This window comes from Thermoplasmatales archaeon (assembly GCA_014361195.1).
In the GTDB taxonomy this organism is placed as follows: Archaea; Thermoplasmatota; E2; order UBA202; family JdFR-43; genus JACIWB01.
The window spans coordinates 173015-229637 of the sequence record JACIWA010000001.1; the positions used below are offsets into that span (position 1 = coordinate 173015).

The following is a 56623-nucleotide window of genomic DNA, read 5'->3' on the forward strand; positions in this document are numbered from 1 at the left end:
ATGGGAAAATATTATCTTATGGAAAAGTTTGCGGTAATTGCTTTACTTGTGTTGCTTGCTCCGGTGGCTTGCGGGAATGTTTTTTATGTTGGCGAGGGGTGGGATTATAAAAAAATTCAGCCCGCTATAGATGATGCAAATTTTTATGACACGATCATAGTTTATCCTGGATTTTACACTGAAAATATCACAATAAACAAATCAATTTATTTAGAGGGAAGGGATGCGATCATAAGTGGTGGAATCAAAATATTTGCAAATGATATAAACTTATCTGGATTTTTGATAAATGGCTCCTATTTTGCCATAGAAATAAAAGGTAATAGAAATGTGATAAAGAATTGCAGCATAATATTTTCAAATTCTTATGGAATAAAAATAGAAGGGAAAAATAACATGATTGAAGGAAATAAAATTTTTAAAAACAATTTTGGGATATATCTGTATTTTTTCTCTGAAAACAATACAATAAGGAATAATGAAATATACAGAAATAATTGCGGGATTTATGTCTGGAAGGGAATCGGGAATGCTTTTATTGGAAATATAATAAGGAATAATTTAGAAGGTATAAAAATTGAAGGAGGGGAAAACAACTTTTTGAATAAGAACAATATTTCTGAAAATAGCAAGGGAATTTATCTATGCTGTAATGCAAAAGATAATTTAATTTTTGAAAATAATTTTATTGGAAATTTAATGCATGTTTATTGCTATGCGGATAAAAATATATGGAATTTGAGCAACGGAAATTATTGGGATAATTTAAGTGGTGATATATTTTTTATAGATGAAAAAAATATTGATTATTCTCCCTCTAAATCTCCTTATGATATTGAAAACCTTTCCTCTAAAATTTATATTTTTTATCCAGAAGAAAATGCGAGTGTTAGTGGAAAAATAGTTATTCAAGGAATGGTTGAAAAAGAAGGAAAAGTAAGGATAAGAATTGATGATGGACCATGGGAAAATGCAACTGGAACTTTTCTATGGTATTATGAGCTAGACACAAAAAATTTGAGAGATGGAAAACATGAAATATATGTTGAATTTGAAGGAAATGTAATGGCTAGAACAGTATATTTTAAAAATAAAAAATCAATTCCATCTTTTGATGTTGCTTTACTCATTTTAGTTTTTTTGTTTATTTTAAAAAATAGAAAAAAATATCTATAAAAATCTCATTAAACCCATGGAAGGATTTATAATTTCAGATAAAATAAGGAAGACAATTTTTCTTGAAATTGCTTCTGGAGAAAAATCAATAACAAGGATAGCAAAAAAGAATAGAATAATTGAAAATATAGCAAAAAATGCTTTAAATGAGTTGATTGAGAAAGGGATTGTTGAAGAAAAAAATGGAGAATATACTTTAACTGATGAAGGAATTAAATTATATGGAAAGCTTAAGGGAAAAAATTTAGTAGAATGAAGGGAATTGTTTGCAGTGGAAAGGGAGAAGGGAAGAAATACATTTCAATTCCTGAATACAAAAAGCAAATAGAGGAAAAATTCAATTTTTCTCCATATGAAGGAACCCTAAATTTAGAAGTAAGCAAAGAATTATTTAATGACCTGAAAATTATTGAAGGAATAAAAATTCATGGCTTTAGGAAAGGAAAAAAATCTTTTGGCGGGGTAAAATGCTTTCCCATTAAAATCGCCCGCATGGAATGCGCCATGCTGATGCCGGAAAGAAGCAAGCATAGGAATGTTGTAGAGGTAGTGTGCAATGAAAGGCTTAGAAATGGATTAAAAGATGGGGATGAAATATTTTTTTATTTCGAGCCTTTTTTGAAGAAAGGCATGGATGCAATTTTTTTTGCTCTTCCAAATGAAGGTAAGGAAGAAGGAAAAGTTACCATATATTATGATTCACCTTTTGAAGAGGGAAGGAGGGATTTATGCTATGAAAAAAATTTTCCCGATACATATTTGAAAAGGTTTATAGCAAGAGATACTGCATCTATAATATTTGAAGGAGATGGAAAAGAAGAGCATTCCAAGCTATTTGAATGGATCAGAAGGAAAAATTATTCAATTATCTCTCCCTTAAGAAAAATAAAATATAGCCAACTTAATGAATGGCAAATTGAAGTAAAGATAAAGAAGGAATGATTGAGGGCAAAATTAATTTTTCATTCCCCTACCAAAACATATTTTTAAATCCTCAATATACACATTCATGGAAAGAATATTCATAGGAGTTGCATGGCCTTATGCAAATGGCTCCCTGCATCTAGGAACACTTGCGGGATGCTTGCTTCCAGGAGATATTTTTGCTCGCCATCATAGAATGAAAGGGAATGAAGTGCTTATGGTTTCTGGAAGTGATGAGCATGGCACACCAATAACAATAACCGCTGAAAAAGAAGGAAAGCATCCGAAAGAGATTGTTGATAAATATCATGAAGAGCATTTGAAGAATATAGAGGATTTTGGAATATTTTTTGAGAATTTTTCAAGAACAAGCAATGGATTTCATAAAGAAGTTGTTAAAAAATTTTTCCTGAATTTATATGAAAAAAATTATATCTACAAGAAAAAAATTCTTGCTTTATATTGTGAGAATTGCAATAGATTTTTACCAGATAGATATGTTGAAGGAGTATGTCCATATTGTAATGGGAGGGCAAGAGGAGATCAATGCATTGATTGCGGAAAAACACTCGATGCAATTGAAATAATTCAGCCTGTTTGCAAAATTTGTGGCAAAGCACCTGTTAAAAAGGAGACTGAGCATTTCTTTTTTAAAATATCAGAATTTGAGAAAAAATTGCTCGAATGGCTTGAGGAAAAAAATTGGTGGCGCAGCAACGTTATAAACTTTACAATGAATTTCATAAGATCAGGTCTTAAGGATAGAGCAATAACTCGAGATTTAACCTGGGGAGTAGAGGTGCCGATAGAAGGATATGAAAACAAAAGAATATATGTATGGTTTGAAGCGGTAATTGGCTATCTCTCCGCATCAATGGAGTGGGCAGAAAAAATAGGAAAAAAAGAAGAATGGAAAAAGTGGTGGGAGGGAGATGCAAAGCATTATTATTTTCTTGCAAAGGATAACATACCCTTCCATACAATCATATGGCCCGCGATGCTGATGGCGCATGGCGGACTTAATTTGCCATATGATGTGCCCGCAAATGAATATTTAACCTTATCTGGAGAGCATTTTTCTAAATCAAGAGGGATAGGTATATGGCTTCCTGATATAGTTAGCAGATTTAATGTTGATTCTGTTCGCTACTATCTTTCTGTGAATATGCCAGAGAAACATGATACAAACTGGCAGTGGGAGGATTTTGTTGCAAAGAATAACAATGAGCTGGTTGGAATTTATGGAAACTTCATCCATCGGGTTGTTTCATTTGCCTATAAAAATTTTGGAAAAGTTACTAAATATAAGAAAGAGGGTAAAATCGATGAAATAGCTCTTGAAGAAGTTAGAAAAAATTTTATTGAAATGGGAGAGATGATTGAAAAATGCAATTTCAAGGAAGGAATAAAAAAACTGATGAGAATTGCTCAGATAGGAAATCAATATATAAATTCTTCAGAGCCATGGAGATATCTTAAAGAGGATAAAGAGAGGTGTGAGAGCATTATACATGTTTGCTTAAGAATTGTAAAAACTATTGCAATTGCATCCGCTCCATATATGCCAAAAACTGCAGAGAAAATATGGAAAATGCTTGGATATAAGGATAGTGTTCATGACCATAAATGGGAAGAAGCTTTAGATGAAATAGATGAAAATGAATTGCCTTCGCCATACCCTCTTTTCAGCAAAATAGAATTAAGCGATATAATTGAGGAACCATTTTCAAAATTTGATTTGAGGGTTGCAAAAATAATTAGCGTTGAAGAACATCCAAATGCAGATAAGCTTTATATAATTGAGCTTGATGTCGGAGAAATCGGGAAAAGGAAGATTGTTGCGGGAATAAAGCCATGGTATAAAAAAGAGAGGATATTGAATAAAAAAATAGTATATCTTGCAAACTTGAAGGAGGCAAAGATAAGAGGAATAACATCCAGAGGCATGCTCCTTGCCGCAGATGAAGGAGGCAGGCCATTTATCTTGCTTGCAAAAGCAAAAGAGGGAAGCGATGTTTTCATTGATGGAATAAAAAAAGAGGCTAAAGAAGAGATAGATTATGAAGAATTTTCAAAGGTTAGAATGCTTTCAAAAAATGGAAAGGTTGAATACAATGGAAAAACACTTAAAGATAAGGAAGGGGAAATAGAAATTGATGGGAATGTTAAAGATGGTTGTGTAATAAGATGAAATTCGATATGCATATTCATACAATTTATTCTCCTGATGGAAATGAAAATCCAAAAGATATTATTAAATATTTAAAGAAGAAAGGACTGGATGGAATGGCAATCGTGGATCATAACACTCTTCAGGGAGCAAAAAATGCAATTAAAATTTCTGAGAATTTTCTTGTTATTCCTGGGATGGAAATAAAAACAAGAAAGGGCCATATACTTGCGATTGGAATAGAAGAAGAAATAAATGGAAAAGAAGATATTATAGAAGAAGTAAATGAAAAAGGAGGGATAGCAATTATTGCCCACCCTTTTAGATTTTCAAGAATAAGGATTAATGCGAATGGAATAGAAGTAATGAATGGAAGAAATTTTCCTCACCAAAATAAAAAAGCAATTGAATATGCAAATAAAAAGAATATTCCTTTTACCGCTGGGAGTGATGGCCACTATTTATGGGAAATGGGCAAAATATATATTGAAATGGATGCGGAAAAAGTTGATGATGCAATTGAGGAAATAATGAAAAGAAGGGTTAAAGTAGTAGGAGAAAATAATTTTTTTAATCCATTTAAATGCAAAATTTATTCTTTTTCATCGTTTGTAAAGAGGGGGTTTAAGAGAGTGAGTTAGCCTTACTTAAAAACTTCTCCCGTTTCTTTGCACCATAAAAGCAAATCAAGATGGGCAACAGGAATTGAAACTTTTTTTGAAAATTCTATCATTTTCTCCTCTATTTCAATATACTTTTTTGGAGACAAAGATTTAGGAATTTCATCTATAACTCCAAGATTTTTCAAATTTTTTAATATATGCCTGTCAAGAATTGCAAGATCAAGAGCCAATCCTATATTCCTCAAAAAATGGCTTGCTTCCTTATAACCAATTCCTTTTATATTTTTAACAATATATTCTCTTGCCTCCATTGATGGCATATTTCTTATTTTTTCAATTATTCTGTCAAAATTTTCCATCGCATTGATAATATATTTTGCTTTTTTATTTTTAAATCTTATTTTCTTTAGCTCCTCCCTTATTTCCTCTTCCTTCATCAATTTTTTTCCTAAAATATTTTCAACCGCACACCAGCAAAACCTTGCTTTTGATTGAGGTGTAAGGATGCAAAATAGGAGCTCCGCAAGCATCTCTTCTTTGCTCTTCTCTTTTTTAAAATCATCTATCCTTCTCTCTATCTCTTCTTTTCTTTCCTCATATAAAATCCTTATTTCACTGAGTAAATTTTCTTGTAATACTCCCATCTCTCATCAATCCATTTCTTTATTTTTTCAACATCCTCGCTTTTAAGATGTGCAAATCTTCCCTGCATCTTCAGCCATTCTTCAATTGGCTTCCTTTCCTTACCTTCAAGAATTTTCTTGCTTTCAAGATTAAATTCAATTTTTCCATCAATGGCTTCATAAAGAACCCATGCTCCTGTCTCCACCGCAAGCCTTGCCATCTCAACTGTTTTGCTCATATCAAATCTCCATCCTGGTGGGCAAGGAGCTAAAATTTCTATATATCTCGGCCCATTAACTTCTTTTGCTCTCTTCATTTTTCTATATAAATCTTCTGGATATGCAATTGTTGAAGTTGCAACATAGGAAATGCGATGTGCCATCACAATTTCCGCGAAATTTTTCTCATTCTCTTTTTTTCCGCTCCATGTTGTTGTTGTCCATGCTCCATATGGCGTAGCCCCGCTTCTCTGGATGCCGGTATTTGAATACATCTGATTGTTATAGCAAACATAAATGAAATTAGTTTGCCTCTCAAGCGCTCCAGATAATGCCTGCAGGCCAATGTCATATGTGCCACCATCCCCCGCCCACACAACTGGTATAATATCTTCCCTGCCAAGCACCTTCAGTGAAGATGCAATCCCGCTGGCAGCAGCAGCACTTGCCTCAAATGCAATGTTTAGGGTAGGAATTGCAAAGGATGTTTTTGGATAGAGGGCTTGAATGACAGCACTGCAGGAAGCGGGCACAACAAATATAACTTTTTTTCCAAGAGCCTTTAATGCAATGCGAAGGGCAATTGTAATTGGACAGCCAGGACATGCTGCATGCCCTTTAAGTATATATTCTTCTTTTGGTAAATCTTTTATTGCCATCAGCTCACCTCAAATGGATAAAAACCTTCCTTCCCTTTCTTTGCAAGCTCATAAATTCTTTCAATATCTTTATAGCTAACATCCATCCCTCCTATTCCCGCTATAAAACCATAAGCATCTTTTACTCTTCCCTTAATTTCATTGTATACTATTCCTCCCAGTCCAGGAGAAATAGCTCTTTCAATTACAATTATCTTATCATATTTTAACTTTTCAAAAGGCATTGGGCGATGTGTCCTCAAATTTACTACACCTACTTTTTCTCCTTTACTGCGAAGCCTGTCAACCGCAAATTTTGCTTCACTTGCTATAGATGCCATCGAAAGAATTACATAATCCGCATCATCGCATTTATATTCTTCAACTAGCCCGTAGTAGCGACCGAATTTTTTCCCCCATTCCTCACCCACTTCTTCAATAACCTTTTTTGCATTTTCCATTGAAATCATCATATCATGCCTTACCTTTGCATAGTTAAATGGCTCGATTATATTTCCATGAGTTATTGGCTCTTCAACACTTATTTTCCAGGCTGGCTTAAAAGGAGGTAAAAAATCATCTATTTCTTTTTGAGAAGGAACTTCAACAGGCATTGATGTATGACTCAATATAAATCCATCATAGCAGATCATCGCGGGCAACATAACTTCCTGGCTCTCAGCAATTTTATACGCCTGTATAATTGTATCAAAAACCTCTTGATTTGAAGAACAGTAAAAATGTAACCATCCTGTATCACGCTGTGCCATTGAATCATTTGCATCACTCCATATATTCCAACCAGGCCCCACCGCCCTATTAACATTTACCATCACAACCGGCAGGCGAGCCAGGCCCGCCCAATGAAGCATCTCATGCATTAAAAGCAGGCCATGAGATGATGTTGCGGTAAAAGTTCTTATCCCGCATGCTTCTGCTGCAATGCAAGCGGTCATTGCGGAATGCTCTGATTCAACTCTTATGAATTCCGCATCGAGCTCTCCTTTTTCAACATATTCCGCAAGCCTTTCAACAATTGTTGTCTGAGGTGTTATAGGATATGCAGCTATAACTTTTGGTTTCGCCATCTTTACTGCGAGAGCTGAAATATGATTTGCGGTATCTATAAAAATCATTTTCCCTCCCTCTCCATTGAAATTGCCTTAACAGGACATTCATTTGAGCATATTCCACATCCCTTGCAATAGTCATAGTCAATAACTGGAAAATCATCAATTTCTATAGCACAATCCGGACAAAAAATCCAGCATCGATAGCATTTTATGCATTTCTCCGCATTTACAACTGGCCTAAACACGCGCCATGTGCCGGTTTTTCCCATTGCACCTTCAGTTGGATAAGATATTGATGTTTTCATATCTTCACCTTCATATTTTCACCCTTTCATATGCGGATTTTACCGCATTTATGTTATTTTGAGCCAATTTTTCAGGAAATCTTTCTTTTATTGCCTCACACAAAGCTTCTATTTTCACTCCATCAATAAGCTTTATGAGTGCTCCAACTATTGGAGTATTTACAACGGGTATTCCTCCAACCAAAATTTTATTCTCTATTGCAATGCTTGTTGCATCAACTGTGGCAACTCTAAAAGAATAAGAAAAATCTCTGGGGCTACGATTGCTATTGAGCAGAATAACTCCATCTTTTTTCAGCCCTGCTGTCACATCAATTACATCAGTTATGCCCATATCAAGAACAACAACAATATCCGGCTCTTTTATTTCGCTCCTCAAAAAAATTTCCCCTTCGCTTATCCTCGCAAAGGCCTTAACTGGCGCCCCCCTCCTTTCCGCCCCGAAAAATGGGAAAGCTTGCACACCTCTGTTTCCGCTTTTCAAGGCGGCGCTTGCGAGAAGATTTGCTGCAGTAACCGCTCCCTGTCCGCCTCTTCCATAAAATATTATTTCCTTCAGCATTTTGGTAATGTATTGCATTTCAATTAAAAAGTTTTTCCTAAGAGAGTTTGCCAACCTTGATGAATTGGCTTTTAATTTTTAGCACTTCAACAAATCATCCCTTAAACGGGGTATTATATTCACTGCCCCAGCATCTTGCATCTTGAGAGAAATAAAGGTTAAAATTTTAATATTAGAAAAGTATATCCATCCGATGAAGCTGAATCCTGCACCTCTTGGGCTTGCTGCATTTGCACTGACAACATTCCTGCTATCGATACATAATCTTGGCTTTATTGAAGGAAGCATTGTTATTTCATTAGCCATATTTTATGGAGGATTGGCTCAATTCTGCGCAGGAATGCTCTCTTTTAAAGCGGAGAATAATTTTGCGGGGACCGCCTTTTCCTCATATGGTGCATTCTGGCTTGCTTTCGGGCTTGCTGAATTGCTTAAAGGTTATGGAATTGTTAGCTTTACCGCTAAAGAAACAGGATTAATGCTTATTGCATGGGGGATATTTACCTTCTATATGTGGATTCCTTCATTGAAAATAGGAAAAGCTATTTCTCTTGTTTTCCTTACCTTATGGCTTACTTTCTTTGCCTTAGGATTTGCATCTCTTCTTTCATCCAGCCATAAGATAGGAGGGGCTATTGGTATAATTTGCTCAATCCTTGCATGGTATGTTTCTGCGGGTGAGCTGATAAATGAGTTTTATGGGAAGAAGGTAATTCTATAATGAAGATAAATTATTCCTGTGTTCCCTGCCTTTTAAACAGGGTTCTTTTTGAAGCAAAGCTTGTAATCAAGGAGGAGGAAAAAATTCATTATTTAATGAAAAAAGTGCTTGAGAAATTTTCGGAAATATATGATGAGAAGAGAAGTTCAGCGGAAATTGCAACAGAAATACATGCTCTTGCTTATGAATTAATAGGAAATAAAGATCCTTATAAAAATTTAAAAGAAGAGAGCAATAGAATAGCTTTATCACTTCTTCCAAAAGCAAAGGAAATTATTGAAAATAGTGAAAATAAGCTTGAAAAAGCAATAATATGCTCGATAGCAGCAAACTCTATAGATTTTGGAATAGAAGGTAGTGCAAGCTCGCCGGATGAGCTCTTTTTAAAATTTGAAGAATATGTGAATGAAGGACTTTATATAAATGATTTTGAAAAGATGAAAAAATATCTTAAAGGAGAAATTCTGTATTTTACAGATAATTGCGGGGAGATAGTTTTTGATAAAATTGTGTGCGAATTGCTAAAAGAATATAATGTAAATATCTCTCTTGTATGCAAGAAGTATCCAATATTAACAGATGCAACCCATGAAGATGCAATAAAAATTGGATTTCAAGATATTGTAGATGAAATATTAACAACAGGAAAATTTTCTGTTGGAGTAGATTTTTCTGGAATAAGTGAAAAATTGAAAAGGAAATTGAAAGAAGCATCTCTTATAATATGCAAGGGAATGGCAAATTTTGAATCATTTTCAGAGACAAAATATAAGCCAATAGCATATTTGATGAGAGTTAAATGCAATCCAATAGCAAAAAGCATTGGAGCAAAGAAATCAAAAAATATTTTAAAAATATATGAATAAAAAAAGAGGGATTAAGGATAAGTATTTAAGGATATCCACCTACTTTTAAGCTTGGATCTCCTAGCAAAACCCACTCTTCAACTGTCTTGCAGTCAATTGCATCCTTCATTGGATTACGAACTGTTATATAGTCCAATATTGCGGTTCCCCATGCCTCGCCAAGCATATCTTTTCCCTTCGCTCCATATGCATTGAAGAATCTATCTTCTATGAATCCACCGAAGTATTCCACTTCATCAGGTATTCCATTTTTGTTATCATCATATCCTCCTCCATGGCCGTATCCTAAGCCAGTGTTGCCAAATGTTGCTATTGCCCCCTTATTTGCCATCTTTACAAGATGCCAGCTGAAGCATTCATAAGTTGGCTGATATGTCCATGGATTTTGTAGGTCATCAAGTAAACTTATGTTAAATTCACTGTTATGACAACCACCTATTACTACAATCGGCTGTTTTTCTCCATTGCTGAGTAAATCCATATTATAAGTCATAAGACCATTTACCCACGGTCCTTCTCCATTCTTGAAATGAGTTGCCCATGCAGTTGGGCTTCCATGGCCATCCATTGCAACAAAGCCGAATCCACCGCTAAAAGTTTTTATCACATTTACCCATGCAAACTTTCCAGCAAAATAATTTGGTTCAACATATCCATATGTAAGAGTTCCATCAGATACATACAAACTTGTTTTTTCAAATCTGTTTGCCATATACTTTTCATAGAACCATGATGTTGAGACCTCTCCTTCAAAAAAGTCATTTCCTCCAAAAGTATCTCCTCCAATCAAAAGCATTTTTCTGAACCAACCCTGACCATATGCATTATTTTCATAGTTAATTATCTTATCAATCACATTTTTTAGCTCTTTCAAGCTCCGGCAGGCGAGCCTGCCGACATAAACATCTGGAGCCAAATCCAGTTTATCTTTTCCATATTTGAATGACCATGCTCCAAAAATTCCATCTCCATTCGTATCCCATGAAGAAAATGATCCATTCGCATCATAAATGTCCGCAAAGTATAAATCACTTAAATAGCCAAATTCCGCCCGGTCATCAAGTGCAGCATATCTTACAGGGCAGTACCATAGAGCATCGTTGCTTGTTGTTGCTCCATCCATTCCCCAATTTCCTGTTAGATAAGATCTCTTGCCTCCTACAAGCATTACATACTTTATTCCATATTCTTCAAGAACATCTTTTATGAAGTACTTCACTTTTTCTGCACCATCCCTTCCTTCATAACTTGAATAAATGTTTTCAACTTTCTCTGAAATTACTCTAAGCCCTTTCTCCTCTTTGTGCTGAATTAGCCTTGCTATTTCACTTTCCCACTCAGATGGATATATTATAAGTAAATCTTTTTGGGCTTCAAAATTTTCTTTTTCCTGCAAATTATATTCAATTTTTATTTCAAAATCCTTTGCTATCTCAACCATGTTTTCTTTTGCAATATGCCTTACTGGATATAAATATAGGGCAACGATCGTTGATAGCTTTCCTTCATAAAGCCCTCCATATTCATTAATGCTATACCATGTTTCTGGATATATTTCATAGCTTTCCCCATCTCCTTCATATCTTATGTCCTTTCCATAAGCTATGGCAGGTGGAGCTAAAATTATGCTTGCTTTCTTTTTCTCCACCATTTTTGGAGAACATTCTATGCTAACTTTTGTTCCAAGAGGGAAGACATATAATTTTACATAGTATGGCAACATTGGTTTTCCTGGGGATGAAGTATAATAAGCTTCACTATATGCTTCACCATATATCTCCGCATAGCCAACGCTTTCGATATTTTTATTGATTTTTCTGTTATCAACGCTTGCTCCACTCAAAAGAAGAATTGTTGTAACTATTCCCGCTATAATTATTTTCCTCATTTTATCACCATTTCTAAATACAATTCAGAATATAATTTTTACTGAGCGAAAAGTTCTTCCTTTGCCTTCTCTACTTCTTCATAAATTCTTTCAACATCTAAATTTAATTTCCTGTTCTTCATCAATAACTTTCCATTTATTATAACATCACTTACATTCATGCAATTTGAAGAATAAACAATATTTGAAATTACATTATGGGATGGAATAAGATTTGGAGATTTCAGCTCAATGCATACCAGATCCGCTTTCTTCCCTTCTTTTATTACACCACCATCAATTCCAAGGAAGCGATATGAATTTGTTGTTGCCATATCAAAAACTTCTTGGGCATTTAAAATGCTTGCATCCCACCTGTGCTGTTTATGAATAAGGGCGCAGAATTTCATTGTCTCAAACATATCAAGCTTATTATTGCTCCCCGCCCCATCCGTACCAAGGGAAACAAAAGCCTTATCTTCAATCAGCTCTGGTAGGGGAGTAAAGCCACCTGTGGCAAGCTTCATGTTGCTAACTGGATTATGGGCGACGCAGGCCTTTGATTTGGCTATTTCCTTTACTTCTTCTCTAGTAAGCCAGCAGCAATGGGCAAGTATTGTCTTTTTTGTCAGCAATCCATTCCTTTTAATTTGTTCTAAAACCCTTACACCATAATTTCTAAGGCAATCATAAACTTCTTTTCTTGTTTCCGAGCAATGAATATGAATATATGCATTGTATTTTTTTGCAATCTCACTTGCCTCCTTTAAAGTTTCAGGTGAGCATGTATATACAGAATGAGGGGCAACAACTGGCTTAACTATCTCATCGCCCATCCATTTCCTTATAAATTTTTCACATTCCTTTAAAAGATTTTCTTTTTTCATCTCAGGAGTATCGAAATCAAGAATGCTGAAGCCAGCGAAGCATCTTATCCCTGTTTTTTTTGCCTGATTTGCAATTTCATCCTCATAAAAATACATATCCGCACAGCAAGTTGTGCCACTTGAAATCATCTCAATAAATGCAAGTTTTGTTGCTATGGAAATATGTTTTTTTCTTAATTTTGCTTCAATAGGCCATATTTTTTTAGTTAGCCATTCTTCCAGTTTCATATCATCCGCATAACCACGAAAAAGAGTCATTGGTAAATGGGTATGCATGTTTATTAATCCAGGAATCACTATCCTGTTTTTTATTAAAAAATCCGCTTCATGAGAAATTTTTCCTATTTCAACAATTCTATCATCCTCTATATAAATATCTCCCTTCTTTATTCTCCTCCTTTCATCCTGACTAGCTATTATTGAATTTTTTATCAGTATGCTCATTTAATCAAGCAGTATTATGTTATATGGGGTTACAAAAGGATACTCAGTTATTTCTCCTTCTACCTCTACCTTCCTTCCTTCAACATCCATCTTTTCCTTCAATAATATTCCAAGAACTCCTTCTTCATAAGCAAGCCTCATTATATATCCATCCCTATAAGGAACAACCGCTTTAACTACGCCTCTTACCCTTACTTTCCCTTTAGATGGAACATAAGAAACCACTTTTTCCTTTTTCCTGTAAAGTTCATAAAAATTTGCTTTCAGCTCTTTTAGTATGTCTTCATCTGAAATAACAAAAGCAAGCTGATTTTCTTTAATTTCGCCCGCAAATATATATGCTTTCGTAAGCCCGATTGCATAGTTTCCAACTGCCTCTGGATTTTCAACCGCATTTTTTGCTTTTGGGCTAGGGGTTGCAACAACTATCTTTGCATCTGGAGGTGGCTCAATGCTTATTTTTTCAGCAACTATTAGAGGATTTTTTAGCTCCGAAAGACTCCATTTTTTTAACAACTTGCATGTTTTTTCAGGCAAGCTTTTTTTCCATGCAAGCTCAACCGCAACAGAAACCGAAACTATCCCCACTACTAAGCCCGCAATAAATCCTACTAAATCCATAATTTAAATATATTCTTAATTATTAAGCTTTACCTTTTTTTATGCTAATTGATAACATTTGTCAAAAGAAAGAATTATTAAATAAAGTAACATTACATTTAATGAGTTTTGAAAATTTATACTCCGCAAGGATAAAAAGAATTCGCTCTTCTGAAATAAGGGAATTGCTCGAAATATCCCAGCAACCAGATATGATATCTTTTGCGGGTGGTCTGCCAAATCCAAAAGCATTTCCAGTAGAAGATATAAAAGAAATAGTAAATAAAGTCCTTGAAGAAGAGCCAATAAAAGCCCTCCAGTATGGCGCAACGGGCGGGCTGGCGGAATTCAGGGAGGAGCTTGTAAAATATGCGAAAAGGCATGGAATTGAGGCAAAATATGAAGAGCTTTTTATTACCGTTGGCTCCCAGCAAGCTTTAGATCTGGCTGGAAGGGTTTTTATTGATGAGGGAGATGTTATTTTTACTGCTTTGCCAACATATCTTGGAGCGATAAATGCATTTCTTGCATATGGAGCGAAGCTTGTGGGTGTGCCACTTGATGAAGATGGTATGAGAGTTGATTTGCTAGAGGAAAAGATAAAAGAGTTGAAAAAGAAGGGAGAAAAGCTTAAGATGATTTATACGGTTCCTACTTTTCAGAATCCCGCGGGAGTTGAGCTATCAGAGGAAAGAAGGAAAAGAATGATTGAATTAGCAAATGAGCATAATCTTATAATTGTTGAAGATGAGCCATATGAAAGGTTGAGATTTGAAGGAAAACCACTTAAAGCAATAAAATCATATGATAAAGAGGGGAGGGTAATTTACATGGCAACATTTTCAAAAATACTTGCTCCCGGCTTCAGGCTTGCATATGTTATAGGAAGTGAGGAATTGAGCAAGAAAATGCTAGTCGCAAAGCAATCAATGGATCTCTGTCCTCCTGGAATTACTCAGATTGTTGCATATCATTACATAAAGAATGGATATATAGAAAGGCATATACCAAAAATCATAGAGATGTATAAGAGGAAAAGGGATATAATGCTTAATTCACTAGAAGAATATTTCCCTCACGGATGCAAATGGACAAGGCCGAAGGGAGGAATGTTTTTATGGGTTGAATTGCCAAAACATATAAGCACAATTGAAATGTTTAAAGATGCGATAGCGGAAAAAGTTGCTTATGTCCATGGTAAGGCATTTCATGTTGATGGTAGTGGGGAAAATACAATGCGCTTAAATTTCACAAATCCAGAAGATGAAATGGTGGAAGAAGGAATAAGAAGGCTTGCAAGAGTTATAAAGAAGAGAATATAGGAAAGGATTTAACTATTCCCTTATTTCTCCATTCATTACAATATTTTTAACAACATTTTCTATTCTTTCAATGGCTTCTTCTATTTTTCGGATTTTTGTAAGAGTATCATGATCTAGCCCTTTTTTTTCAATTAAGGAAAGATAACCTTTTGCTATTGCAATTGGATTAAAGAAATAATGTGCAATTTCTTCTCTGAAAATTTTATCCTTAAATTTGCCATCATCTATTAACCCAAAATAAAAAATTGTTTTTCCTTTCTCAATTATTTTGTATACTTTTATGCCACTTCCATCTTCTAAATGCCTCAATTTTTTCCTGGCAAGGTTATCTGCAAAAACTATTTCCATATCTTTATTTAGAATGAATACACCATTTTCATCGTCTTTGATGTTTTGCTTTTTATGTGCCATTTTATTGTAAGAGAGCATTTCTTCAATCATTAAACAATAAATGCGAAAACTATATATATTGCTAACTCCAATCAAAATTGCTCTGACAAATCAAAAATGCCTTTCTTTTTGCCTCTTCATATATCTCCTTCAATGGTATTTTTTTCTGGCTTGCGATTTTCCTGCACTCCTCATATTCTGGAGATATGTTTACTATTCTTCCATTATAATAACCTATTTTAACATTAACTTCTCCATATTTAGTTTGAATTTTCCTGATTTCCCTTTCAAGAACATCCCTCTTAACTTTGTAATATCTCAGCCCCAAAGTAGTAGTTTCTTCAAATATGATTTTCTTTATCTCCTCCATCTTATTATAAGTAGATATAACTTTAAGCAAATTTCCACTCCTTCCCTTTTTCATGATTACTGGAAGAATAAAGGCATCTTTTGCTCCACTTTTAATAAGCTTTTCAATCAAGTAAGGGAAAAATTCAGGGCTCATATCATCTATATTCGCTTCTATAGCATAAATCCCTTCTTCATCAATTTCCTTTCCAACAACAAATCTCAAAAAATTGGGAATAGCCATCTTCCTTGCCCCAAATCCATATCCAATTCTCCTCACCTCCATTTCCGGCCATCCAAATCTAGCTATGCCAAGCAGGGCGGCGCCAGTGGGAGTGGTTGTTTCTCCTTCAAGCGAGGAAAAAATCACGGGTTTTCCTTTTAGCAATTCCAGAGTTGCGGGAGCGGGCAATGGAATGATACCATGCTCACATTGAATTTTTCCTCTTCCGAGAAGAGGGGGAGAAGAATAGATTTTTTTTATTTTTAAGCTTTTTATCCCAACAAGAGAGCCAACTACATCAACAATTGTATCCACTGCCCCTATTTCATGAAAATGTACTTTTTCAATGCTTATTCCATGAATCTTCTCTTCCGCTTTTGCAATTTCCTTAAAAATTTTCTTTGCATCAAATTTTATATCTTCTTCAAGTGAGCTTTCTTCTATTATTTTATAAATATCTTTCAAATTTCTGAATTTTATATCAGATGAATGAATTTTTAATGAAGTTCCTTCAACAACATCTCTTACCCTCTCTGCCTTTATATTCACTTCTATTCCAAGCTTATCTATTTCTTCTTTCAATTTTTTTAAGGAAAAGCCCGCATCAATAAGGGATGAGAGGAGCATGTCTCCACTTATTCCAGATATTATATCAATATATCCTATCATTTTATCCTCCTGTCTATGAGGTGAGCAAAAACCCCCGCTCCAAAACCATTATCAATATTAACAACCGCTATTCCAGGGGAACAGCTATTTAGCATGCCCATTAAGGAGGCAAGGCCATTTATTCCAGTTCCATATCCAATGCTTGTTGGAACCGCTATAACTGGTGAAGAGGTAAAATTTGATACCAGAGTTGGAAGCATTCCATCCATGCCAGCAACCGCAATAACCGCGCTCGCATTTTCAAGCTCATCAGAAAAATTTATCAGGCGATGAATTCCCGCAACCCCAACATCATATATTCTTTTTACCCTGCTTCCAAGCTCTTCAGCAGTTACGCTTGCTTCTTCCGCTATTCTTAAGTCAGCGGTGCCTGCAGATGCAACAACTATATAGCTTTCTCTTTTTTCTATTTTCTTTTTCCCTATAACAATCATCCCGCATTCCTTATAATATCTGCAGTTTTTTATCCCTTTCAGCTCTTCATATATCTCTTCATTTGCCCTTGTTATGAAAATTTTCTCTCTTGAAAGCATTTCTTCAACAATTTTCTTTATCTGTTCCTTTGTTTTTCCTTCCGCATATATTGCTTCAGGTATTCCACGCCTTAGCCTTCGATGAAAATCAATTTTTGCAAATCCAATATCTTTAAATGGCAGAATTTTAAGATATTTTTTAGCTTCTTCAATGCTTATTTTCCCCTCTTTTACTCCTTTAAGCAATTCCTCAACTTCCATCATGTCAATAAAATTGTAAAATTTAAATCTTTCATATAGTTACATTTCATGAAGCTTCGCTACATTTCAATCCCGCTAATTTTTTTCCTTATCCTGCTAATCCTCTTTCCCCATATATTCTATGACAGATTTATATGGAAATACTTCATCGGCCCAGTAATAGCGGACGCAACAGGCAGGCCAGCGGTAAGAAATGGTGTAATAGCATATGAAGGATATACAATTATATCTGAGCTAGTATATGGTGCTTTTCTTATTTTATTCATCTATCTGTGCTATCTCTTCTTTGAAAAATATAAGATAAAAGTTGATTTGAAATTTATAATTTATTCCCTGCCTTTCATAGCATATGGTTCAATTTCAAGGGTTCTTGAAGATGCGGGAGCATTACCAACTCCTCTCTCATATCTTTTTATCACCCCTTTTATATACGCTCAGGTAGGAATATTTTTTTTCATTTCAATTTTATATGGAATAAAATTTAAGGAAGAAAAAAATTTTATTATAGCTATTTTTGGAATAAACATTTTTTATGCCTTCCTTTATTTCATTTTTTCTTTAAAGCTAAATCCAGTTATTTTTGCAATAATTTCCATAATAGCATTTTTTATATACAGAAAAATGGCTAAGGATTACAATTCTTCAATTTTCTTATTTGGCATAATTGCAATGATCTCATCGCTTGCAACCCTTATTTTTTTTGTAAGAAAAATTGAGGCAATAATTTTAATTTCTTTATTTTTATCAATAGCATTAACCGCATTTATTTTCTACTTGCTGAAAGATAAAATATCTTTCATGGATAAAATTAGCTCTTTTGTAATTTTTGCCCATCTTTTGGATGGAATAACAACATATCTTGCAGTTGTTGATCCTTTCAAGATAGGTTTCAAATATGGAGAGAAGCATCCTTTTTCTGCTTTTTTGATGAATTACGGTATTCTATATCCCTTAATAAAAACAATTGTAACATTTCTTGTATTATATGGAATAGATGATTTAAAATTGAATTTGAAAAATACAATAAAGTTCTTCTTATTTTTCCTAGGATTTTCTCCTGGATTAAGAGATTTACTACGCGTCCTTATATCTGTTTAGGGTAATCTTACATTAGATGCAACAACTGGAGGAGGAGTTTCAAGTGAAGCACTTTTCTGAATCTCTTTCACTTCTATAATTTCTACTTCTATTTCTCCATTGAATTTTTCTTCAAATTTTTCCTTTAGCTTATTGAAAATAATTTCATTTTTTGGCTCTTTATTTCTTTCCTCATCATCTATTACAATTAATACTTCTATTTTTTCAATGCTCTTTTGCAAAATTTGGAATTGGAGTATTTTTCTTGTATTCATTTCTTCCATTACTTTTGCTGGAATTCCAGTTATTGTAAAAGGTGGAATTATTTTCCCACTTGGCAATATAATTGAATCTGCTTTTCTTCCCTCTATTCTCTCTATAATTGGAGAATTTATTCCACATCCACATTTACTCTTGATAGGAGTTATGAAATCATTTAAGCCATCATATCTTATTATAGGAGTTGCATTTCCGTATAGCTTTGTAACAACTATTCTTCCTGTTTTATCTGTTGGCTTATTATTTTCATCAACTACTTCAACATGAACCATATCATAATGCAAGTGATATTTTCCTCTCTTGCATTCATAGGCAATAGGCCCGCCTTCTGTTGAGCCATATACATCATATACTCTTGCATTGAATGCTTCTTCAATATACTTCTTTGTATATTCATCCAGCACCGCACCTGATGATGCCATAACTTCTGGCTCTATTTTAAGCCCTTTCTTATTTTTAATTATTGCAAGAGCCCTTAGATTTCCTGGATATCCACCTAGGAATTTTGGATCAAATTTTTCAATTTTTTCAGCCATCTTTTCCACTTCCTCGCCCACATGAAGAATCTGGAGATTATTTAATGAAAATACTGGCTTTAGGCTAGGTATTGCGGTCCTTCTTAAATAAGCTTCTTCAGCACTTCCAGAAGTTAAATCAACTATAACACTCATCCTGTCCTTCATCCAATTTACATCATATTCCCTTAGCTCCCTTAAAAAGCCCATCAATGCCTTTATTATTGTATAAAAATCAACATATATGCTAACCGGTTTTCCTGTTGAGCCTGATGTGCTTACAATGCTGTATTTTTTTCTTTTATCTGGAATAATTTTATCTGGAAAATTTTTTCTTATATCTTCTTTTTTTAGTATTGGTAAATTTTCAATGTTTTCAAGAGATATTGAATTTATGTCAATTCCCTTATATTTTTCCTTATATAATGGAATTTTCATTGCATATTTTATTATTTTTTTAAAGCATTTACTCCTGTATTTCTCTATCTTCTCCTCACTTTCAAACAGCCTATCAATATCTGAGATATAATATTTTACAACTTTTGAAAGAGTAAATGGATTTAGCAAAGAATTCATAATTTGGATGCTATACAAATATAAAAATGTAACTTTTTCAAAATATTTATATTCCAAATTTAATATACTCCGATATGATTAAGGCTTATATCTTGATAACAACATATGTAGGAAATCTGAAGGCGGTTCTTGAGGAAATGAGGAAATTGAAGGATATTGAGAGTATTGCGGTGGTGGCGGGGGATTATGATATAATAATAAAGGCAAAAGTTAATACGCTTGAAGAGTTGATGGAGCTTACAGATAAAATACATGAAATAAAAGGTGTAAAGAGAACAAATACTCAGGTTATAGAAAAGGAGATGGAAGTAGAAACATGAGGATAAGAAGAAGATATCTTTTTTATCTTCTAGCAATTCTTTCATCAATAGCTCTTTCCGTATCTGCAACTTTTGATAGCATAATTTCTACAAATTATATAAAAGAGCCTTGGGTTTTTTGCCTCTCTTTTTTTATTCTTGGGCTTGTTACAACTATATTAATTTTGCTTTTCCTTTCCCTTCCTTATAAGGATAAAAGAATTGGCTCATTTATTGACCCTTCTTTTAGAGGATTAAGAATGATAAGGAAAGAAGAGCTCAAATATCATTTAATAGCGGGACTTGGAAATGCGGGAACAACAATAAGCTACTACTTCATTGTATCAATGTTTGTTGAGCCATCAATAATTTTATCTTTTTCACAGCTTGTAATATTATATCTATTGCTTGTAGAAGCGGTTGCGGAGAATAATGCACCAACATTCGCAGAAGTTCAATCCGCATTAGTAGTTACGACTGGAGCAATTCTTGGCTCGATTTCATTGCATGGAGAGATAAACCTTGAGGCATTGCTGATTGTTTTGCTCTTTTTAAATCCAACATGGGTTATGTTTTCTATAGGACAGAGAAAGCTAAAGATTTTGAGAATAAATGGAAAGGCAAATGACTCGCTTAATATAAGGCTATGGAACCTTATATTTACAACATTTTTTGTTTTCTTTGCAATAATATTTGTTGATAGAGGATTTATAGGTGAGAGCTTTAATTCAATAAAAAATTCCTTCTCATTTCTTATGGTGGGGGTTATCTCAACTTTCTTTTCAGTTGTGCTTTTCATAAGAGCTATGGGAATGGGCAAGGCAAGCGTAACCCAGGCAATAAGAGCATCTTCCCTTTTCATTTCAATTCCTTTCTTCCTTATTGCAGGAAAATTTTTCCCGATTACAATTCAAACAGATCCACTTCTCATCATTCTTAAAGTAATTGGATTAATACTCGTTGCGATAGGAGTTATTTCATTTGCATTAACTGATGTTAAGGCATATGTATTTATAAATATAAGACCATATTATTCTGTTGCAAAATTATCTGAGGAAATATTGAATATAAAAGGAATTACTGCGGTTGATGTCACTGCGGGGAGCTATGATATAATTGCTAAGGTAAGAACAAGAACCTTGGGTAAGGGATATGAAAGAATTGTAAGGGCTATTGAAAATATAAAAGGGATAGAGAATTTTAAATGGCAATCAATACTCAAGGAATGGGAGGAAATATGAAGATTGGAATAATAGGAGGAACGGGATTTTATGAAATGGAAGGGGAGGAAATAGAAATAGAAACCTCTTATGGAAGCATCTCCTCTTTTCTCCTTGAAAAAAATGGTAAAAGGGTGTTATTCATACCAAGGCACGGCAAAAACCACAGGCCAGCGCACACCGTAAATTATCATGCAAATATTCAGGCAATGAAAAATTTTGGGGCAGAAGCAATAATTGGGATAAGCAATGTTGGGTCAATGAAAAAAGAGATAAAGCGGGGGGAGATTTTTATTCCAGATGATTTCATTGATTTAAGCGGGAGGAAATGCACTTTTTATGATGAAAGGGCAATTCATATTGATATGAGCAATCCTTTTTGCCCGGTTTTAAGAAAAATAATTGTTGAAGAAGCAAGAAAAAGGGAGAGATATCATGAAGGAGTTTATATTGTTACAAATGGCCCGAGGCTTGAAACAAAAGCGGAAATAAATTTCTTCAGAAATTTTGCAGATGTTGTTGGAATGACATTGATGCCAGAATTAGCGCTTGCAAGAGAAATGGGAATATGCTATGCATCTATTTGCCTTGTTTCAAATTATGCAGTAGGAATGCAGGAAAAACTTTCAGCAAGAGAAATAAAGGAAATGGTGAATGAAAAAAAGAAAATCATAATTGAAATTGTTGATGATTGCATTAAAAGAATTCCTGAAAAAAGAATTTGCGAATGCAGAAAAGCAATAGAAGAAGGAAAAATTTAAGCTTTTTAAGAAAGATTATCTTGCAACTATGTGAATTATATCTCCGTCTCTCAGCTCATAATCCGCTCCAACAATTTTTTTCCTCCTTACATCAATTGCTTTTATGAATCCTTCAGCAAGATCACTATGAACCTTTCTTGCTAGCTCAATAACTTTTGAGCCAGAGGGCAACAAAAATGCATCTGGAAGAACATTTCCATCCTTATCAGTTAGCTTATTTTCATCTTCAACAGGATAAACAGTTATCAATTTAAGTAAATCAAAAACTGCGGTATCAATGCATTTCTGCACACCTGTTGAGCCAAATCTCTCAAGAACTCTCTTTTTTATATATTCAAGCCCTTTATTCTGCAATTCATCGAGCTCCTTCAAAACTTTAAAGCTTTTATCTCCTGGCTTATATTCAATAAATCCCTTTTCACTTGCCTTAATTAAAGCAAGCTCACTTGATGCGGAAGTAGGGATTGCATAATCTCCTTTCAATTTATTTATAATTTCATCTCCCGCCTTATCCGCCTTATTCAGGGCAAGCAATATTGGCTTTGCCTCCTTTCTTATTGTTGAGGAAAGAAGGAAAAGATCTTTATCACTCCAGAAGGAAGGGTCAGAGGGTAAATTCAGCTTTTTAATTGCTCTCTTTATTTCCTCTTCTTTTATTCCAAGCCCAGCAAGCTTTTCTGCAAGAATTTTTTCAATTTTCTCTTCTCCCATAGAGCATTTCCTGCTCAAACGCTTCCAGTCACGCTCTATTATTCCCTTTATCCAGTAATCTATTTCCTCTTCAAGGAATTTTATATCATTTTCTGGATTATGCTTTCCAATCTCGCAAGCCCTTCCTTCCTCATCTGTTGAGCCTGATACATCAACAACATGAATTAAACAGCTTGCCTGTCTCAAGTCATCCAGAAATTTGTTTCCAAGGCCTCGTCCTTCATGAGCTTTTGGAACAAGTCCCGCTACATCTATTGCCTCAATGGCCACATATCTTATTCCATCAATGCATTTTGAATTTCTTGGATTGCATTTAAGATTGAATTCCCTGCAAGGGCATTTTGTCCTTGCATACATTATTCCAACATTTGCATTTATGGTTGTAAAGGGATAGTCAGCAATTTCAGCATTTGCATAAGTAGCGGAATTGAAGAAAGTTGTTTTCCCTACATTTGGCTTACCAACTATTCCAATCTGCATTTTATCTGAAGTAATGCTTTTCTTCTTTCTTTTCTATTTTCTTTTCCTCAACTATATCAATTGCAATAATTGCTTCAATTGGAATTATTCTTGTCATTCCTTTCTTTGCTCCATGTGTCTCATCCATTTTTATGCAAATTCCTCCTTCTTCCTTTGATATGTAGCAGTAGCCAACAAATGTTCCGCTTGTCTGCATCAGCTCCTCTCCTGGCCCAATTGAATAAACTATATATTTTGAGCCAACTGTTAGCTCCCTTTCCTCATTCATTTCTATACCTCCCTTCAATCAATTTCTGCAAGTGATGAACAGTTTCTTCATAATTATTCATTGCAACCTTTATATGAGCTTCAACAAAATTCCATGCCTTTGCAATATTTCCATATCTTAACTTATATGTTTTTCTTGCATTTTTTCCTTCCTTCTTTTCTTCAAGAATATCAATGCTCTTCAGCTTGTTCAAATGCCTGTATACTGTTGCCTTTGTTGCATTTAAAGAAATCATCAGCTCATCAACTGTCCATTCTTTATTTGGATGAATCAAAAAATTTTCAAAAAGTTTGAATGCTATTGAATTTTCACTATCATTTGCTCCAAGATAACCAATCATTTTTAAAAAATTTAGAGCAACTTTCCTGTAATCATCTTCATTTGTTAAAGGAGAAGTTTTTACAACTTTAATCTGAAATTCCATGTTTTTAATACCGCATGAATTTATAAATTTTCACAAAAAATTAATATTAAAAAATCTTTATTTTTATGGTTAAATGTGAATTCTGCCTGAATTTTGATGGAATTCGTTGTATAGAGGCGAGGGGAGTAAAATATAATAAAAAAATAGATCCTCTTGAAGAAATTTCCTGCCCATACTATTTTGAAAAAGGATTTTTATTTGCATTACTTCCTCCATTTGATGATTACTTTTTCAATATTTTCAGATAAATTTACAAAAACCTTATAAACAGGAATAAATTAGAAGAAGAGATGTTTGATAAAGAAGAGTTCGAGAGATGGATAAAGCAGGCGGAAAAAACTTTTGAAAGTGCGGTAAAAGATAAAAATAATGGAGATTATAACTGGTGCTGTTTTAAAGCACAGCAAGCGGGAGAATATGCGGTTAAGGGGCTTCTTTATGGATTAGGGATTTTTGCCTCCGGTCATTCAATAGTAAATTTACTCGGAAAAATTAAGGATTTAGAGAAGGAGGAGATTTTAAGAGAAGCAAGATTGCTTGATCGCCACTATATTCCTCCCCGCTACCCAAATGCTCATCCAGAAGGAACTCCTTTTGAATATTATGATGCTGAAACCGCTGAAGAGGCTTTGAGAGCATCAAAAAAAATAATAGATTTTGTAAAAAGAGGAAGAGAAAAATGGAAATAATTCCATATCGTGAGGATATATTAAAATATGTCGAAAAATTGAAGGAAAAACTTGGAGCGAAACTGATTATATTATATGGTTCAATAGCAAAAGGAAATTTTGGAGTCGGGAGCGATATTGATATTTTAATTGTTTCAGATGCCCTGCCAGAAAATTTTCTTGAAAGATTAAAAGTTCTTTTTTTATTAAATGAATCATTTGCTCCAATAGAAGCGATTGGATATAAATCTGATGAATTCAGAAAAATGGTTGTTAATGCTCATCCAATAGCTTTAGATGCTCTTTATGAAGGAATTATACTCCATAAAGATGAAAAATATGAAAAAGAAATAAGAAAAATTTTCAGGGAAGTGATGAAAAGAGTAAGAAAAGAAGATTTTGGATGGATAAAATTATAACATTTTGTAATCAAATTGTTAGCAAATTGCGAAAAATTTATATACTGAATCTGTATATATGTTTGGTGATAAACCATGATAGAAAAAATGAAAAGATGGATGAAAAATAAGGCGGGAGTGAGCCCAATTATAGCCATCATCTTAATGGTGGCTATAACAGTAGTGCTAGCAGCAACAATATACGTATGGGTAAGCGGATTCGGAACAAGAAGCAAAGGAGCAGAAGAAGCATCCGCAACATGCCAGCTGGTAGGAACAACAACCCTGAAATTTACTCTGACAAAAGCACCACCGGGAGTAAACTACTCCGCAGGAAACTTTTCAATAGAAGTAGTGAATGCATCTGATCCTACGAACAGAATCATCTATTATGGCACCACGTTAACGAACGCTACTTTTATCGATGGCACAGTCTCTATTCCTGCAGTGGATGGTGGTTACTGGGATGCTGGAGAATCTATATACATAACTTTACCGAACACTATAAGAGGATATAAAGTTGCATATACAGTACAGGTTGTAGGAACAACAATTTTAAGCGGAGAGATGTTTATACCGTAAACCCCTCTTTCCCGCCTTCCTCTTTCCTTTATTTATTGCTATCAAGGGGCTGGTTTGCCTCAACCGCCCCTTTCCTTTTTTCTTAATTTGATTTGTATGCGTTTTTCCTCAGCAAAATAGAATAGATGACTATTTTATCACCTTCCATTTCAAACAAAATTCTGAATTTACCCATCCTGCCTAAACTACCTTAATGTTCTTTTAATCTATAAAAATATTATCTCCACATCTTTTATTTTCTCAAAATCACTATCCATTGTCACAATTTTTAGGTTATTTGATTTAGCCAGTAAGTAATGGTATGAATCATCAAAATCAAGATTCATCTCTTCCGCTATTTTTGGTAAATTCTTATACAGATCTATATCAAGTGCTAATAAATCTATATTTGGTAGGATATCTTCGATAAACTTACCAAAATAGTCGAGTTTACCCAATTTGAATAGAATAATACCGATTGAATGCAAAGAAAAATCGGATATCTTCAATTTTCCGATATTTTCTCGCAGAAATCTTTTACATTTTTCTTTTTTCTCCTGCTGGAGCATTATTTCCAAAAATATGTTTGTATCTATTAAAAACACTATCTCCACTCCATTGATTTATGCTGTAATTCTACCGATGCATATTTATTTTTAATATCCTTTAGCCCTCCCTCCCAACTGAAGCTGAAACTTTTCCTCATTTTTTTCTCATTTTCGATTTTCTTCTTTATTTCTTTCCACATTTCTATCGGAATTATTACCTTCTTCTTTTTTCCTTTCTCATCGTAAATATATTCTATCTTCATATTTTATGAATATTTTCAGATTATTATATTTTACTTCTTCCCGCACTTGCCCATTTTCAGCGACTTCCAAATTCCTTGCCTCTTCTATTTCTCTTTTTATCTCCTCATAAATTTCCTTAATTGGATATTCCTTGATAAAAATATTTGTCTTCTATATAAAATCTCCGAAAAAAACCTTTTTCCAGCCTCCTCTTTCCTTTTTTGCCCCCACCCATCTTTCCTTGTTTTATCTATTTTTGTAGATTTTCTTTCTCCTCCTCTTTTATTTGATAGATTATCCTGTACTTTCCGATTCTTTTTCTCCAAAAACCTTTGAGAGGATGGGTTAAAGGAATACCTGAATATGGATCTTGCAAAATTTCTTTCATAATCTTCTTTACTCTATTTCTTGTTTTTTCATCCAATCTTTTCACAGATTTTATAAAAATTTTAGATAAAACCACTTTATAACTCATAGAATTTCATCAATTTCATTTATACTTGCTTTAACAAATTCCCCTTTTTCTATTTCCTCCATTCCCTTTTTTATTCTTTTCATTGATTCTTCATCTAAAACTTCTTCGAGAGTCTCTATTATACTAAGGTTCATTTTTTGGACTTCATATAGCTTTTGAATCAAATCCACTGGGACTCTAACTGTTTTTTCCATGAATCGAAAATTGAAGGACATATTTAAAATTGTGCTTTCTATTCCTGTGCCCGCTTTCCTTTTTTCTTAATTTGATTTTTTAATTGAAAAAATGTTTATTCATAAAGTATCTTCTTCAATTCTTCTGTTGAGAAAATTTTTACTTTATTTTGCTTTTTAAATACTTTTTCATCACTCCATATTCCAGCATTTAAGGACAATGCCAAAGCAAAATATGGAATATCTTTATTATGAGGAGCAATTTCTTTTGCCTTCTCTCTATATTCAACAAATTCTTTAAATGGAATTATAGTAATTTGCTGTCTCATAAATTCAAAAATTTGCCCGAGTTCTTCTTTTGAAAGCTTGCTTCTTTTTGCTATTTCTCCTACATGTTTTCCGATTTCGTAAAATAAATATTCTGGTGCGATAAAATCAAATTTTCTCAAGATATAATTTAGTAAGAAAATATCAAAAGCTTTTCCTTTACTTAGTAAAGCAGAAAATATTCTATTTGCATCTACAACTATCAGCATTTTATCTATAATTTACAAATTTCCTATAAACAGATTCATTAATCTTCTCACTCAATTCTTTAACATCTTTTTCATTTAATTGGCTTTTGGAAACCAATTTTTTAAGAGATAGTAACTTCTCCAACTCAGATTTAATCAATCTATTTATTGCTATTGAAATCGATGTCTCTGAAATATTTTTTATCTCCTCTTCTATTTCCTTTGGAATCTCAATTTTTATCTCAACCATTATAAGTAATCTCAATATGTATTTAAATAATTACGCTTTTCTGCCCTCCTGCTTCCTCTTCCTTTTTTTCTTAATTTGATTTTTTAATCGAAAAAATGTTTATTCATATAGTATCTTCTTCAATTCTTCTGTTGAGAAAATTTTTACTTTATTTTGCTTTTTAAATACTTTTTCATCACTCCATATTCCAGCATTTAAGGACAATGCCAAAGCAAAATATGGAATATCTTTATTATGAGGAGCAATTTCTTTTGCTTTATTCAACCACATCTCATAGTCTGTTTTTGAAATTGTCTCAACTTTCCTTTGTAAAAGAGATACAAGGAATAGAAAAATTGTTTAATCTATTTTCGAAAATTCCATTATTTTTTCTTTTTCCTTAAATAATTCTTCAAAAACATAATCTGGAGAAATAAGTTTATAGCCAAGATAGGGTAATCTTTCTATTAATTCTCTTCTTAAGCTATCTTTCTTAAAAAACGAGAAGAGAATGCTTGCATCTACTATCAAAATTTTGGGAAATTTCATTTAATTCCATGTCTTTCTGCGATTCTTTCCTTTATTTTATCGGATAGCTTCATTATTTGTTCATCATTTAATTCACTATTCTCCAACAATTGATCAGCTATCTTAAATAGCAGTCTCTCGCTTATTTTATCTTTCAAGGCTTCATATACAATCCTATTTACTTCCTTTTCTCCCAATTTTTTTATTTCTTCCTCCAGCTCTTTCGGAATTTCAATTCTTATTTCAGCCATTATAAGTAATCTCAATATGTATTTAAATAATTACGCTTTTCTGCTCTCCTGCTCCCGCCTTCCTCTTCTTTTTTCTTAATTTGGTTTGTATGCGTTTTTCCTCAGCAAAATAGAATAGATGACTATTTTATCACTTTCTATTTCAAACAAAATTCTGAATTTACCCATCCTGCCTAAACTACCTTAATGTTATTTTAATCTATAAAAATATTATCTCCACATCTTTTATTTTCTCAAAATCACTATCCATTGTCACAATTTTTAGTTTATTTGATTTAGCCAATAAATAATGATATGAATCATCAAAATCAAGATTCATCTCTTCCACTATTTTTGGTAAATTCTTATACAGATCTATATCAAGTGCTAATAAATCTATATTTGGTAGGATATCTTCGATAAACTTACCAAAATAGTCGAGTTTACCCAATTTGAATAGAATAACACCGATTGAATGCAAAGAAAAATCGGATATCTTCAATTTTCCGATATTTTCTCGCAGAAATCTTTTACATTTTTCTTTTTTCTCCTGCTGGAGCATTATTTCCAAAAATATGTTTGTATCTATTAAAAACACTATCTCCACTCCATTGATTTATGCTGTAATTCTACCGATGCATATTTATTTTTAATATCCTTTAGCCCTCCCTCCCAACTGAAGCTGAAACTTTTCCTAATTTTTTTCTCATTTTCGATTTTCTTCTTTATTTCTTTCCACATTTCTATCGGAATTATTACCTTCTTCTTTTTTCCTTTCTCATCGTAAATATATTCTATCTTCATATTTTATGAATATTTTCAGATTATTATATTTTACTTCTTCCCGCACTTGCCCATTTTCAGCGACTTCCAAATTCTTTAACTACTTCCCCGTGAGATAAATAATTCCCATCCTTCTTTCTCTTTTCATATTCTTCTATTTCCTTTAACTTCTTAGCAAATTTTTTGTGAATAACAACCTCAAAAATTTAATTCACAAAATTTCTATCCATGCCAATTGTAGTAATTCCTTCCTTACCCTGCTTTTAAGCTGGAAGAATACAAATATTTTTATATAACAAGCAGATATAGAGAGGTGAAAATATGGAAGGAGTAGTAAAAAAATGGATAAATAAAAAGGGATATGGGTTTATAGGAGTAGATGGGCAGGAAGATGTATTTGTGCATCATTCTGATGTAAAGAAGGAAGGATTTGTTGTGCTGAGAGAAGGACAAAAGGTAAAGTTTGATTTGGTAAATACAAATAAGGGAAAAAGAGCAAAGAATGTTGAATTAATTGAATGATCCTTTCTGATAGGGATATAAAAGAGCATATTTTAAAAGGAGAGCTTGAAATCAATCCATTTGAAGAGAAAAATTTAACTCCAAATGGATATGATTTAACTATAGATGAGATTTTTATAAATGGAAAAAAGGAAAAGAAAGCAATAATAAAGCCATTAACTTGGTTTGCAATATCAACAAAAGAATATATAAAATTGAAAAATCTGAGTGCGCAGCTATGGATAAGATCAACATATGCAAGAAAAGGAATTTTTGCATCTTTTGGAAAAGTAGATGCGGGATTTGAAGGATGCCTAACTATAAGCTGTTTCAATGCATATCAGGAAATTGAATTAGGCGAGGGAGATAAATTCTGCCAGATTGTCTTTGAAAAAATTTCATCAAAGCCAGAAAAATATTATAACGGGAAATATAAAGGGCAGAGAGAAATAAAGATTTAATTTTAGCCAATTTTATGTATTTTTTCTATCAGATGCAGGACATATTTCCAGAATTTTTCAACACTGCTTATTTGAACAAATTCATCAGGGCTGTGAGGATGCTCTATCTGTGGTCCAATCGATATTATTTCATTTATTCCTGTTATTTTCCCTATTATACCTGTTTCAAGCCCCGCATGAATCGCTTTTTTCTCTGGCTCTTTTCCATACAGCTCATAAAATGCCTCGCTTGCCATCTTCAAAAGCTTTGATTCAAGATTTGGCTTCCATCCAGGATATTTGCTTCCTTCTTCCACTTTTGCTCCCGCAAGCTGGGCGATGCATCTTATGCTTTGCATAACTCCATCAAGGGCAGAATCAATTGAGCTCCTAGAGCTAATAACTATTTTAAGCTCCTCTTCCATTCTTACTGTTGCAAGATTTGTTGATGTTTCAACAAGCCCCTTTACATCCTGACTCATTGAAATTATTCCATGGGGAAGGGCAAGAAGTAAATTCAAAATTTTCCTGCTTGCTCTTTTATCCAAAACTCTGCTCATCTCGCATTTCTCAACAACTATTTCAATGCTCTTTTCCTGTGGATACTCTCCAGTAAAAATATTTTTCATTTCCTCAGCCTTCTTTTTAATTTCCTCTATGCTTTTTTCTGTGATTATTTCTGCAAATGCCTCTCTTGGAATTGCATTGTGCTTATCCCCTCCTTCAATCTTTCCTATCCTTCCATCAAGCTCATATAATATTCTTGCAAGAAGTTTTATTGAATTTGCTCTTCCCTTATCTATTTCAATTCCAGAATGCCCTCCTTTTAGCCCTTTAACCACTATTCTTACTCCTTCCCCTCTTTTATTTAAATATCTAACTTTCATTGATATTGTTGAATTTCCTCCTCCCGCACAACCTATATAAATAACTCCAAAGTCCTCGCTATCAAGATTTATTAAATATTTTCCTTTTATAAATCCCTTTTCAAGAGCAAATGCTCCAGTTAGTCCGCTTTCTTCATCAACAGTAAAAAGAAATTCAATTGGCAAATTTTTTTCCATCAATGCAAGAGATATTGCAATTCCAATTCCATTATCAGCTCCAAGAGTTGTTCCTCTTGCCCTTACATAATCTCCATCTATATATGGCTTTATTCCATCTTTTAAAAAATCATGCACAACATCCTTATTTTTCTCGCAAACCATATCCATATGGCATTGAAATGTTATCTTTGCCTCTCCTTTCCTTGCAACAACATTTCCAACCCTATCCCTGCTAACCTCATAACCATAATTCCTTGCAACTTCCATTATATAATTTGCAATCCTCTCCTCATTTTTGGAGCAACGAGGAATTTTACATATCTCCTCAAAATATTTCCATACTTCTTTTGGCTCAATATTTTCAAGCATAAGGATAATCAAAAATTAATATAAATCTATTTCCCGAGCACATCGATAGCATGCAACTCACTCGTAATCATGTAAAAATCATAAACATTTCCCTTTTCCCCTGCAACAGCAGAGCCAACCGGCAAGCAACCAAGATAAAAATAGGAAAGAGGGTCCGCAACAAGCCAGTAGCCAAATTCATCTTCAAAAATTGCATAGGTAAGATTTGCAGAATAGTATGCATCAATGCATTCGAGCAAGCTCAGATTTTTTCCTATATAAATTGAGGAAAAAGCATGATTGTCAGTTAAATAAATTCTTGCATTTCCTCCAATTGCAGAAATAAGAGCTGAGATAAGCATTGCAAATTCCTCACAATCCCCTCCATTAAAAATTGCATAGCTTGGCTTATTCCACTCATCCTTCTCTTCTTTTTTATATTCAACATTTTCATATACCCAGTCAAAAATTGCACATATCTTTGCAATATTATATGAAGAACCATATTTTGATGTTATTTCATTTGCCTTTGATTTAATAATTGGATCAAAAGGATTTACAAGCTCATTTATTTTATCAAAATATCTAAAATAGTTTTTATAAAATTTGTGCTCTTTCTTGCTTTCAAAACCTTTCACTTCAATATATTTTTCTTCCTTCAAATATTTTAAACCATGGTCATACCATTTCCTTCCCTTCCCCGCCATGAAATATACTCCTAACTTATAGCTATGATTTCCTTCCTCAGGGCAAAGAAATGAAAAAATAAATGATTTGTTTTCTCCCCTCAAAATTTCCTTCCCATGCTCATATTTACTTATTTGCTCTCTCCCATTGATCTTTATTGCAAAACCATAAACAAAAATATCGCTTTCCCCTGTATTATTGATGTATATCTTAAAAGCGCATCTGCTCAAGGAATAGGCAGGAGATATTTTCCAAGTAACTTCATAACTTGCGGAATATGCCAAAAAAGAACTTTGAGGGGGCTTCTCCTCAAAACTCACAAAATATGGAAGGGGCGGAAGCAAATCCTCCTCTTTAAACCCCTCTCTCTCAAATGCAAATAAACAACCACATAACATAAAAGCCAAAATAATCGCAAAAAACCTCATATAAAAATAAAAAGGGGAAGAGATCAGCTCACGCCCAGCACAAATGGGCCGAGCACAAAGCCACTTGCTGTTCTTACTGCTCCTCCTGCATTTACCTTAATTGTTGTCTTTCCAAATCCAAGGACTAATCCACTGCTTATTGTTGTGCTTGCTCCTGGTGCAAGTGTTGGTATTGTTCCTTCCGCATGCTTTCCTAATATTATAAGCCCTCCTTCTAAGTCAATGCTCCATGCAACATTGTTTGCTGGAATTGTTCCAACATTGCTGACTGTTGCCTTAACTCCAAATCCACCAGATACGGCATCGATGTTTATTATAGCTGCTGGAATTGGAGAGAAATAGATGTCTTTGTTGCCATTTCTGTTATCTACCCAGACAATTCCTCTCTTACATATATCAACACAGTTTTCTTCTGCAACAACGCTTCCATCAACATCATTGACTTTTTCTGGCTCTGACCAAGTTGCTCCCCCGTCTTCCGATTTCACTAAGTAGAGGTTTCCTTCTTTTACATATGCAACATATGCGGTTCCACCTATAAAGCGAGCCACTGGATATAACTCATCTACAATAGGTGTTCCCGCAACAATGCTTGTTTCCCATGTTGCCCCATCATCTTTGCTATATGCACATTTTATATTCCAATCTCCATATATATTGTCATTGTTCATGTAGACAATTATAACATTGTTGCCTGATTTAGAAATTGATGGATATCTGCCAAAATCAATGTATTTCTGATACGGAGTATATTCTATGTCTGTTGATTCAGTATCTCCTTCAACTGGTATAATTTTCTTCCAAACAATCTGGTAATTTTTAAGAGATTCATTATAATAGTCCCACGCATAATGGACATTCATGTTTTCTCCCGCCATACTTGGATTATCAGCTGGAGCGGTTAATAGACGAGTTTGAGCATCAAATGTTCCTTCTCCGCTAGTAGGCTCTCCATTCTCAAAACCAGTTATCATCTGTTCCGGGCAGGCTGGAATATCATATGTGCCATATATGAAATGGTAAATGTACATAGCAGCGGGTCCATGAATATCGTAATATTGCCCTTCCAAATAGGTAGTATCTGCAACACATGCATCAATCGGGTCAGGTGTTTCCCTTGTCCAGTAGTAAATACTAATTGAGCCTATGTCTGTTATGTCAGGTATTGTATAAAACCCCATATGGAGATTTGTTTCGTCAAAATAGATGCCAAACAATCCTTTGTATACCTTGCAATCCTGCCATGAGATATCAGAATAGGTGCGTATTTCCCCTATATTTGTTGCATATCCAGTCCAGGTAGAGCCGTCAGAGGAATAAGCCCAACCTATTTCGCAGTTCATAAGAGCTCTTTCTTGAGTCCATGTTACAACTATATGCCCCGCATCATCTGTTGTAACCGCTGGCATGTAGTCATCATACTCAGAGCCTTCACTTACTAAAAAATTTCCACTGCTCAAAGTTGTGCCTTTACTTGTTGTTCCAAGTTTTATGATTTCAACTTTCTCCTCCTTGACATCCTTTGGTATAAAAGATATTTTTTCCGAAATGCTCTTTTCCTTCGTTGTTGCACTGAGCGATGGTATAAAAGAGTTAGCTATCAGTACTGCCATCACTATTCCCGCCAATATCATTATTTTCTTTCCTTTCATTTTTCAGCCTCCAAATAATAATACAAAAGTATTTTAAATAATTATCGGGTTGATTTTAAAATAGCAAGGTAATAAAATAAAAAGGGGAAGAGATCAGCTCACGCCCAGCACAAACGGGCCGAGCACAAAGCCACTTGCTGTCTTTCCTGTTCCTCCTGCATTTACCTTAATTGTTGTCTTTCCAAATCCAAGGACTAATCCACTGCTTATTGTTGTGCTTTCTCCTGGTGCAAGTGTTGGTATTGTTCCTTCCGCATGCTTTCCTAATATTATAAGCCCTCCTTCTAAGTCAATGCTCCATGCAACATTGTTTGCTGGAATTGTTCCAACATTGCTGACTGTTGCTTTAACTCCAAATCCACCAGATACGGCATCGATGTTTATTATAGCTGCTGGTGTTGGAGAGAAGTAAATATCTTTCTTTCCATTTCTTGTATCTGTCCATACTATTCCAAGGTCATTTATATCAACTGTTCCTGGCTCCATTGCAACTGTTCCATCAACATCATTTATTTTCTTTTCTTCTCCAAATGTTGCTCCTCCGTCTTCTGATTCAACAAGATATAGATTTCCATCTCTTACATATGCAATTGATATTTTATTTCCACTTACCCAAACCGCTGGATATTTCTCATCCATCAATGGCTTTCCAATGGTTGTAAATTGCCACTGATATGGCTCATATTCTGGTGTTGTTGGATTTGTAATTGCACATATAATATTCCAGTCTCCATATATATTCTCATTGTTCATATAAACTACCACAATTTTGTCACCCGCAGCAACATCAGGGTCTGTTCCCTTCGCAATTATACCCTGCCATGGCCATACTTCTACATCCGCATATTTATCCATTCCACCAGGTCCTCCTCCCTGAGTTGTAAGCAATGGATTAACGGATGCAACGGTGGATTTGTATATTATTTCATATTCCTTTGTATCCTCATTGTAATGCTCTATAACAAAGCATACTTTTGTTGTTCCTGTTGCCATTTCTGGTTTATATGCGGGTGCAGTCTTTGTTACTGATTGAGCATCGTAGTAGAAACCAGCAACCCATCCTGAATGCAAATCACCCGGTTGATAAATTTCATCTGTTGCCTTGTCGTGATAGGAATAAAGCAATTCAAGTGTTTTTGTTATTCCTCCGCTATCCGCAGTGCATAAATAGAGGAACCATTCCGCAACAACTCCCGCTGCACAATGCTCATATCCAGCTGCTCCTACCCCAGATACTCCCCACCATACTGCGGATGTTGCGGTTGCAATATCTCCAGGTATCCATGCATGCTCCATATTATACATTTCTGCCATCGGGTCAATCATTGCAAGGAAAAATTCATCCGCTGTTGGAGAATATTTTATGTCGGGGCTTTGTAGCAACCCAGAGCCAGATGGGAATTCAACAGAATTGAATAGAAAAGCTGCATTCCATGTATTTCCCATATCAGCAGAATATGCAACCTGTATTCCCTGTTCCATTGCACTTATTTCCTTTTCGTATGCAACTACAAGTGTTGAACCCTTTCTTGTTATCTTTGGGTGCATGTCATCTCCATCTGGGTTGTCTGAAGATATGAGAATGTTTCCTGTGCTTACTGTTGGTAATGGTTTATGTATTGCTTTTATTTCCTTATATATTGTTTTTGTTTCCGAAATGCTCTTTTCCTTCGTTGTTGCACTGAGCGGTGGTATAAAAGAGTTAGCTATCAGTACTGCCATCACTATTCCCGCCAATATCATTATTTTCTTTCCTTTCATTTTTCAGCCTCCAAATAATAATACAAAAGTATTTTAAATAATTATCGGTTGGTAAATGAGATTAAAAATAAAAGTTATTCCAAATGCAAGAAAAAATGAGGTTTTGCAGGAAGGAGAAATTTTAAAAATTAAAGTTATAGCTCCCGCAAATGAGGAAGTCAAACAGAGAAGTTATTGAATCACCTGCAAATTCAAAAACAAATAAGGATAATAAAAGGGGAAAAATTGAGAGAAAATAGTTTAAATTGATTTATAGCATTGGCATTTTTATTCCAAACTTTTTTGCCATTTCTATTGCTTTTTCATAGCCAGCGTCCGCATGCCTTACGACTCCTAGGCCAGGGTCAGTTTTGAAAACTCTTTTTATCCTTTCATCACTCTCCCTGCTCCCATCACATATCACAATCATTCCCGCATGAGTGGATAGGCCAATTCCTACACCCCCTCCATTATGTATTGCAACGCTATCCGCCCCCGCACAGCAGTTGAGCAATGCATTAAGCAATGGCCAGTCCGCAATTGCATCGCTTCCATCCTTCATTTTTTCTGTTTCCCTATTAGGAGATGCAACGCTACCCGCATCAAGATGGTCGCGAGAAATTCCAATTGGACCAATTACTTCTTCCCTTACAAGCCTATTGATTTCGAGAGCAAACTTATCTCTTTCACCATATCCAAGCCAGCATACTCTTGCGGGCAGGCCTTCCCATGGGAGATTTTCCTCCGCTTTCCTAATCCAATTTTTTAATATTTCATTTTCTGGAAAAATTTTCATCACAAGCTCATCAGTTATCAGTATATCATTTTCATTGCCAGTTAAAGAAATCCATCTGAATGGCCCTCTCCCCTCACAAAACATCGGACGAATATACTCAACAACAAATCCAGGATAGCTAAAGGCATCTTTTAAACCCGCTTCATATGCCTGCCCTCTGAGATTATTTCCATAATCAAAAACAATCGAACCATTTTTCTTGAAGTCAAGCATTGCCTTGCAGTGCTCCGCCATTGATTTCATGGAAAGCTCTATGTATTTCTTCGGATTTTCCCTTCTCAATTCAAATGCCTCTTCTAAATTACCCCCGTAATATCCTTTTGGAACATATCCATTCAAAGCATCATGTGCAGAAGTTTGATCAGTAACAACATCAGGCTTTATTCCCCGCCTAACAAGCTCAGGATGAACATCAGCACAATTGCCGAGTAATGCAACAGAAACAGCTTCTTTATCTTCCCTAGCACTCTTTACAATTTCAATCGCCTCATCAATATCATCTGTCTTAACATCGCAGTATCCCGCCTTTATTCTCCTTTCAATCCTCTTCTCATCGCACTCCACAACAAGAGCAACCCCTCCATTCATTTTTATTGCAAGAGGTTGCGCTCCCCCCATCCCGCCGAGCCCTCCAGTGAGGACAACCTTACCATTGAGAGAGCCATTGAAATGCTTTTTTGCACATGCTGAAAATGTTTCATATGTTCCTTGAATTATTCCCTGTGTGCCTATGTAGCACCAGGAGCCAGCGGTCATTTGCCCGTACATTATCAGCCCGAGTTGCTCAAGCTCATAGAATTTTTCCCAGTTGCTCCATTTTGGCACAATATTTGAATTTGCTATAAGGACGAGTGGGCTTTCTTTCCTTGTTTCAAAAATTGCTACTGGCTTACCTGATTGAATAAGCAATGTCTCATCTTCTTCAATTTCTTTTAAACTCTCAACAATTTTATGATAGCATTCCCAGTTCCTCGCTACTTTTCCAGAGCCACCATAAACAATTAGCTTATCTGGAATTTCAGCATTTTCAAGATTATTTTCAAGCATCCTCAGCAATCCTTCCTGCCTCCATCCCTTGCATCTCAAAATTTTTCCTCTTTTAGCTTTTATCTGCATAAAAATAAAAAAGAAATTATATAAAAGCTTATTTACCTTCGTGAAATGCACAAAATGCAAAAATAAAGCAATAACATTCATAAGATATAATGGCACATATCTATGTGAAGGGCATTTCATTGAATTTTTTGAAAGGAGGGTTAAAAAGGAAATAAGGAAGCAGGGTCTGCCAGAAGGAAGAATTGCGGTTGCTCTATCTGGAGGAAAGGATAGCAGTGTTGCATGCTATATTCTTTGGAAAATAATAGGGAAGCACAGGAAAAGGGAATTGCATGCAATAAGTGTTGATGAAGGAATAAAAGGATATAGAGATAAAACATTAAAAATTGCAAAAAAATTATGCAATGAATTAAGCATACCTCATCACATCATCTCTTTTAAAGAAGAAATTGGATTTGATTTGGATGAAATAAGCAGAAGGAGAAATGAATTGGGGGAATGCACATATTGCGGTGTTTTCAGGAGATATTGCCTTAACAAAAAAGCAATTGAAATAGATGCAAAAGCAATTGCAACTGGCCATAATTTAGATGATATATCTCAAACAATACTGATGAATTTTGTAAGAAATGATTTGGAAAGAATGGCAAGGATGGCTCCTCATAAAAAAGTCCAGCCTGGATATGTTCCAAGGATCATTCCTCTCATAGAAATTCCTGAAAAAGAAATAGCTTTATATGCATTTTTGAATGGAATTGAAATAAGCGAACACGAATGCCCCTACGCAATAAGAGCAATGCGAGCTAGATATCGCAACATAATAATGCAACTCGAGACAAATCACCCTGGCACAAGGCACAGCATATTGAAAAGCTACTATGAAATTGAGCCATTCCTTTCAGAAAAATATAAGCCAGCAAAACTTAAAAAATGCAAGATATGCTCAATTCCCTCCTCACAGGAAATTTGCATGGTGTGCCAGCTAAAAGAGAAATTATTAAAAATTAAAAACTAAATAAAATTTAAAGAAAAAGGGAAGAGGGTTTAGGATTTATTATGGTTACGCTTATTCTATCTTCCGCTGTCTGGCCACTGCTATCATATGCAATCACTTTTATCTCATGCATTCCTATTGCTCTTTCATCCCATGTCCATGAATATGGTGCACTTGTATCTGTGGATTTAAGAACATTATCAATATAGAATTCTACTTTTGCAACGCCTATAGTTGAGCTTGCAGTTGCTTCAATTGTTATTCCTCCTATTATTACTGGCATTGGCAATGGAATTATTTCTCTATCAAAGATATACAATGCATTTCTTGGTTTAACTATGCTCACTGTTGGTGGGGTTGGTGCTGTTATTGTGAATGTTCCATCACTTGTATCACTTGCCTTATTTCCAGCAATATCTTTTGCAATTATTTTAATCATGTAGTTGCTTCCATATGGTAAGCCAGCGGTATTCCAATTGTATGAACCAGTATTTGGAATATTGCTTGCTATTAAATTCCAGGTTAAGCCTGCATCAGCGCTATATAGCAAATCAATGCTTGCAACTCCTATATTATCGCTTGCTGTCCATCTTATTGTTATTGTTCCTCCTAATACCTCGCCACCATTTGGATATATTACTTTAACTGTTGGCGCTGTTTTATCTATCTTAAAGACAGTTATCTTTGCTGGTGTTTCAACTATTCCAGAATTGCTTATTGAATAATATTCTATTGTATGTGTTCCCTCTGATGTAAATGTAAATGGTCCAACATAATTCTGCCATGCTCCTCCATCAATGCGATAATATGTTTCTTTAACTCCGCATATGTAAGCAACGCCTACCAGGTTAATCTGCACATTGCTTACATACCATCCATTTTCACCCATTATTCCATCTATTGTGCAAGTTGTTATTGGCATTGAATATGCAATTCCAAAGCTGCAGGATTTAACTGGCTCCTCATTTCCAGGAATATCAACTGAATAGTATTCAACTGTGTAAAGCCCTTCTGTTGAAACATGTATTAAACCAGTATAAATTTGCCATTCTCCTCCATTTATTCTATATCTTGTATATGCAACTCCTTGTGGATCTGTTGCATACAGATAAATTGTAACTGGTCCAATATACCATCCATTTGTTCCAAGTGGTCCAAGGCATGAGCAAGTTGTTACTGGTGGCTCATTGTTAAACGCACAAATTGTATCCGGAATTGCTGGTGCATCTTCATAGTTTCCTAAATTATCCTTAGCTCTTGTATAGAATTGATAATATCCATTGCCTGCTGGGAAGTTAAACACCCATTGCCATGGTGGAATATTATCTGTTCCAAATAATGTCCATGCTCCCCATGTTGAATTATCCTCAGAATAGCGATACCAGAGCTCAACACTTCCTACACCGCATCCATCATCGCTTGCGGTGGCGGTAATTGTTAAGATCGTTGTCTGCCAGTATGGTGAAATTGGATTTGCATTGCTTGTTGGCTTTGTATCATCAACATTAACAACTTTTGATTTTTCTGTTTCAATGTTTCCTAAATTATCAATGCTATAGTAATAAATTGTATGTTCTCCTTCTCCTGTAATTGTAAATGGCTCAACATATTCTGTCCAATCCCCATCATCAATCTTGTAATATGTTATATATACTCCACTTCCTTCATCTGTTGCAGATAAAGTTATTGGAGTAGATGAAGTTATCCAATAATCCTCGTAGGAAGGTTCTCCAATTGTTAATGTTGTTTCTGGTGGAGTATCATCAACATTAACAACTTTTGATTTTTCTGTTTCAATGTTTCCTAAATTATCAATGCTATAGTAATAAATTGTATGTTCTCCTTCTCCTGTAATTGTAAATGGCTCAACATATTCTGTCCAATCCCCATCATCAATCTTGTAATATGTTATATATACTCCACTTCCTTCATCTGTTGCAGATAAAGTTATTGGAGTAGATGAAGTTATCCAATAATCCTCGTAGGAAGGTTCTCCAATTGTTAATGTTGTTTCTGGTGGAGTATCATCAACATAAACAACTATTGATTTTTCTGTTTCAGTGTTTCCTAAATTATCAATGCTATAGTAATAAATTGTATGCATTCCTTCTGTTGTAATTGTAAATGGCTCAACATATTCTGTCCAATCCCCATCATCAATCTTGTAATATGTTATATATACTCCACTTCCTTCATCTGTTGCAGATAAAGTTATTGGAGTAGATGAAGTTATCCAATAATCCTCGTAGGAAGGTTCTCCAATTGTTAATGTTGTTTCTGGTGGAGTATCATCAACATTAACAACTTTTGATTTTTCTTCTTCTTCACATCCTGACTTATCTATGCTGTAATAATAAATTGTATGTTCTCCTTCTTCTGTAATTGTAAATGGAGTGGTATATTCTTGCCATGAGCCAGTATCAATCCTGTAATATGTCTTATCTACTCCACTTCCTTCATCTGTTGCAGATAAAGTTATTTGAGTAGATGAAGTTATCCAATAATCCTCGTAGGAAGGTTCTCCAATTGTTAATGTTGTTTCTGGTGGAATGCTTCCGGTGGGTGTTTCCCACCATGGATAGAAATCAACATTATCACTTACATTATCTCCTTGCCCATCTGGATTTAAAGTTGGATGATATGGTCCAGTTGCATGGCCCCAGTAATTGTAGGTTGCATCGACCTCTACAGCTCCGACCTGCTTTAGGCCATAGGTGTTGCCCGATATGCTGTTGTAATTGGCTACCACGACACTCGTGTCATTAGTGAGATAACCGACATGTATGCCATAGTAGTTACCGGTGAGTGTGTTGCCCGTTATGGTGGCTTCTGTGCCAGGCTCATAGTAGTCGGTCACGAGAATGCCCGCGGACTTGGAACCGTCTGAGGCTACGCCCTTGCAATTCGTGATGGTGTTGCCGGTGATAGTAGCCTTGGCACCCCCACCAATTTCAATGCCGTAGTCCAGCCAGTCGCCCTCGCCCTTGCCGATGTAGGTGTTTCCAGTAAACTCTGCATTGGTAACACCGCTACCAAACGCCATTATCCCAATGCGTTGGATATTGGTAAGGGTATTGTTGCTTACCACCATGTTGTAATTGCCCATGACCACTATACCCCAACCGACATATTGCGAGTAGCCGATATTCTTGATGATGTTGTTATGAATGGTGCCGCTGCCCTTGGAACGGATAGCCTGACTAACATTCTTGCCTTCTCCATCCAGGGTCACATTGCTCAGGTTGAATTCCTTTCCATCCTGTACCAGGAACCATCCACGGGCGTCACCGGTTCCACCGGTATCCTGTGCCGGCTTGATAATAGTGGTTTCCTTGTTTTCACCAATGATGGTCAGGTTCTTGCTGATAACGATCTGCCCCACTTCTACGTAAGTCCCCGCCGACACATAGATGGTGTCGCCTGCGCTGGCGAAGTCAATGGCAGGCTGGATGGCTTCAAAGTGGTTGTTGGACAGATCCCAACCTACTGGTTTGTACATCCAGATGTTGCAGTCACCACGCTCTGTCCCATTCTTCATCGAGGTGAAGAACAGCACCATACTCGATGGCGTTACCGCCTCGGGATAAAAGTCCCACCACTTGTTTGAGCCATAGCTTCCTGCAGTAACATATACAGGATCGGACCAGCTAGATAGATCCGTCGAGGAAATAGTCATCAACCATTGGTGATCCTGCGCAAGAATGTAGGGAGCAAAGAACAGCCGCCAGGTTTCGCCATCTTTTACCAAGACTGGATCGTAGTCATCATTGGGTGTATCAATGACCAGTGTGCTCGACCACGTCTGACCATCCGACGAGGTTGCCAGGTAAATGCTCAGCGGCGGCCCGGCGCCGTACACCACGCGGAAAGTGCCATCTGCCTCCTGTAAAGCCCGTGGCGTGTAGGTATAGTCCAACGGATCGCCCACCAGCACTGGCAATGACCAACTAACCCCGTCATAGTAGCGCGCATGGATTCCTTTGTTGCTGTAGTCCATGTAAAAGACCCAGATCTTGCCATCGTTATCTACCAAAGCATCCATGTGGTTGTCAATGGTGGTACCCGTGAAGGCCGCCGTTGGGCCCTCCCAGGTGAGACCATTGTCCTCGGAGATGAAATAGTAGATACCTACCCCGTTCGCCGCATAGAAAACCCAGATTTTGCCACTGCTGTCCTGCAAGGCAGCAGGGGTGAACGCACCATGTGAACCCAGCGCTCCATCTGGAATCGAAGGCAAGCATCCCTCGCTCCAGGTCGTCCCGTTGTCGGTGGATTTGACGTAGCAGATGTCATATTTGTCCGTGTCCGGATCGGAAGGCGCGGGAGAAGTTCTGCCTCTGGCAAAGAACACCCACCACGTCCCATCCGCGGCCTTTAAGAAGCTCGGGTTGCGGTCATGGTAGGCACTGGTGGTAAGCTGGGCAGCCTGGCTCACCTCAATGGTGTTGCCAGTGTCTGCTCTTGCTTCTTTTACACAGCTCAAAGCTATCACTAACCCAACCAAAATCAGCCCATATATTACATATTTTCTTTTCATTTTTTCTGCCTCCTTTTGATAAAGATCAATATTTTAGAGATATATAAAGACAGCGATGAAAAGACCTTATTTAAATTTTCTATTTTCGAGCAATTTCAAAAATAAAAAGTTTTTAAACTTTTATCGCATTAAAATGGATGATTATTGCGGAATTTGCAATATTTCCAACATCTGAAGGTATATCAGTGAGCAAATATGTTAAAAGAGCAATAGAGGAGATAGAAAAAAGAGGACTTAAGCATGAAACTGGAGCAATGGCAACAACAATAGAAGCAAAAAATATTGATGAAATTTTTGAAGTAGTAAAGAGATCTTATGAAGCAATTGTTGAAATGGGAGCAAGAAGAATACACATAGATTTGAGAATCGACCATCGCCTTGATAAGGATGCAACAATTGAATCAAAGAAAAGGGCGATAAAATGATATGGACGGAGAAATACAGACCAAACAGGCTCGATGAAATAGTCGGGCAGGAAAATATAGTAAAGAGCTTGAAAGCATATGTAGCAAGCGGTAGCATACCCCATTTGCTTTTTGCTGGGCCTGCGGGAACAGGGAAAACAACCTGTGCAATTGCAATTGCCAGGGAATTATATGGTGAGAGATGGAGAGAAAATTTTGCGGAGCTGAATGCAAGCGATGAGCGTGGTTTGGAAGTTGTAAGAAGCAGAATAAAAAATTTTGCAAGAACAGCTCCAATAAGCAATGCCCCCTTCAAAATAATTTTCCTGGATGAGGCAGATGCTCTCACTCCTGATGCACAAGCTGCGTTGAGGAGAATAATGGAAAGATATACCGCTACTTGTAGATTTATTCTCTCCTGCAATTATAGCAGTAAAATTATAGAGCCAATTCAGTCAAGGTGTGTTGTTTTCAGATTCTCTACTATAAAAGGAGAGGATATGGAAAAATATATAAGGAAAATAGCGGAAAAAGAAGGTATTGAAATTGAGCCAGATGGAATGGCATCCCTTATATATGTTGCAAATGGAGATATGAGAAAGGCAATAAATATATTGCAGGTTGCTTCAAATGTATCAAAAGAGATAAATTCAGATATAATATACAGGGTTACATCTGTTCTTAGGCCGGAAAGTGCTCGCGAGTTATTGGAAATTGCTCTCATTAAAAAAGATTTTTTGATGGCAAGAGAAAAGCTAGATAAGATGTTTATGGAAGATGGATTATCTGGTGAAGATATAGTAAAAGGACTTCATTCCGCAATATTTGATCTTCCAATAAATGAAAGGCTTAAAGCAGAGCTGATTGATAGAATTGGAGAAGTGGAATTCAGGATTGTTGAAGGAAGTAATGAAAGAATTCAGCTAGAAGCATTTATTGCATACCTTGTTTCAATTGTGAGAAAATGAAGCTAACAGATGAAATTTTAGAAGAGTTAAAGAAATACAAAAAGTATTGGTGGAAAGATGACATAAATTTTGAGGAAATAAAAAAAGATCCTTATAAGCTCCTCATCTTTACAATTCTTTCTCAGAACACTTCTTCAGAAAATACAAGAAGAGCATTCATAAGTTTAAGTAAAAAATTTGATTTAATGCCAAGCATATTAGCAAATGCAAGCAAAAATGAGATTGCATCCGCACTAAAGCGAGGGGGCCTCCACAGGGTGAAGGCGGGCAGAATTAAAGAAGCATCTCGCTACATATGCGAGAAATGGAATGGAGTGATGGACTGGGTTTATAATTTGCCAAAGGAAAAACTAAGGGAGGAGCTCTTAAAAATACCTGGAGTAGGAGAAAAAACAGCGGATGTTATAGTCTCTTCAATATATGGGTATGAAAATGCATTTGTTGTAGATACTCATATGAGAAGGATTGCAATAAGATTGGGGCTTGCTGATGAAAGCTCTAGCTATAAAGAGATACAGGAGAAATTGAAGAATATTTTTCCTTGGGAAAAAATTGAAAATAAAGAAGAAGTTGCTGCTCTTTTCTGGCTTATGGCAAAATATACATGCAATGCAAAAAAGCCAAAATGCAATGAATGCCCTCTTGCAAAATTTTGCAAGCGTTAATTTTTAATATCCTTTATCCATTCATTAGACATGAAGAAGATAATTATTGCGGGGATAATAGGACTGTTTTTAGTAAGCGGTGTAATGAGTGCAACTCTCGCAGGATACAAAGATATAAAAACAAAAACAAGCAATTCAATAGAAAAAACATTTTACTTTTCTGAACCAGAAATTTCCAGAGATGGAAAATACCTGGTTGTTTCAGGCAATGGAATGAATTCTTTTATGATGGAAGGCTACCCAATTTTGCCATATAAAACTGAAATATTTAAATTCCCAGCTGGAACAAAGATAAATGTGGAATTTTCAACGGGAAATATAAATAAGATAAAAATTGATAACAAGGTAAAGCCATATCCATTTTTCACAAAAGCTTTAACAACTGGAAGAATTTTAATTGAAGAAGGAGATATATACAGTGAAGAAAGATTTCCAGATAATTTTGTTGATTATAGAATTCTTGCAGGAATTTACAATGGAGAGAGATGCTTAATTCTCTCTGTTTTCTTACACCCATACATTTATGAAATTAATGAAAATTCAATCATATATACTGATAAGATAAATCTTAGGATATCTTATGATGGAAATCCATTGCCAGCAGAAACATCAACATATGATTTTCTAATAATTTCTCCTGATGCTTGGCTTGATGAGTTAAGCACCTTTAAGCAACACAAGGAAAGCAAGGGAATAAAAACAATAGTAGTAGGGTTAAGTGAAGTTTATGCTCATCCATCCGCTGTGCATGGAAGAGATGATGCAGAAAAAGTGAAGTATTTCATAAAGAATGCAATTGAAGAATGGGGAATAAAATATGTAATGCTTGTTGGAGGAAGGCAGGGAGGAATATTCAATGAAAGATGGCTTATGCCAGTAAGATATACAAATCTTGATGATAGAAGTGGATGGGAAACTGGTTATTTAAGCGACTTATATTTTGCAGATATATATAAATATGAAAATGGCTCGATCGCTTTTGAGGACTGGGATAGCAATGGAAATGGAATATATGCGGAATGGAAGGGAATGAAAAAAGACAAGCTTGATTTGGTGCCTGATGTGTATGTTGGCAGGCTTGCTTGCAGAAGTAAAATGGAGCTAAAAATTGTTATTGAAAAAATAATTAAATATGAATCTGAAAATCAAGCGGGCAAGGAATGGTTCAAAAAGATGGTTGTTGTTGCGGGTGATACATTTCCATATGAGACCGATCCATATTTTGATGGTGAAGTAAGCACAGAAAAAGCTCTAGAATACATGAGTGGTTTTGAAGGATTAAAATTATATACTTCAACTGGCACACTCAGCAAAGCAGATGATATAATTAATGCGGTAAGCAATGGATGTGGCTTCCTGAACTTTGAGGGGCATGGCAATCCGATGAGCTGGGCAACGCATCCGCCATATGACGAGAGCACATGGATTGGGATAGATGTTACGCAGTTCCCGCAATTCTCAAATAAGGATATGTACCCAGTTTGTGTTATAGGTGGTTGCCACAACAGCCAATTCAATGTAAGCATTTTCAACTTGCTGAAAATTAAGCAATTATATGAAACATATTACAAATCTGAATGGAGCCCTGGATGCTTTGGAGAATGGATTGTTAGAAAAATAGATGGAGGTGCAATAGCAAGCATTGGCTGTACAGGACTTGGCTATGGACTGGTTGGCGACTATAACAAGGATGGAATACCTGATTGCATACAGGGCCTAGGAGGATGGATTGATATAGAATTCTTCCGCCTATATGGACAGGAAAAGAGGAGCATACTCGGAGAAATTCATTCACAGGCAATAGCAAACTATGTTGCAAATTTCCCGGTTATGAAAAATGAAATTGACTGCAAGACGGTGCAGGAATGGACTTTGCTCGGAGACCCAACATTGAAGATAGGAGGATATAGCTAAATTTTTTAAACCTCTTTCCTTTTTTATTCATGCATATATTTCAGCTCCTGCTCGGAATAATAACCTTAGCTTCCCTTATTCTGCCCATCTTTTCCTACATTTATTTTCTTAAAATAATGAAATTGATAAAGGTAAGGGTTGGAAACCTTATTTTCATAGCATGTCTGATAATGCTTATAGCATATTCTTTTTTCCTTTCACCATGGATTTTTATCGGCTCTGATATATATGAAATAAGGTTGCTTTCCTATTCCCTTATCTCCATTGCTTTAATTATCCTGAGCTATGCAGTAATAAAAATATATATTGCATGGAGGGGGCTAAAAATATGATTTTTTTCTTGAACATTTTTAATATCTTCCTATCCTTTCTGATAATATATTTTGCGATAAAGGTATATGCAAGTTACAGAAAAAAATACTTAAAATTTTTTATCCTCTCACTTCTACTCATCCCACTAATTTTTATTTATTCCATATTCGAATTCGCTCATTCTTTACCAATAGAGTGGATAATAGTTTATCCTTCTTTCATGTTAATTGTAGAATTAACGATAATAATTGGGCAGAAAATCTTAATCTCTTCTATAAAAAGTGAGGGAGAAGAGGAATATAAAATATTGCTTCGTGAAGATGTTGCAATGCTTAGAAGCTTTCAGAAATTATCAAACTACCTAATAGGTAAGATATCTCCTCTAATAGGAATAGAAAGCATAAAAAATATTTTGGATGAGACAACAAGTTTATATCCTTCTCTTGTAGGAAGCTATATAGGGATGGATGAAAAATTGCAGATAAAAACAATTGAAGAAAATATTGATAAAATAGAAAAAGAGAATATTGCAGAAGGATTTTTATATTTAATAACAAAACTTATTGAGATTTATTCCACATTTGTGCCTTATGAAAAGATAATCGAGGAAATAAGAGATGAAATAGAAAAAATAGATAAAAAGGTAGTTAAATGGTTTATCCCATTTGCATTCTTTAAGTTAGTTATGGAGCCATTGATAAGGAACTGCAGCATGGACGAAATAAGGGAAATAAGAATTTCTGTTGATATAGAAGGAATTAAAATAAATAAGAAAGGGGAGATAATTTTTCACAAAATTTATTCCTTCGGGGAAAATGAAAGAGAGGATAAATATATAGATTTTCTTGATAAATGCTATCCAATTTTTTTTAAAATTTATGGAAGAAATGCGGACAAAAAATTAACAGAAAATTTTAGAAAATTGCCAAGCAATATAAAGGAAGAAATGTATAGATATGATTTTATAAAGAAACTCCCGGAAAAAATTCTTGAAGAAGAAAAAATAACACTTATTAGCAGAGAAAAATCGCTGGAAGAGCTAATTGAAAGGCAGAAAAAGCTTGAAGAGGCATATAAAAGACTTTCTGAAGCAAAGCTTGACAAAATGAAATCAACTTTTATTGATACAATGGCACATGAATTAAAAACACCTCTTACCGCAATAAAAACATATAATGATTTGTTAAGCAAAGAAAAGCTCGGAAAATTGACAAAATCGCAGAAAGAAATTCTGGAAAAAATGTCAAAAAATATAGACAGACTGATAAAAATCATTGATGATATGCTTCATATTCCTTCTGTAGAAATGCAGGATTTAGAGCTTAGGAAGGAAAAATTTTATTTTAAAGAAATTATTGAAAACATAATCAGCGAGCTTGAAGAAACAATAAAAGATAAAAAACAGAAAGTTCATATAGATATAGGAAAATTATATGCAAAAGGTGATAAAAAATTGATTGAAAAAGCAATAAAGAATGTGATATCAAATGCGGTAAAATATACTCCCCCCAAGGGCTCAATCTTCGTCAGGGGCTTCAAAGAAGGGAATTATGCCCATCTAATAATAGAAGATACTGGAAGTGGCATACCAGGTGAGGAGCTCGAAAAAATTTTTGAACCATTCTACAGGGGCAAGAACGGGGGGGCGGGGCTGGGGCTTGCGATAGCTAAAAATATTGTCGAGGCGCATGGCGGAAGAGTATGGGCGGAGAGCGAGATTGGAAAAGGTGCGAGATTTCACATAGTTTTGGGATGCATATGATAAAGGAAATACTTTTTGTTGATGATGATGAGGAAATTCTTGAAGCGGCGAAAACATCTCTTGAAGTATATGGCTATAAGGTTAATACCGCTAAAAGTGGAAAGGAATGCCTGGAAAAAATTGATAGGGCGGATATTGTATTTCTTGATATAAAAATGCCAGGAATGGATGGTATTGAAACACTGAAAGAGATAAAAAAGAGGAGGGAGTTTTTGCCGGTAATAATGATAACCGCATATGCAACTGTAGATACCGCTATAGAAGCAATGAAGGAAGGGGCAAGTGATTACATAAGAAAGCCATTTAATTTTGAGGAACTTGAAAAAAGTATATTGGCGGTTATAGAGGATATAAAATTTAAGAAAATGGAAGAATTTCATGAAGAGGACTACATTGATATATTTTTAAATCTGGCAAAAGAAAGAAAGGGAATATGCATAGCGAGGGAATTTAATGCTTTGAAAGGTGCTCAAAATATAAAAATTATCCCCCTTGAAAGGGAGTTAAAGCCAAGAAAAATAGAAGAAATTAAAAAAGAACTAGAAGAAAATATGGAAGAGAATGGTGTTATTCTGCTCATGAATCTTGAATATATTTTGAACAATAATAATTTTCTGGCTACAAGAGAATTTCTTGATTGGCTTAACAAGAAAAGTGCTTCAAAGAATTCAAAAATTATAATATCTGCAAATTTTGAAAAAGTAGATGCAAAAGAAAGACAGATTTTGCAAGATTTAATAATAGATATACATCTGGGAATATTTTCAGAATCAATATCAAATTATATAAGGAGAAAAATAATAAGTTTGCTTTCAGATGGAGGAAGTTATCCTTTCACAAAAATAGCACAGGAAATAGGAATAGATGATAATCCAAAGCTCAGCTTTCATCTTAAAAAATTAAAAGATGATGGAGTTCTTGAGCAGGATAGTGAGAAAAGATATAAGCTATCAAAAATCGGAAAAGAAACAGCGGAATTTTTAAAGAGTATGAAAGAAAATAAGATGAAAAAACCTTTCTGGATGTCATTTAAGTAGAATTTAATTTTAATAAATTTTTTTTTAGAGAAAAATTATATTTATTTCTGGAATAAAAAACATGTATCTGATGGAAAATCTGAGGAAAGAGTTTTATTTAGAGGAGGAAAAATGGAAAAAAGTAGATGAAATAATTTATGGACTCGATGATTATTTCCTTTATGAGGAAAAGAAGATAAATAAATTAAGGTTAGATGCAATAAAGGAAGCTTTCAATTACCATTATTCAAAAAATCTTTTTTATCAGAAATATTGCAGGGAAAACAATGTTAGCATGGAAAATATAAAAGGTGAAAAAGATTTAAGTAAAATTCCATTACTGCAAGATAAATTCTTCAAAAGTTATCCTTCAGAAAATCCTAAAGAGCTATATGAATGGCTTTATAGAGTTTGTTCTGTAGATATAGGAAAATATGATTTCAATGGAAAATCTCTTCAAGATTTTCTCACATGGGCGGAAGAAAAATTAAACGGGGTTGTAACCCATTCATCAGGAACATCAGGGAAATTCAGCTTTATGTTCAGAGATGAGATAACAACAAAAAGAATGTTCTATTCAGCGGATAAGACCCTTCTTTTCTCGATAGCAAAACCAAGGGATAATGCTCAATTTGTATATCCCGGGCCAATAAAAACACATCTTACCATGGGAAGATGGATTTCTGAAGGAACAAAAATTTTCAATGAAAAAGACAGACATTTCTTAACAGAGAGGGCATTAACAATTGATATAGTTCGCATATTATCTGGACAAGTAAAAGGAATAGGGGACAAACTTAAATTTATGCTTATTAAAAAAGCAATGCAAAAAGGACAACTCAGGCTTATAAATTTATTGAAGGAAATTGAAAAAGAGAGAAAGCAAGTTTATATTCTTACGTTTCCATATCAATTAAATGATTTAATGAATTTAATGGAGGAAGAGGGATTTTATTTAAATCTTCCGAAAGATTCAGTTATTATAACTGGAGGGGGTTGGAAGATATATGAGGACAAGAAGGTTTCATCGGAGGAATTTGCAAAAAGGATAGAGGAATTTTTTGGAATAGATATAAACAATTATAGAGATGTTTATGGAATGTCAGAAATGAATGGACTTGCTCTCGAATGCGAAGAGAGATACAAGCATATTCCTCCATGGATTTATCCAATGATAATTGATGAAAATAATGAGATTAGCAATTGTGGAGAAGGAAGATTTATCTTCCTTGATCCTGCATCAAATAGCTATCCTGGATTTATAATTACAGGAGATGAGCTAAAACTGCTTGAAAGTTGCCCTGAATGCGGTAGAAGTGGATATGTTATAGAAGGAGAAATAAAAAGGGCAAAAGGTGAAGAAAGCAAGGGTTGCGGAAATTTAATGCGGGAAATAATAGCGGAGGAGATGAGGTGATATTATGGAAATTACAGATAGAGGAGATTTTATTCCCTTGCCCCTTCTGAAAAATTTTGTAAAAACATCTTTGCCCCTTTTTTATGCAATTGCGAGAAATCCTAAAGCATTAGCAAGAAATTTGAAGGCATGGAAAAAAAGGCTTTATATGCATAGAAACCCATGGGCTCATTTAGATGATGAAAGCATGTATGACAGCACAAAAATTTTGAAAGAAGATGATTTCAAAGATTTGCCACCTGTAAGGAATGAAAAATATCTTCGCCCTACAAGAATGTGTGAGTGTGATGCTCCAGAGATAAGAGCTTTTGCAAAAAAACTGGGAGCTTATGAGAAAGAGCCTTATGAATATGCAAAATCGATATTCTATTTTGTAAAAAATGAAAAATATCTTGTTTTTAAACCAATGGTGGGGGCTCTTGGAGTGCTGAAGAGCAAAGGTGGAGTATGCCTGGATCAAATGAACCTGCTGATTGCGCTGGCGAGGGCGGGCGGGATCAAGGCGAGATATCGCCTGTATGCACTTGCTCCAACACAGGAGCTTTTTGATTTGATGATAAAGGATGACCCTATAATAAGGGAGACATATGAAATGCTTGGATTTCTTGATTCATTGCATGGATGTGCGGAGCTTTATGTGGATGGAGAATGGATTCAACTTGACCCAACATTTTCAGATGCACTTGAAGCGGGTATGGGTATCGCGATTAGTGAATTTAGAGAAGAGCCTGAGTGGAGGATAAGGGTTCCAGAAAGAGATATAGTTTTTGAAGGATTTCCTGTATTTTTCAAAAATCTTCTTGTGGCAATGGCTCTTATTTTGAGAGATACTGTTGATAGAGTAAATGAAAAACTGGATGAAATAAGGGAAGAAGGAAGGAAAATAATTGAAGAAGTTGGTAAGGAAAAATATAATAAGGGCAGGAAAAAAGCAAGGATAGAAATTCCTAGTATTGAGGAAATAAAAGCATTTAGACAGCAACATGTTTTTATAGAGGATTTTGATTATAAATAAATGGATCTGAAGAATATAAAGGGTATAGGTATTGTTTATGAAAAAAAGTTGAGGGAGGCGGGAATTAAAAGTGTTGAAGAGCTTATTCTTTCAAACAGCGAATCACTCTCTTTAGCTACAAATATAAGCAAGTCAAAAATTGAAAAATGGAAGGAAGAAGCCAGGAAAATAGTTGAATATATAGAAGCTGAAGTAATTGAGGACATTTCAAAAAATTCTATTATTGAAATAGAGGATGGAAAGGCAAAGGTTAAGATAATGGAGATATGGCATGAAGCAAAAATATTTTATGAAAAAGATTCAGCTGAAAAAGAAGAGATTGCGGTCCTGATGGGAAATAAGCCAAAACTCTGGTTTGGAAAAAAATGGCATGAAAACATTCCTTATAAAAAGAAAGGAATTTTTGGATTTTTAAGGAGGAGAAAATGCTTAGGATAAGATGGCATGGCCATTCTTGCTTTTCAATCTCAAACAACAAAACAATAATCATTGACCCGCATGACGGCGTATCCATCGGCATCCCCTCACCCCGCATCAAAGCGGACATAATACTTGTTACACATGATCATTTTGACCATAATCAGGCAAAATTGGTTGAAAAGGAAGGAAGCATTGTTTTAAGGAGCGGGAAAAAGTTTGAGGAGATAGAAATTGAGAGCTTTTCATCATATCATGATAAGGAGAAGGGAAGGAAAAGAGGAGAGATTACAGTTTTCAAAATTAAATATGATGAAATAATTTTTTGCCATCTAGGAGATATAGGAGAAATAGACGAGAAATTGATAAAAGAGATAGGAGATGTGGATATTTTGTTTATTCCTGTTGGAGGAACATTTACAATAAATGCAAAAGAAGCTCTTGAAATGAGTAAAAAAATAAATCCAAGGGTTATTGTTCCAATGCATTATAAAATAGAAGGACTATCCCTACCAATTGATAGATTGGATAAATTCCTTGATTTAATTGAGGAAATTGAAGTAGTATATGTAGCAAATGAAGTAGAAATAACAAAAGAAGATCTGCCAGAAAATAAAGAAGTATGGGTATTCTCCCTATAATTCATCAATTTCTTCTTCTATTTTTGAAAAATATTCCTCATCAACCAATTTTATTATATCTTTTTCCTCTTTCTTCCATTCCAATTTTGTAATTTCATCTACCCTCCTTTCTATTTCTTCTATATCTATTTTCCCAATAAATTCATCTTTCCCCTTAAATAAAAGTTCTATCCCACAATATGGGCATTTACCTGTTATCTCATCCTCTACTATAAACTCTCCCTTACAATTTGGACAAATGGCAATTGGCATAAAAATATATAAAAATTAATTATTTATTCTTTCCTTTTATTTGCTTTTACACTTGGGCGGGCTTTTTCCGCTCCTTTGCCCCTATTTCTTAAGCCCCTCCCTTTCTTTCCCGAAGATGTCTTGCCTCTGAAAACACGTCCTCTTTCATCACAAATCCAGTTTATTTTCCTGTCACTTTTTATAACAGGATGACTTCTATCCACTAATATTGCTTCATAATAGTGATATTTTCCATCTTTGCCTATCCAATATGAATTCAAAACTTCCATATTTGGATACTTTCTTGCTATTCTTTCTTCCGCTATTCTTTTTATAGATTTTTTAGGAGTTATCTTATTAACCCCCATCTTTGAAGGCTTTCTCCCCTTATTTGGTCTCTCTTTTCTTCTTCCTCCCGCCCTTACTCTTGCCCTCACAACTATAAAACCCTGTTTTGCTTTATAGCCAAGAGCTCTTGCTCTATCCAACCGCAAGGGTGCATCTACTCTTACAATCGCTCCTCCTTTCCTCCATTCTATGAGGCGGTTCCATTGCGGGCTATTATAAGAGGTGTCAGGTTTTTTCCATGTATTTCTGAGATAGTGATAAATTCCTTTAGCCATCTGAAATGAAAATATAAGTAATATATAATATTTTGCTTGTTTTTGGCCAGCTCTTCAAAATATTTTATAAGCTCTTATTTTATCTGTTTTGTTTTGTCCGATATTATCCCATGCAACAACTTTTATTTCATGATTTGCAAATGAAAAATCGCTCCATATCCATGAATATGGCTCACTTGTATCATTAAATTTAAGCACCCCATCGATATAAAACTCAACTTTTGCAATTCCTATGCTTGAATTTGCGGTTGCTTCAACTGTAAACTCGCCTATTATAAATGGCTCTGGCAATGGAATTATTTCCCTATCCATTATATACAATGCATTTCCTGGCTTTAATATTCTTACCTCTAAAGGAAGGAGTTCTTGCATTGGGGCAAAAATGCTAAATGAAGTTATATTTGCCCATACATAGTTTGCCTGCTTGTTTATCCCTTTTTCTTTATACCATCCATTTTTAAGCCACTCCTTGCCATCATATTTAAGCATTTCAAGATAATCTTCATATTTTTCATCTTCATAATATATTGATATGTTTGCCCATCTTTCCCCTTTTGCTTCTATATATTTGCCTATATTTCTCCATCCTTCTGGATCAGGAGGAGATGTTGTTATACCTTTAATAGTTAGATTTCCGGAATAGCTATTGATTGTTAAATTTGTTGGAAAAATGGATGAAAATTTGCATCTTTGCAAATCATTATTGTTGCTCTCAGCAAAAATTAAATCATTTTCCTGATTTGAGAAAAAGTTGCAATTATTAATGCTGTTTTTATCTGAAAGATAAAGATGAATGCCAGCTGAATTATTATAGAAAGAGCAGGCTTTTATGATATTCTCTTTCGAGCGAAATGCATAAAATGCTTTATAATAATAATGATTAAAAGAATTGCAGTTTTCAATTGTATTCTTGTTGGACGAATACAAAATTATCCCATTGCTATTTTCATAAATATTGCAATTTCTTATTATATTATTTTGAGAGTTATCTAAACCGATTCCATATCCATCATTTTTGTAAGAATTGCAATCAGATATTGAATTTCCTGTTGAATAGTAAAAGTAAATTCCACCATAATGATTATTGTAAAAATTGCTATTCCTTATCTGATTATTTGTTGAGCCATTAAAAGCTATACCTTCAAGATTTTCATAGCAATCCACATTTTCAACTATCCCGTTTGTAACATTTTTGAAATATATGCCTCTCTTCCCGTTATAAATCTTGCAATTTCTTATCATAAAATAAACATTCGTGTTTTCTATTCTAATTCCATCCTCACTTAATGCATTTATCTCATAATTCCGGATTATATATGGATTTCCCGGGCTTCCGTTGCCTGGCCAGCCATTTTGAATTGCTTGACTTGCAAAATCCTCATTTCCATTTATATGGATTGGTGAGTGGGCAATGGCATTTATTGCTAAAGCTACTCCTAAGACAAGAAGACCAAATACAATCATATAATTTGCTTTCATTTTCTCCTCAATAATAAAAATGCCCATTTATTTAAAATTTTTGCATCATTCCGCTAAAACTTTTATCAGCCAGAAAATCAATCCAGATATAAATAAAACAATCCATGCAAGGTATAGATAAAATATTCTTTTTATCCACTTTGCTTTTTTCTCCGGTGTGTCAAAAAATCTTCCTAATATTTCATCTTC

66 protein-coding genes (1 of these 66 only partly in view) are annotated in these 56623 nt (G+C 34.8%); 30 read left to right on the forward strand and 36 right to left on the reverse strand.

Annotated elements, in window-relative coordinates:
* The 5 genes from H5T44_00785 (at window position 1) to H5T44_00805 (ending at window position 4911) form a co-directional block, all read left to right on the forward strand.
* On the forward strand, window positions 1-1176 hold the full coding sequence (locus H5T44_00785; protein ID MBC7080780.1) for a right-handed parallel beta-helix repeat-containing protein: 1176 nt from the start codon (window positions 1-3) through the stop codon (window positions 1174-1176).
* Between the two features lie 16 nt (window positions 1177-1192).
* The gene (locus H5T44_00790) at window positions 1193-1432 is read left to right on the forward strand and encodes a hypothetical protein (protein MBC7080781.1); all 240 of its coding nucleotides are present in this window, start codon (window positions 1193-1195) and stop codon (window positions 1430-1432) included.
* Window positions 1429-2118: a CTP-dependent riboflavin kinase gene (locus H5T44_00795; GenBank protein ID MBC7080782.1), complete on the forward strand. Its 690-nt coding sequence runs from the start codon at window positions 1429-1431 to the stop codon at window positions 2116-2118. Before H5T44_00790 ends, H5T44_00795 begins: the two co-directional genes overlap by 4 nt.
* A 67-nt stretch (window positions 2119-2185) precedes the next feature.
* Entirely contained in the window at window positions 2186-4291 is a 2106-nt protein-coding gene (metG, locus tag H5T44_00800) for a methionine--tRNA ligase (protein ID MBC7080783.1), read from the forward strand.
* Window positions 4288-4911 carry a PHP domain-containing protein gene (locus tag H5T44_00805; GenBank protein MBC7080784.1) on the forward strand — a complete coding sequence of 208 codons (624 nt, stop codon included), beginning with the start codon at window positions 4288-4290 and terminating at the stop codon, window positions 4909-4911. The genes metG and H5T44_00805 overlap by 4 nt, the downstream gene beginning before the upstream one ends.
* A 2-nt stretch (window positions 4912-4913) precedes the next feature.
* Here H5T44_00805 and H5T44_00810 read toward each other — a convergent pair whose 3' ends face one another.
* The 5 genes from H5T44_00810 to H5T44_00830 are packed head-to-tail and all read right to left on the reverse strand — an operon-like array spanning window position 4914 to window position 8310.
* Window positions 4914-5537, reverse strand: a complete 624-nt coding sequence (locus H5T44_00810) for an N-glycosylase/DNA lyase (GenBank protein ID MBC7080785.1) — start codon at window positions 5535-5537, stop codon at window positions 4914-4916.
* Window positions 5501-6394, reverse strand: coding sequence for a 3-methyl-2-oxobutanoate dehydrogenase subunit beta (locus H5T44_00815; GenBank protein MBC7080786.1), 894 nt, complete (start codon window positions 6392-6394; stop codon window positions 5501-5503). Before H5T44_00815 ends, H5T44_00810 begins: the two co-directional genes overlap by 37 nt.
* Window positions 6394-7509 (reverse strand): pyruvate ferredoxin oxidoreductase, encoded by a 1116-nt coding sequence (gene porA / locus H5T44_00820; GenBank protein ID MBC7080787.1) that lies wholly within the window; start codon window positions 7507-7509, stop codon window positions 6394-6396. The genes H5T44_00815 and porA overlap by 1 nt, the downstream gene beginning before the upstream one ends.
* Entirely contained in the window at window positions 7506-7751 is a 246-nt protein-coding gene (locus H5T44_00825; protein ID MBC7080788.1) for a 4Fe-4S binding protein, read from the reverse strand. Before H5T44_00825 ends, porA begins: the two co-directional genes overlap by 4 nt.
* A gap of 10 nt (window positions 7752-7761) precedes the next feature.
* Window positions 7762-8310: a 2-oxoacid:acceptor oxidoreductase family protein gene (locus H5T44_00830; GenBank protein ID MBC7080789.1), complete on the reverse strand. Its 549-nt coding sequence runs from the start codon at window positions 8308-8310 to the stop codon at window positions 7762-7764.
* Window positions 8311-8506: 196 nt separating this feature from the next.
* Between H5T44_00830 and H5T44_00835 the strand changes: the two genes are divergently transcribed.
* Window positions 8507-9034, forward strand: coding sequence for an acetate uptake transporter (locus tag H5T44_00835; GenBank protein MBC7080790.1), 528 nt, complete (start codon window positions 8507-8509; stop codon window positions 9032-9034).
* Complete coding sequence (locus tag H5T44_00840; GenBank protein ID MBC7080791.1) at window positions 9034-9900, forward strand: DUF89 family protein; 867 nt, start codon at window positions 9034-9036, stop codon at window positions 9898-9900. Before H5T44_00835 ends, H5T44_00840 begins: the two co-directional genes overlap by 1 nt.
* 25 nt (window positions 9901-9925) lie before the next feature.
* On the opposite strand, the gene H5T44_00845 is transcribed toward H5T44_00840, so the two are convergent.
* The 3 genes from H5T44_00845 to H5T44_00855 are packed head-to-tail and all read right to left on the reverse strand — an operon-like array spanning window position 9926 to window position 13719.
* Window positions 9926-11788, reverse strand: a complete 1863-nt coding sequence (locus H5T44_00845) for a hypothetical protein (GenBank protein ID MBC7080792.1) — start codon at window positions 11786-11788, stop codon at window positions 9926-9928.
* 38 nt (window positions 11789-11826) lie between these two features.
* On the reverse strand, window positions 11827-13098 hold the full coding sequence (locus H5T44_00850) for an amidohydrolase (protein ID MBC7080793.1): 1272 nt from the start codon (window positions 13096-13098) through the stop codon (window positions 11827-11829).
* Window positions 13099-13719, reverse strand: a complete 621-nt coding sequence (locus tag H5T44_00855) for a hypothetical protein (GenBank protein ID MBC7080794.1) — start codon at window positions 13717-13719, stop codon at window positions 13099-13101.
* A 41-nt stretch (window positions 13720-13760) separates the two neighbouring features.
* Between H5T44_00855 and H5T44_00860 the strand changes: the two genes are divergently transcribed.
* A complete protein-coding gene (locus H5T44_00860) occupies window positions 13761-15020 on the forward strand; it encodes a PLP-dependent aminotransferase family protein (protein ID MBC7080795.1) in 1260 nt (419 codons plus the stop codon).
* Between the two features lie 12 nt (window positions 15021-15032).
* Here H5T44_00860 and H5T44_00865 read toward each other — a convergent pair whose 3' ends face one another.
* The 3 genes from H5T44_00865 to larB are packed head-to-tail and all read right to left on the reverse strand — an operon-like array spanning window position 15033 to window position 17384.
* Window positions 15033-15461: a hypothetical protein gene (locus tag H5T44_00865; protein MBC7080796.1), complete on the reverse strand. Its 429-nt coding sequence runs from the start codon at window positions 15459-15461 to the stop codon at window positions 15033-15035.
* Between the two features lie 31 nt (window positions 15462-15492).
* Window positions 15493-16650 carry a nickel pincer cofactor biosynthesis protein LarC gene (gene larC, locus H5T44_00870; protein ID MBC7080797.1) on the reverse strand — a complete coding sequence of 386 codons (1158 nt, stop codon included), beginning with the start codon at window positions 16648-16650 and terminating at the stop codon, window positions 15493-15495.
* Window positions 16647-17384, reverse strand: coding sequence for a nickel pincer cofactor biosynthesis protein LarB (larB, locus tag H5T44_00875; GenBank protein MBC7080798.1), 738 nt, complete (start codon window positions 17382-17384; stop codon window positions 16647-16649). Before larB ends, larC begins: the two co-directional genes overlap by 4 nt.
* Window positions 17385-17432: 48 nt before the next feature.
* On the opposite strand from larB, the gene H5T44_00880 reads away from it, so the two are divergent.
* Window positions 17433-18482 (forward strand): DUF63 family protein, encoded by a 1050-nt coding sequence (locus tag H5T44_00880; GenBank protein MBC7080799.1) that lies wholly within the window; start codon window positions 17433-17435, stop codon window positions 18480-18482.
* Here H5T44_00880 and H5T44_00885 read toward each other — a convergent pair.
* Complete coding sequence (locus H5T44_00885; GenBank protein ID MBC7080800.1) at window positions 18479-19831, reverse strand: phenylacetate--CoA ligase family protein; 1353 nt, start codon at window positions 19829-19831, stop codon at window positions 18479-18481. The genes H5T44_00880 and H5T44_00885 overlap by 4 nt on opposite strands.
* Before the next feature lie 74 nt (window positions 19832-19905).
* On the opposite strand from H5T44_00885, the gene H5T44_00890 reads away from it, so the two are divergent.
* Genes H5T44_00890 through H5T44_00900 form a run of 3 tightly spaced genes read left to right on the forward strand, consistent with a single transcriptional unit; the run spans window position 19906 to window position 22111 of the window.
* Window positions 19906-20151, forward strand: a complete 246-nt coding sequence (locus H5T44_00890) for an Lrp/AsnC ligand binding domain-containing protein (GenBank protein MBC7080801.1) — start codon at window positions 19906-19908, stop codon at window positions 20149-20151.
* Window positions 20148-21371: an Lrp/AsnC ligand binding domain-containing protein gene (locus H5T44_00895; GenBank protein MBC7080802.1), complete on the forward strand. Its 1224-nt coding sequence runs from the start codon at window positions 20148-20150 to the stop codon at window positions 21369-21371. The genes H5T44_00890 and H5T44_00895 overlap by 4 nt, the downstream gene beginning before the upstream one ends.
* Window positions 21368-22111, forward strand: a complete 744-nt coding sequence (locus H5T44_00900; GenBank protein MBC7080803.1) for an MTAP family purine nucleoside phosphorylase — start codon at window positions 21368-21370, stop codon at window positions 22109-22111. Before H5T44_00895 ends, H5T44_00900 begins: the two co-directional genes overlap by 4 nt.
* A gap of 15 nt (window positions 22112-22126) precedes the next feature.
* Here the strand turns inward: H5T44_00900 and H5T44_00905 are convergent, their stop codons facing one another.
* Genes H5T44_00905 through H5T44_00915 form a run of 3 tightly spaced genes read right to left on the reverse strand, consistent with a single transcriptional unit; the run spans window position 22127 to window position 23994 of the window.
* The gene (locus tag H5T44_00905) at window positions 22127-23302 is read right to left on the reverse strand and encodes a redox-regulated ATPase YchF (protein MBC7080804.1); all 1176 of its coding nucleotides are present in this window, start codon (window positions 23300-23302) and stop codon (window positions 22127-22129) included.
* A gap of 1 nt (window position 23303) precedes the next feature.
* Window positions 23304-23570 carry a hypothetical protein gene (locus H5T44_00910; GenBank protein MBC7080805.1) on the reverse strand — a complete coding sequence of 89 codons (267 nt, stop codon included), beginning with the start codon at window positions 23568-23570 and terminating at the stop codon, window positions 23304-23306.
* Window positions 23563-23994, reverse strand: coding sequence for a transcriptional regulator (locus tag H5T44_00915; GenBank protein ID MBC7080806.1), 432 nt, complete (start codon window positions 23992-23994; stop codon window positions 23563-23565). Before H5T44_00915 ends, H5T44_00910 begins: the two co-directional genes overlap by 8 nt.
* A gap of 65 nt (window positions 23995-24059) precedes the next feature.
* Between H5T44_00915 and H5T44_00920 the strand changes: the two genes are divergently transcribed.
* The 4 genes from H5T44_00920 to H5T44_00935 all read left to right on the forward strand — a co-directional run bounded on the left by H5T44_00920 (window position 24060) and on the right by H5T44_00935 (window position 25642).
* Complete coding sequence (locus H5T44_00920) at window positions 24060-24242, forward strand: hypothetical protein (GenBank protein MBC7080807.1); 183 nt, start codon at window positions 24060-24062, stop codon at window positions 24240-24242.
* A 42-nt stretch (window positions 24243-24284) separates the two neighbouring features.
* Window positions 24285-24683 carry a HEPN domain-containing protein gene (locus H5T44_00925; protein ID MBC7080808.1) on the forward strand — a complete coding sequence of 133 codons (399 nt, stop codon included), beginning with the start codon at window positions 24285-24287 and terminating at the stop codon, window positions 24681-24683.
* Entirely contained in the window at window positions 24674-25081 is a 408-nt protein-coding gene (locus H5T44_00930; protein MBC7080809.1) for a nucleotidyltransferase domain-containing protein, read from the forward strand. Before H5T44_00925 ends, H5T44_00930 begins: the two co-directional genes overlap by 10 nt.
* 87 nt (window positions 25082-25168) lie before the next feature.
* Window positions 25169-25642: a type IV pilin gene (locus H5T44_00935; GenBank protein ID MBC7080810.1), complete on the forward strand. Its 474-nt coding sequence runs from the start codon at window positions 25169-25171 to the stop codon at window positions 25640-25642.
* A gap of 206 nt (window positions 25643-25848) precedes the next feature.
* Here H5T44_00935 and H5T44_00940 read toward each other — a convergent pair whose 3' ends face one another.
* From H5T44_00940 to H5T44_00990, 11 genes are all read right to left on the reverse strand, one after another.
* A complete protein-coding gene (locus H5T44_00940) occupies window positions 25849-26226 on the reverse strand; it encodes a PIN domain-containing protein (protein MBC7080811.1) in 378 nt (125 codons plus the stop codon).
* Window positions 26226-26432: an XRE family transcriptional regulator gene (locus tag H5T44_00945; GenBank protein ID MBC7080812.1), complete on the reverse strand. Its 207-nt coding sequence runs from the start codon at window positions 26430-26432 to the stop codon at window positions 26226-26228. The genes H5T44_00940 and H5T44_00945 overlap by 1 nt, the downstream gene beginning before the upstream one ends.
* A 230-nt stretch (window positions 26433-26662) precedes the next feature.
* On the reverse strand, window positions 26663-26845 hold the full coding sequence (locus tag H5T44_00950) for a type II toxin-antitoxin system YoeB family toxin (GenBank protein ID MBC7080813.1): 183 nt from the start codon (window positions 26843-26845) through the stop codon (window positions 26663-26665).
* A gap of 38 nt (window positions 26846-26883) precedes the next feature.
* The gene (locus tag H5T44_00955; protein ID MBC7080814.1) at window positions 26884-27081 is read right to left on the reverse strand and encodes a hypothetical protein; all 198 of its coding nucleotides are present in this window, start codon (window positions 27079-27081) and stop codon (window positions 26884-26886) included.
* Window positions 27082-27176: 95 nt separating this feature from the next.
* Entirely contained in the window at window positions 27177-27596 is a 420-nt protein-coding gene (locus H5T44_00960; GenBank protein ID MBC7080815.1) for a hypothetical protein, read from the reverse strand.
* Between the two features lies 1 nt (window position 27597).
* Complete coding sequence (locus H5T44_00965) at window positions 27598-27825, reverse strand: hypothetical protein (protein ID MBC7080816.1); 228 nt, start codon at window positions 27823-27825, stop codon at window positions 27598-27600.
* 99 nt (window positions 27826-27924) lie between these two features.
* Window positions 27925-28161, reverse strand: coding sequence for a hypothetical protein (locus tag H5T44_00970; GenBank protein ID MBC7080817.1), 237 nt, complete (start codon window positions 28159-28161; stop codon window positions 27925-27927).
* Window positions 28162-28164: 3 nt separating this feature from the next.
* Window positions 28165-28353, reverse strand: coding sequence for a hypothetical protein (locus H5T44_00975; protein ID MBC7080818.1), 189 nt, complete (start codon window positions 28351-28353; stop codon window positions 28165-28167).
* Entirely contained in the window at window positions 28350-28583 is a 234-nt protein-coding gene (locus H5T44_00980) for a hypothetical protein (protein ID MBC7080819.1), read from the reverse strand. The genes H5T44_00975 and H5T44_00980 overlap by 4 nt, the downstream gene beginning before the upstream one ends.
* A 199-nt stretch (window positions 28584-28782) precedes the next feature.
* The gene (locus H5T44_00985; protein MBC7080820.1) at window positions 28783-29160 is read right to left on the reverse strand and encodes a PIN domain-containing protein; all 378 of its coding nucleotides are present in this window, start codon (window positions 29158-29160) and stop codon (window positions 28783-28785) included.
* Entirely contained in the window at window positions 29160-29366 is a 207-nt protein-coding gene (locus H5T44_00990; protein ID MBC7080821.1) for an XRE family transcriptional regulator, read from the reverse strand. The genes H5T44_00985 and H5T44_00990 overlap by 1 nt, the downstream gene beginning before the upstream one ends.
* 300 nt (window positions 29367-29666) lie before the next feature.
* On the opposite strand from H5T44_00990, the gene H5T44_00995 reads away from it, so the two are divergent.
* Together H5T44_00995 and H5T44_01000 are read left to right on the forward strand one after the other, a co-directional pair.
* On the forward strand, window positions 29667-29867 hold the full coding sequence (locus H5T44_00995; GenBank protein ID MBC7080822.1) for a cold shock domain-containing protein: 201 nt from the start codon (window positions 29667-29669) through the stop codon (window positions 29865-29867).
* On the forward strand, window positions 29867-30307 hold the full coding sequence (locus H5T44_01000) for a dCTP deaminase (GenBank protein MBC7080823.1): 441 nt from the start codon (window positions 29867-29869) through the stop codon (window positions 30305-30307). Before H5T44_00995 ends, H5T44_01000 begins: the two co-directional genes overlap by 1 nt.
* Window positions 30308-30309: 2 nt before the next feature.
* On the opposite strand, the gene H5T44_01005 is transcribed toward H5T44_01000, so the two are convergent.
* From H5T44_01005 to H5T44_01025, 5 genes are all read right to left on the reverse strand, one after another.
* Window positions 30310-31707, reverse strand: a complete 1398-nt coding sequence (locus H5T44_01005) for an aminoacyl-histidine dipeptidase (GenBank protein ID MBC7080824.1) — start codon at window positions 31705-31707, stop codon at window positions 30310-30312.
* Between the two features lie 20 nt (window positions 31708-31727).
* Window positions 31728-32774: a transglutaminase domain-containing protein gene (locus H5T44_01010; GenBank protein ID MBC7080825.1), complete on the reverse strand. Its 1047-nt coding sequence runs from the start codon at window positions 32772-32774 to the stop codon at window positions 31728-31730.
* Between the two features lie 44 nt (window positions 32775-32818).
* Window positions 32819-34447, reverse strand: a complete 1629-nt coding sequence (locus tag H5T44_01015; protein ID MBC7080826.1) for an exo-alpha-sialidase — start codon at window positions 34445-34447, stop codon at window positions 32819-32821.
* Between the two features lie 93 nt (window positions 34448-34540).
* Window positions 34541-36208, reverse strand: a complete 1668-nt coding sequence (locus H5T44_01020) for a hypothetical protein (protein MBC7080827.1) — start codon at window positions 36206-36208, stop codon at window positions 34541-34543.
* A 250-nt stretch (window positions 36209-36458) separates the two neighbouring features.
* Window positions 36459-38099 (reverse strand): urocanate hydratase, encoded by a 1641-nt coding sequence (locus tag H5T44_01025; protein MBC7080828.1) that lies wholly within the window; start codon window positions 38097-38099, stop codon window positions 36459-36461.
* 40 nt (window positions 38100-38139) lie between these two features.
* Here H5T44_01025 and H5T44_01030 point away from each other — a divergent pair, with 40 nt between their 5' ends.
* On the forward strand, window positions 38140-39054 hold the full coding sequence (locus tag H5T44_01030; protein MBC7080829.1) for a TIGR00269 family protein: 915 nt from the start codon (window positions 38140-38142) through the stop codon (window positions 39052-39054).
* Between the two features lie 7 nt (window positions 39055-39061).
* Here H5T44_01030 and H5T44_01035 read toward each other — a convergent pair whose 3' ends face one another.
* A complete protein-coding gene (locus tag H5T44_01035) occupies window positions 39062-43570 on the reverse strand; it encodes a right-handed parallel beta-helix repeat-containing protein (GenBank protein MBC7080830.1) in 4509 nt (1502 codons plus the stop codon).
* 137 nt (window positions 43571-43707) lie between these two features.
* On the opposite strand from H5T44_01035, the gene H5T44_01040 reads away from it, so the two are divergent.
* The 11 genes from H5T44_01040 to H5T44_01090 all read left to right on the forward strand — a co-directional run bounded on the left by H5T44_01040 (window position 43708) and on the right by H5T44_01090 (window position 54101).
* Window positions 43708-43995, forward strand: a complete 288-nt coding sequence (locus H5T44_01040; protein ID MBC7080831.1) for an MTH1187 family thiamine-binding protein — start codon at window positions 43708-43710, stop codon at window positions 43993-43995.
* On the forward strand, window positions 43992-44942 hold the full coding sequence (locus H5T44_01045; protein MBC7080832.1) for a replication factor C small subunit: 951 nt from the start codon (window positions 43992-43994) through the stop codon (window positions 44940-44942). The genes H5T44_01040 and H5T44_01045 overlap by 4 nt, the downstream gene beginning before the upstream one ends.
* Window positions 44939-45607, forward strand: a complete 669-nt coding sequence (locus H5T44_01050; GenBank protein MBC7080833.1) for an endonuclease III — start codon at window positions 44939-44941, stop codon at window positions 45605-45607. Before H5T44_01045 ends, H5T44_01050 begins: the two co-directional genes overlap by 4 nt.
* A gap of 30 nt (window positions 45608-45637) precedes the next feature.
* Window positions 45638-47521 carry a hypothetical protein gene (locus H5T44_01055; GenBank protein MBC7080834.1) on the forward strand — a complete coding sequence of 628 codons (1884 nt, stop codon included), beginning with the start codon at window positions 45638-45640 and terminating at the stop codon, window positions 47519-47521.
* A 29-nt stretch (window positions 47522-47550) separates the two neighbouring features.
* Complete coding sequence (locus tag H5T44_01060) at window positions 47551-47853, forward strand: hypothetical protein (protein ID MBC7080835.1); 303 nt, start codon at window positions 47551-47553, stop codon at window positions 47851-47853.
* Window positions 47850-49595, forward strand: coding sequence for a HAMP domain-containing histidine kinase (locus H5T44_01065; GenBank protein MBC7080836.1), 1746 nt, complete (start codon window positions 47850-47852; stop codon window positions 49593-49595). Before H5T44_01060 ends, H5T44_01065 begins: the two co-directional genes overlap by 4 nt.
* Window positions 49592-50632: a response regulator gene (locus tag H5T44_01070; protein ID MBC7080837.1), complete on the forward strand. Its 1041-nt coding sequence runs from the start codon at window positions 49592-49594 to the stop codon at window positions 50630-50632. Before H5T44_01065 ends, H5T44_01070 begins: the two co-directional genes overlap by 4 nt.
* 61 nt (window positions 50633-50693) lie before the next feature.
* Complete coding sequence (locus tag H5T44_01075; GenBank protein MBC7080838.1) at window positions 50694-52028, forward strand: hypothetical protein; 1335 nt, start codon at window positions 50694-50696, stop codon at window positions 52026-52028.
* Between the two features lie 4 nt (window positions 52029-52032).
* Window positions 52033-53043 (forward strand): transglutaminase family protein, encoded by a 1011-nt coding sequence (locus tag H5T44_01080; protein ID MBC7080839.1) that lies wholly within the window; start codon window positions 52033-52035, stop codon window positions 53041-53043.
* Window positions 53044-53481: a hypothetical protein gene (locus tag H5T44_01085; protein ID MBC7080840.1), complete on the forward strand. Its 438-nt coding sequence runs from the start codon at window positions 53044-53046 to the stop codon at window positions 53479-53481.
* On the forward strand, window positions 53469-54101 hold the full coding sequence (locus tag H5T44_01090) for an MBL fold metallo-hydrolase (GenBank protein MBC7080841.1): 633 nt from the start codon (window positions 53469-53471) through the stop codon (window positions 54099-54101). The genes H5T44_01085 and H5T44_01090 overlap by 13 nt, the downstream gene beginning before the upstream one ends.
* On the opposite strand, the gene H5T44_01095 is transcribed toward H5T44_01090, so the two are convergent.
* The 4 genes in view from H5T44_01095 to H5T44_01110 are tightly spaced (at most 54 nt apart) and all read right to left on the reverse strand, a layout consistent with a single transcriptional unit that may run on beyond the window.
* A complete protein-coding gene (locus H5T44_01095; GenBank protein MBC7080842.1) occupies window positions 54096-54353 on the reverse strand; it encodes a hypothetical protein in 258 nt (85 codons plus the stop codon). The genes H5T44_01090 and H5T44_01095 overlap by 6 nt on opposite strands.
* A 23-nt stretch (window positions 54354-54376) precedes the next feature.
* Window positions 54377-54955 (reverse strand): 50S ribosomal protein L15e, encoded by a 579-nt coding sequence (locus tag H5T44_01100; GenBank protein ID MBC7080843.1) that lies wholly within the window; start codon window positions 54953-54955, stop codon window positions 54377-54379.
* Between the two features lie 54 nt (window positions 54956-55009).
* Window positions 55010-56434, reverse strand: a complete 1425-nt coding sequence (locus tag H5T44_01105) for a right-handed parallel beta-helix repeat-containing protein (protein ID MBC7080844.1) — start codon at window positions 56432-56434, stop codon at window positions 55010-55012.
* Window positions 56435-56479: 45 nt separating this feature from the next.
* Window positions 56480-56623, reverse strand: the 3' portion of a protein-coding gene (locus H5T44_01110; protein ID MBC7080845.1) for a hypothetical protein. The gene runs 12 nt beyond the window's last position; only the last 144 of its 156 coding nucleotides appear in the window; the start codon falls outside the window, past its right edge; its stop codon occupies window positions 56480-56482.

Excerpts from the sequence above, each read along its gene's own strand:
- H5T44_00990 (MBC7080821.1), bottom strand. The coding sequence starts at position 29,366 with ATGAAGATAGAATATATTTACGATGAGAAAGGAAAAAAGAAGAAGGTA.
- H5T44_01090 (MBC7080841.1), top strand. The coding sequence starts at position 53,469 with ATGCTTAGGATAAGATGGCATGGCCATTCTTGCTTTTCAATCTCAAAC.
- H5T44_00995 (MBC7080822.1), top strand. The coding sequence starts at position 29,667 with ATGGAAGGAGTAGTAAAAAAATGGATAAATAAAAAGGGATATGGGTTT.
- H5T44_01015 (MBC7080826.1), bottom strand. The coding sequence starts at position 34,447 with ATGAAAGGAAAGAAAATAATGATATTGGCGGGAATAGTGATGGCAGTA.
- larC (MBC7080797.1), bottom strand. The coding sequence starts at position 16,650 with ATGATAGGATATATTGATATAATATCTGGAATAAGTGGAGACATGCTC.
- H5T44_01085 (MBC7080840.1), top strand. The coding sequence starts at position 53,044 with ATGGATCTGAAGAATATAAAGGGTATAGGTATTGTTTATGAAAAAAAG.
- H5T44_00895 (MBC7080802.1), top strand. The coding sequence starts at position 20,148 with ATGAGGATAAGAAGAAGATATCTTTTTTATCTTCTAGCAATTCTTTCA.
- H5T44_00815 (MBC7080786.1), bottom strand. The coding sequence starts at position 6,394 with ATGGCAATAAAAGATTTACCAAAAGAAGAATATATACTTAAAGGGCAT.
- H5T44_00955 (MBC7080814.1), bottom strand. The coding sequence starts at position 27,081 with ATGGAAAAAACAGTTAGAGTCCCAGTGGATTTGATTCAAAAGCTATAT.
- H5T44_00920 (MBC7080807.1), top strand. The coding sequence starts at position 24,060 with ATGGTTAAATGTGAATTCTGCCTGAATTTTGATGGAATTCGTTGTATA.
- H5T44_00890 (MBC7080801.1), top strand. The coding sequence starts at position 19,906 with ATGATTAAGGCTTATATCTTGATAACAACATATGTAGGAAATCTGAAG.
- H5T44_00825 (MBC7080788.1), bottom strand. The coding sequence starts at position 7,751 with ATGAAAACATCAATATCTTATCCAACTGAAGGTGCAATGGGAAAAACC.
- H5T44_00900 (MBC7080803.1), top strand. The coding sequence starts at position 21,368 with ATGAAGATTGGAATAATAGGAGGAACGGGATTTTATGAAATGGAAGGG.
- H5T44_00845 (MBC7080792.1), bottom strand. The coding sequence starts at position 11,788 with ATGAGGAAAATAATTATAGCGGGAATAGTTACAACAATTCTTCTTTTG.
- metG (MBC7080783.1), top strand. The coding sequence starts at position 2,186 with ATGGAAAGAATATTCATAGGAGTTGCATGGCCTTATGCAAATGGCTCC.
- H5T44_01045 (MBC7080832.1), top strand. The coding sequence starts at position 43,992 with ATGATATGGACGGAGAAATACAGACCAAACAGGCTCGATGAAATAGTC.
- H5T44_00880 (MBC7080799.1), top strand. The coding sequence starts at position 17,433 with ATGAAGCTTCGCTACATTTCAATCCCGCTAATTTTTTTCCTTATCCTG.
- H5T44_01100 (MBC7080843.1), bottom strand. The coding sequence starts at position 54,955 with ATGGCTAAAGGAATTTATCACTATCTCAGAAATACATGGAAAAAACCT.
- larB (MBC7080798.1), bottom strand. The coding sequence starts at position 17,384 with ATGGAAGTTGAGGAATTGCTTAAAGGAGTAAAAGAGGGGAAAATAAGC.
- H5T44_01050 (MBC7080833.1), top strand. The coding sequence starts at position 44,939 with ATGAAGCTAACAGATGAAATTTTAGAAGAGTTAAAGAAATACAAAAAG.
- H5T44_01095 (MBC7080842.1), bottom strand. The coding sequence starts at position 54,353 with ATGCCAATTGCCATTTGTCCAAATTGTAAGGGAGAGTTTATAGTAGAG.
- H5T44_00805 (MBC7080784.1), top strand. The coding sequence starts at position 4,288 with ATGAAATTCGATATGCATATTCATACAATTTATTCTCCTGATGGAAAT.
- H5T44_01075 (MBC7080838.1), top strand. The coding sequence starts at position 50,694 with ATGTATCTGATGGAAAATCTGAGGAAAGAGTTTTATTTAGAGGAGGAA.
- H5T44_01065 (MBC7080836.1), top strand. The coding sequence starts at position 47,850 with ATGATTTTTTTCTTGAACATTTTTAATATCTTCCTATCCTTTCTGATA.
- H5T44_00785 (MBC7080780.1), top strand. The coding sequence starts at position 1 with ATGGGAAAATATTATCTTATGGAAAAGTTTGCGGTAATTGCTTTACTT.
- H5T44_00790 (MBC7080781.1), top strand. The coding sequence starts at position 1,193 with ATGGAAGGATTTATAATTTCAGATAAAATAAGGAAGACAATTTTTCTT.
- H5T44_00975 (MBC7080818.1), bottom strand. The coding sequence starts at position 28,353 with ATGAAATTTCCCAAAATTTTGATAGTAGATGCAAGCATTCTCTTCTCG.
- H5T44_00860 (MBC7080795.1), top strand. The coding sequence starts at position 13,761 with ATGCTAATTGATAACATTTGTCAAAAGAAAGAATTATTAAATAAAGTA.
- H5T44_01070 (MBC7080837.1), top strand. The coding sequence starts at position 49,592 with ATGATAAAGGAAATACTTTTTGTTGATGATGATGAGGAAATTCTTGAA.
- H5T44_00925 (MBC7080808.1), top strand. The coding sequence starts at position 24,285 with ATGTTTGATAAAGAAGAGTTCGAGAGATGGATAAAGCAGGCGGAAAAA.
- H5T44_00810 (MBC7080785.1), bottom strand. The coding sequence starts at position 5,537 with ATGGGAGTATTACAAGAAAATTTACTCAGTGAAATAAGGATTTTATAT.
- H5T44_01060 (MBC7080835.1), top strand. The coding sequence starts at position 47,551 with ATGCATATATTTCAGCTCCTGCTCGGAATAATAACCTTAGCTTCCCTT.
- H5T44_00945 (MBC7080812.1), bottom strand. The coding sequence starts at position 26,432 with ATGAAGATAGAATATATTTACGATGAGAAAGGAAAAAAGAAGAAGGTA.
- H5T44_01035 (MBC7080830.1), bottom strand. The coding sequence starts at position 43,570 with ATGAAAAGAAAATATGTAATATATGGGCTGATTTTGGTTGGGTTAGTG.
- H5T44_01105 (MBC7080844.1), bottom strand. The coding sequence starts at position 56,434 with ATGAAAGCAAATTATATGATTGTATTTGGTCTTCTTGTCTTAGGAGTA.
- H5T44_01080 (MBC7080839.1), top strand. The coding sequence starts at position 52,033 with ATGGAAATTACAGATAGAGGAGATTTTATTCCCTTGCCCCTTCTGAAA.
- H5T44_00865 (MBC7080796.1), bottom strand. The coding sequence starts at position 15,461 with ATGATTGAAGAAATGCTCTCTTACAATAAAATGGCACATAAAAAGCAA.
- H5T44_01055 (MBC7080834.1), top strand. The coding sequence starts at position 45,638 with ATGAAGAAGATAATTATTGCGGGGATAATAGGACTGTTTTTAGTAAGC.
- H5T44_00935 (MBC7080810.1), top strand. The coding sequence starts at position 25,169 with ATGAAAAGATGGATGAAAAATAAGGCGGGAGTGAGCCCAATTATAGCC.
- H5T44_00965 (MBC7080816.1), bottom strand. The coding sequence starts at position 27,825 with ATGGTTGAGATAAAAATTGAGATTCCAAAGGAAATAGAAGAGGAGATA.
- H5T44_00840 (MBC7080791.1), top strand. The coding sequence starts at position 9,034 with ATGAAGATAAATTATTCCTGTGTTCCCTGCCTTTTAAACAGGGTTCTT.
- H5T44_00885 (MBC7080800.1), bottom strand. The coding sequence starts at position 19,831 with ATGAATTCTTTGCTAAATCCATTTACTCTTTCAAAAGTTGTAAAATAT.
- H5T44_00960 (MBC7080815.1), bottom strand. The coding sequence starts at position 27,596 with ATGCTGATAGTTGTAGATGCAAATAGAATATTTTCTGCTTTACTAAGT.
- porA (MBC7080787.1), bottom strand. The coding sequence starts at position 7,509 with ATGATTTTTATAGATACCGCAAATCATATTTCAGCTCTCGCAGTAAAG.
- H5T44_00910 (MBC7080805.1), bottom strand. The coding sequence starts at position 23,570 with ATGAATGAGGAAAGGGAGCTAACAGTTGGCTCAAAATATATAGTTTAT.
- H5T44_00980 (MBC7080819.1), bottom strand. The coding sequence starts at position 28,583 with ATGGCTGAAATAAGAATTGAAATTCCGAAAGAGCTGGAGGAAGAAATA.
- H5T44_00905 (MBC7080804.1), bottom strand. The coding sequence starts at position 23,302 with ATGCAGATTGGAATAGTTGGTAAGCCAAATGTAGGGAAAACAACTTTC.
- H5T44_00915 (MBC7080806.1), bottom strand. The coding sequence starts at position 23,994 with ATGGAATTTCAGATTAAAGTTGTAAAAACTTCTCCTTTAACAAATGAA.
- H5T44_01040 (MBC7080831.1), top strand. The coding sequence starts at position 43,708 with ATGATTATTGCGGAATTTGCAATATTTCCAACATCTGAAGGTATATCA.
- H5T44_00795 (MBC7080782.1), top strand. The coding sequence starts at position 1,429 with ATGAAGGGAATTGTTTGCAGTGGAAAGGGAGAAGGGAAGAAATACATT.
- H5T44_00930 (MBC7080809.1), top strand. The coding sequence starts at position 24,674 with ATGGAAATAATTCCATATCGTGAGGATATATTAAAATATGTCGAAAAA.
- H5T44_00850 (MBC7080793.1), bottom strand. The coding sequence starts at position 13,098 with ATGAGCATACTGATAAAAAATTCAATAATAGCTAGTCAGGATGAAAGG.
- H5T44_01025 (MBC7080828.1), bottom strand. The coding sequence starts at position 38,099 with ATGCAGATAAAAGCTAAAAGAGGAAAAATTTTGAGATGCAAGGGATGG.
- H5T44_00855 (MBC7080794.1), bottom strand. The coding sequence starts at position 13,719 with ATGGATTTAGTAGGATTTATTGCGGGCTTAGTAGTGGGGATAGTTTCG.
- H5T44_00835 (MBC7080790.1), top strand. The coding sequence starts at position 8,507 with ATGAAGCTGAATCCTGCACCTCTTGGGCTTGCTGCATTTGCACTGACA.
- H5T44_01020 (MBC7080827.1), bottom strand. The coding sequence starts at position 36,208 with ATGAAAGGAAAGAAAATAATGATATTGGCGGGAATAGTGATGGCAGTA.